This is a genomic window from Dellaglioa sp. L3N (assembly GCF_054941095.1).
Genome location: NZ_CM142928.1, coordinates 230,687 through 288,357, shown reverse-complemented (window position 1 = coordinate 288,357; position 57,671 = coordinate 230,687). Strand labels below are relative to the sequence as shown.

The following is a 57,671-nucleotide window of genomic DNA, read 5'->3' as shown; positions in this document are numbered from 1 at the left end:
ACTGTTTTTAAGCTCTTCAATGCTCCTGAAACATAGTCAACTGGAATATTGACACTTGAATCTGGTGGTGACACTTTGTTTCCACTACTATCTTTCCCAGTAGCTGTTGCCGTATTTTTAACAACCTTACTACCCGGGATAGCTTTAACTTTAACTTTGAACGTCACCTTATTTTCTGCACCACTAGCAACATCGCCTAAAGCCACTGTTAATTGATTATTATTCCATACATCTTTATCTGAAACTTTTTTACCATTAACAAGTGTACTATTTGGAACTAATTCTAAATAAGCAGCGTCTAATTTATCAGAAATACTTGCGTCATACCAAATGCCAGCTTCAGCAGCATTTTTAGCAGAAATTGTATATTCAATTTCTCCACCTAATTTGGTTTCACTAACATTACTTGTTTTTACTAGTGAGGGTTTTGGATTAACGTAATTCGTTGTTGGCGGTGTAGGCTTTTCTGGTATTTCAGGATCTGTCGCTGAAATTAAAGCAACATTTTTCAATTCTCCCGTAGCCTTTGGCGTGACTGTGACATCAAATCCAACAGTCACAGATTCCTTACCCTTTAAACTACCTGCATCAAGGTCTAATTTTTGACCATTAAAATGACTATCATCTGCACTAACCTTAGTTCCATCTGGTTTTGTAATCGTTAATGTGCCTGATGTATATTTAAATGCATTCGTTAGTTCATCTTTAACTTTAACGCCTCTAACAATTGTTCCAATTTCACTAATATTATTTACAGTGATATCAAAATGAAGTGTATCTCCAATCTTAACGACATCCCCATTTAAATTATTTCCTTTACTATCACTGACCGTTTTAACAATCGATAATTCTCCAATTCTGTAATCTACTGGAACCAATACTTTAGAATCTGGTGGATTAACAGCTTGTCCTTTACTATCCTCACCTGTTGCTTTAGAAACATTGGGAATAACAGTCCGTGTTTCCTCTGGAATATCTTTAACTTTTACTTTAAAAGTAATTGTTTTTGTTTCTCCAGCTTTTAAATCACCAAGCTTCAGCATTAACTGGTCCTTACGCCAACTTGATGTATCTGAAATTGCTTTCCCATCTAATTTTGTTGACCCCGCAATATAATCTAAATATTTATTTTCTAGACTATCTGTGACTTGCGCATTATGCCAAATACCTGCACCTTTTTGATTTCCCACTTTAATTGTATATTCATAAGTGTCACCAAGTCCTAGAACATGTGTCACATCTGACGTCTTTTTAAGTGTTGGTTTAGGTTGTGCCTCATTTCCCGTTTCTGGTGTCGGTGTTTCTGGAATTTCGCCACCTGGTGTTGTTCCTGAAGTAAGGGCCACATTAGTCAAATCACCATCTGCATCATCTGTAATTGTGACATCGAATCCGACCGTTACAGATTCTTGAGCCTTTAAGTCCCCAACACTAATTGATAAATTTTGGCCTTTAAAATTAGTATCTGCGGCTGATTTTTTAACGCCATTAACATCTGTTACTGTCAATGTGCCTTTTTTATAAGCAAACGCCTTAATCAAAGCATCTTTAACACTCACATTTGCTACGATACTATTATCAACTGTATTTTTTACTTTAATATTAAAATGAATCGTATCGCCAACAGAAACTTCTTTACCATCAATGTTGTTCCCTTTTTCATCTGTTACTGTTTTTGTTGATACTAATTCACCATCTTTATAATCTACAGGCACACTAACTTTAGCATCATCAGGTGCAACTGCTTTACCAGCCGCGTCTTTACCCGTTGCACTAACGATGTTATTAATAACTTTATTCGACGGAATATTAATAACCGTCACTTTAAAGGTTACTGTCTTAGATTCACCAGCTTTTAAAGCACCTGCATTATAGGTAAATGTTTTATTATTATTCCAAACAGTGGCATCAGATAAAGCACTACCTTCTACCTTTGTACTATTAGCCACTAATTTCAAATTAGCTGTATCTAATTTATCTGTCATCACAACATCACGCCATGTTCCATTAGAACTTGGATTTGTTGCTTTTAATGTATATGTGTATGTATCACCCAATTTGGCGGATTTTACATTCACGCTTTTTGTTAGTTTTGGTTTAACAACCTCTTTATAATTTTTAAGGTTTAATTTAACTGGTTCAGTTTGATTCTTTGAAATTGTAATACTATGACTTGTCGAATCTTTAATATAGCCTGAAAGGGCTGCAGATTCTTCAACTGTATATTTGCCTGGTTCTAAATAATGCAAGTCAATTTGACCCTTGCTATTTGTTGTTAAATTATTTTTAACGACTTTGCCCTTATCATCTTTTAAAACATATTTAACCCCTTTTAAAGGTAATCCTGTATCACCATCTGTTTTGGTAATAACAGCATCCCCGTTATAAAGTGTTGTTTTATTTGAATCAACCGGATTAGAATATTTAGAAGAAAAGAGTGCTTGATTCATAATGTTTCCTGTTCCATTAACTTTCACTTGGAACACAATTTCTCGTTTGGCTCCTGGTGCGACATCTCCCAGTTTAATTGTCCCATTATTCCATACTGAATCTGCTTTTTTGTCACCATCAACCATCAACGATCCTGGTACATAAGCATGACGTGTATCCAAAGCATCTTTAAGTTCAGCTGACAATAAGTCTTGCGTATTGCCCTTATCAGATTCATATGACAAACGATATTCAACAATATCGCCTTTTTTCTCTATTGTTGTTGTTTTGTAGTCATCATCTTTATTTGTTATATTTTTAACTTCTTTTTTTAGAGTTGATTTTGTTTGATCAGGTAATTTGTCAATTGCAACAGCTTGATAATTTGTAGAAGTCCCTGTTGAACCGGTAAATCCCCAATAAACTTTTTCGCCACCAAATAAAGCAGTGGGATTGGCTATTTTGTAATTTTTACTCCCAAAGCCTGCAATAGTATACGATAAATTTTTACTTTTTGCAGACCATGATAAATCAACTTTACGCCATTTATTGTTTGTTAAAGGATCTTTTGCTGTCCCTAACATTAAGTTTTCATGTTTACGTGCAACAGATTGTGTTTTTTGAATAGCGATATGTCCATAATTTTTAGATTTAACATCAACATCGCCATCATTGGTTCCCTTTGTTGCAGCCTTATTGTGGTACGTATCAAATTCTAGTGCTAACCCATTTCTAATATAGTTATCTTCTTCTTTATCTTTACCATAGGCTCCAAGTCCTGCCCCAGTTGCCCCTATAGCCTCTAAGCCCTTTGGGTCATTTTGCATAACAAATGTAATCCCATCGGCACCTTTGGCGTCCATATTTTTATCACCTAAGAAAACGTACATACCCATGTCAAAGTCTTTGGTTAAATCAATTTTATTTTTATACCAAAGACCACCTTTTTGTTTTGTACCATCTTCTGTAATAACAACTTCATTTTTGTTTGTTGGATGAATATAAGAATCATGGTCTTTTACCACTTTAAAAGTATCTTCCAAAAAAATATTAGAAGTTGGTGGATTTGGCACTTCGCTTGGTGATTGTCGTGTTGCTTTTTTATCTCTATTAATTTCATTACTTTCACCTTGCGCTAATTTAGCTTCAGATGTTGTTGCTTTTGCTTTTTTTGTTACCTTTTCAGAAATCATTTCAGTATTAATTATTTTTTGACTTGTTTTTCCATTTTTAACAAAATCTTTTAAAGAAATTTTGCCCGTTTGATGTTTATTTTTATTTGCTACTAATGTTAATAAAATTGTTTTACTTAATTTATAATCTTCTAAATTAAATGTAATTTTATTAGTCGCTTTTTCATAGTTTAGTTTACTTTGTGCTAAGCCATTCACAGACTTATACGTTAGAAAATCAGGTAATTCAATTTCCATTTTTTCTAAATCTGCACGATTATCACTAATTTTAAGCTGATACTCGCCCTTATCAGTTACTTCTAATTTTTCTATTGCTTTATCATTACTATCCAAGACATTAATTCCATCAATTGCGTTTGCAGAGACACTTTTTGTTTGCATCATAACTGACAACGGTGATGAAATAACTTGCATCGTCACATACAATATTGTAACTACTTTATATAAAATCCCCATTTTTTAGTTCCCCTATTTCCCTTTTACATGCACTGTAACAGCGTTAGATTTTTCAGATACTTTTTTTACCGTTTGTTTTTTCGATTGGCTACTTTTGGTTGCACTTTCATTAGACGTGTTTTTAACTTTATTACCACATCCTGAAGCAACCCCTCCTACAAATATAAACAAAATAATTAAAAGTAAAATTTTTTTCAATTCAATTCCCATATCTATCCCCCATTTATCTTTTTATTTTATTATAAAACCGTAATCATTGTAACACAATAAACGGTTTTATGACTATTATCCATCCATTAAAAATGATAATAAACACGTTTTTGTTATAGTACGTATTACTTGAGTTTAATATTTAAGTATGTTAATGAACCACTTATAAAATAGCTAAATAGTTGTCACAAGCGCTTTCTATCACTCTCTTGTAATGACTTCCAGAGAGCGGTCACCAACTGAATTAATCATGACAATAAAATACGGATAAAAACAAAAATAAGCAACCAATTACCACTCAATTTGAGCAATAATTGATTACCTATTAATCTAAACCTATTTCTATTTTAATCGTGCAATGTCATCGCATTAATCGCAACAATAATTGTACTTAACGACATCACAGCTGCCCCAACCAATGGACTTAAAATAAAGCCAATTGGTGCTAAAATACCAGCTGCCAATGGTAATGCAATAATATTATAACCTGCACCCCACCAGAGATTTTGAATCATTTTTGATCTTGTATTTCGACTTAATTTCAAAAATTTTAAAATATCCATCGGATTGCTCTTAACTAAGATAACGTCCGCAGAATCGACCGCAACATCAGTACCCGACCCAATTGCCATCCCAATTGTTGCGCTTGCCAAACTTGGTGCATCATTAATCCCATCACCAACCATGATGACTTTATGCCCTTCAGCTTCTAATTGATTAACAATCTTAGCTTTGTCTTCAGGCATTAAATTAGCACGAACCTCTTCAATCCCTAACTGACTACCAACTTTTTCAGCAGCATTTTGATTATCACCGGTCAACATGATGACTTTGATATTCATCTTCTTTAATTTTTCAACTAATCCAAATGATTCAGGTTTAATTTGGTCACCTTGAGCCGCATAACCGATTACTTTTTCATTTTGAAGTAAATAACTAATTGAATCACCTTCGTTATCTGAAATCATTTTATCCGTTAATAATTGGTTCTTATTAACGTAAGATTCAGAAACAATCTTAAATAACTTACCGTTAATCTGGCCTTCTAAACCAACACCATTAATTTGTTGTGTCTCACTGGCTGTTGGAATTTCAAGGCTTAAATCTTCGGCCTTCTGCATAATGCCTTTACCCAAAGGATGCGTTGAACCACGTTCTAATGATGCCATCAAACCAATAATTTCTGATTCAGAAAATTGATCAGTAACTGATTTATAACCGGTCACCACAAAATGGCCCTCCGTTAAAGTTCCTGTTTTATCAACAAGCAACGTATCAATCGTATGCGCAACTTCCAAAGCATTTCTATTTTTAATTAGTAACCCATTTTTAGCTGATAAAGACGTACTTCTCGCAACAACCAATGGAATTGCCAAACCTAAAGCATGCGGACATGCAATAACTAAGACGGTCACAAGGATTGATAAAGCTTGACTAAACGTCCCCGTAAACAGCCAAACAACAAATGCCAAAAGACTAACTGATAAGGCAGCATAAAATAAATACCCTGCTACTTTATCGGCTAACGTTTCAGTAGTTGATTTTTCTGATTGTGCATTTGACACTAATTTTACGACTTGAGCCAAATAACCCGTTTCACCAGTCCCAGTCACAGTCATGGTTAATTCGCCATTCCCATTAACTGATCCCCCCACAATCTCATCATCAATCGTTTTTTCAACTTGCTTTGATTCACCTGTAATCATGGCTTCATCTACACTTGTTTTACCAGAAACAATCAACCCATCAGCTGGAATTGTTTCGTTTCCTTTAACTAACAGGACGTCACCAACATGAACATCAGTTAAATCAACCTCTTTAATGTCATTATTCTCACCAACAAGATGTGCTTGCTTAGGCAAAAGTTCAGCTAATTTTTGAACAGCATCCCCCGCTGACATTACAGCATTCATTTCAATCCAATGGCCTAACAACATGATGACGATTAACGTTGCTAATTCCCAGAAGAAATCCATCACATGGTGACTCGGATCAATAAGATTATTCATTACAACGGCGTATAAACTATACAAGTAAGCAACACTAATCCCCATTGAAATCAAGGTCATCATTGCCGGTTTCTTGTCTGCTAGTTCCATTTTGGCACTATCCAAAAATGTTTTACCACCATAAAAGAACAAAACTGTCCCAATTACAGCTACCACCCAATCAGAACCCGTAAATGAAAATTGAAAGGGTAAATTAAGTCCCATCATTGGCGTCATTAAAATAATTGGAATTGTTAAAACTAATGAGATCCAAAATTTCAATTTCAAATTCCCCATATGCATCATATGACCACCCATACCTGACATATCGTGGCCTGACATATTCATGTCCCCATGATTCATATGTTTCATGTCATGCTCTGACATATCCATATCCCCGTGATTCATGTGTTTCATGTCATGATCTGACATATCCATTTCTTCATGATTCATATGTTTCATATCATGATCTGACATATCCATTTCTTCATGATTCATATGTTTCATATCATGATCTGACATATCCATTTCTTCATGATTCATGTGTTTCATATCATGATCTGACATATCCATTTCTTCATGATTCATGTGTTTCATATCATGATCTGACATATCCATTTCTTCATGATTCATGTGTTTCATATCATGATCTGACATATCCATTTCTTCATGATTCATATGTTTCATATCATGATCTGACATATCCATTTCTTCATGATTCATATGTTTCATATCATGATCTGACATATCCATTTCTTCATGATTCATGTGTTTCATGTCGTGACCTGACATATCCATGTCCCCGTGATTCATGTGTTTCATATTGTGTTCTGACATATCCATTTTTTGATTCATATTGTTCTTATTTTTATTAGCCATTTCCTTACCTCCGCTCTTAATGATTTAAGTTTACACTTGTAAACTTAAATCGTCAACTATTCTAATCTCATATTAAAAATATTTACAAAAAAAGATTAAAGAGATATTATCTCCTTAATCTTTTTAAATTAAGCTTATTATTCTTTACCGATTGTTTTACGACGAGTAACATCTTTTGCAGCAATAACATCAGCATCTTTAAAACCAAAGAACCAAGTACAACCAAATGCTACGATGATCGTAATAATTGAAGCAATCCAAAAATTAATTTCATTACTCATTCCGCCACCAAATTTTAATGGTGTAAAGAATGAAGGAAATCCAATTAATGAACCAGTAAATCCATACATGTTAACATTTAATAATCCTGCTACTAACCCACCAACTGCACCACCAATATTAGCTGATAGGAAGACACGTCCGTACTTCAAATTAATCCCATAAATAGCTGGTTCTGTAATACCACTAAACGCTGCGATAACAGCTCCACCAGATAATTCTTTAATATTAGCAATTTTTGATTTAATCATAACTGCCATTACAGCAGCTCCTTGAGCCACCATTGTTATTGAAACGATGGCATTTAAATAACTATAGCCTTTAGAAGCAATATCATTTGCAATTAAAGGCACAACTGCCCAATGTAATCCAAAAATAACTAAGCATTGATATAACCCTCCGATAACGAAACCTGCAATTGGATAGTTAGCTGTTAAAATTGTATTTAGAATAATAGAAATACCTGTACTAATTAATGTAATAATAGGACCAACGATAATAATAATAGCTGCCGAAACAATCATAACTTCTAATAATGGCACAAAAATCATCCGTAAGACTTGTGGAATAACTTTTTTAAGTCCTTTTTCAACATAATGTGCCAACCATGCGCCTGCAATAATTGGGAAAATACTATAAGTATAATTAACCATATGAATTGGAATCCCAAATAAGTTAGTATTTAATGACATTCCCAAAATTTGTCCAAAAGCTTTTGTGCCTGTTGCAATACCAAAAAGTGATGGGTATACCAATACACCACCCACAATAGCCATAATAATAGGATCAGCTTTTAACTTCTGTGCTGCCGTAAATCCAACAATGATAGGTAAGAAATAAAAGGCCGAATCACCCATAGCTGATAGGAAAATATAAGTCTGTGACGTTGCCTCTGTCCAATGAAAATCAACAGCCATCTGAAGTAATCCTTTTAAAATACCACTAGCAGCCAACAGTCCAATAACAGGCATCATAGATCCCGTAATTACACCAATTAAAGAATTAAACCCAGCATTCAATTTACCACGAAATGTTGTAGGTTGATCTCCAACTGGGACATCGTCGTCAGCATCAACCTCACCACCTGCATATTCAGTTCCTAATTGTGCAATAACTGCATCATAAACATCATTAATAGCTGGTCCAATAACGACTTGATATTGGCCAACTGCATGCCGAACATCAATCACGCCAGTTAAATTTTTGATAACTTCGTCGTTTGCTTTACTTTCATCAACTAAATAAAAACGCAACCGGGTAATACAGTGAATTAAACTTTTTATATTCTCTTTACCACCAACTTGCTCAATAATATCTGTAGCTAATTGTGTGTAATCTTTTGCCATAATTAATTCTCTCCTTTCGCAGTACCAGACCCAAGCTCCATACCACCATCAAAAGATTGGGGTTCTGATAAACTTAATTTTTCAAGTTGATCTTGTGTGTTCGTAATTACTACCATAAGAACATTATCCAAGTTTGCCTCAGCCACTTGCGCCAAATCCATGCTACCAAGTAACTCACCGCCATGAACACGCGTACCTTTTTTTAGGTTAATATCAAATGGAGCACCTTTTAAATCAACTGTATCAACACCCATGTGCAATAAGATTTCAAGTCCATTATCCATCGTAAAACCAATGGCATGTTTTGTTGAAGCAACCAATGTTACTGTTCCCGATACTGGACTAAAAATATTTCCTGCCGTTGGTTTAAAACCAAATCCATCACCCATTAATTTTTGAGCAAAAACAGAATCACTCACATTCTCTAAAGCAATTAAATCCCCCGCAGCTGGTGCATAAAATTTATCATCATTTATTTTTTGTTTTCTTCTAAAAATTGACATTATGTTTCCCCCTCTTTATATTAAATCCTATTTAACTTATAACAGTTAAATGAATTCCATTAAATAAGCGCTTTCAAGATACCTTTATATTAAACCTGTATATACAACATGTCAACGCTTTCTTCACTTTAAATTAAACATTTATATACACTTGTATAGACTTGATTAATTATGTTAAACTAATCTTATCATTGGAGGTAGTTATCATGACTAATCAAAATAAACATTTAGGTATTTATCAAGACCTTGCCACTAAAATCACACATAATATTTATGCAAAGGGTACCTTTCTACCTAGTGAAACTCAACTAAGTGAATTATACGGAACTTCTCGCGAAACAATTCGAAAGGCACTTCAAAATTTACTCACTAATGGTTATATTCAAAAAATTCGCGGCAAAGGATCCTTAGTTTTGGACGTTAAACGTTTTGTTTTTCCTGTTTCAGGAATTACCTCTTATAAAGAACTCGATCAGTCACTACAAATGAATTCAGAAACTCAAGTTAAGCAATTATTTAGTACAACAATTCCTGAGGGTAGTTTTGCCCCTGAATCCGTCACTGGTGATCATGCTACTTTCATTGAACGATTACGTCTCGTAAAAAATGAGCCCAGCGTTATTGACCGTGACTACATACTCACTAGTATTGTCCCTAAATTACCACTAGCAGCTGCTCAAGACTCTATTTATGACTACTTTGAAAACAAATTAGGTTTAGAAATCAGTTATGCTGTTAAAAAAATCACGGTTGAACCTGCAGACTTAACTATCCAAAAATTATTAGATATTCCAAAAAATGAATCTGTTGTTGTTATACGAAGTGAGACCTATTTACAAGATAGCCGATTATTTCAAATTACTGAAGCTATCCACCGTGCAGACCGCTTTAGTTTTGTTGATTTTGCTCGACGAACAAAAAAATAAAAACATAGGAGAAAAATTATGAAGTTTGAAGATAAAATCATTTACCAAATTTACCCGAAATCATTTTACGATAGTAATAATGATGGACTAGGCGATTTACAAGGTATCATCGCGAAAATCCCTTATTTGAAACAACTCAATATTGATATGATTTGGTTTAATCCTTTTTTTATTTCACCACAAAATGATAATGGCTACGATATTTCCGATTACTATCGTATTGATTCTCACTTTGGAACTATGACTGACTTTGAAGAACTTATCGCTAAACTTAAATCTGTCGATATCGATGTCATGCTTGATATGGTTTTCAATCATACATCAACCGAACACGAATGGTTCCAAAAAGCCCTAAATGGCGATTCAAAATACATGGCTTACTACTATATTCGTGATGCTAAACCAGATGGCTCTCTACCTACTAATTGGGATTCAAAATTTGGTGGACCCGCATGGGAACCTTTTGGAAACACAGGTAAGTATTATCTCCATCTATACGATCCAACTCAGGCAGATTTAGATTGGCATAATCCAGCAGTTAGAAAAGAAATGGCTAAAATTATCAATTTTTGGCGTGATAAGGGCGTTAAAGGATTTCGATTCGATGTCATTAATGTCATCGGTAAAGATGTTCATTTAGTTGACGCTCCCGCCGACAGTGACAGCAAATTTTTATATACAGATAAAAAAATAGTGCATCAATACTTGCAAGAACTGAATCAAACCAGCTTTGGACAAGATGCTGACGCAATAACTGTTGGTGAAATGTCTTCCACTTCTATCGACAATTGTACTGCATATACTTTAGCAAAAAATAATGAACTATCAATGGTCTTTACTTTCCATCATTTAAAAGTTGACTACGATCAAGGAAACAAATGGTCTACGATGCCTTTTGATTTCATGAGTTTAAAAAACATTTTAAATGATTGGCAATTAGGTATGACCACAGGCCATGGTTGGAATGCCCTTTTTTGGAATAATCATGATCAACCTCGTGCAATTAATCGTTTTGGCGACCCCGTTCATTATCGCGAAAAATCTGCCGAAATGTTAGCAACAACTATGCATTTATTACGCGGGACACCATTTATTTATATGGGTGAAGAAATTGGGATGAGTAATCCACAATATCAAAATTTATCTGATTATAACGATATTGAAACTAAAAATGCCTATACTGAATTATTAGCACTGGGACATAGTCAAGCTGATGCTTTACAAATTATTCAAGCAAAATCACGTGATAATAGTCGGACACCCATGCAATGGGATCAGACTAAATATGCAGGATTTTCAAAGCATACGCCTTGGTTAATGCCCACGAATCAGGCAACTATCAATATTAAAAATGAATTAGCTCACGGAGAAATTTTTGATTATTATCAAAAACTTATTAAATTACGTAAAACCTATCCAATTATTTCAATTGGCGACTATCAATCCCTTTTAATGGCTGATAATCACGTATTTGCTTATCAACGAACACTGGAAAAACAGCGTTTAATTGTTTTAAATAATTTCTATGGTACAACGACAACCATCACATTGCCCGCATTTATTGGAAATGTATCAACTCTTATTAATAATTATCCAACAGATGCTAAATTGACGACAACTATGGAACTAGCCCCCTATCAATCAATTGCCTTTTTAATTGAATAATAGCATTTTAATGGTCAAAATAATAAAGAAGACCTTACAGGTTAAATTCAGTCTGTAAGGTCTTCTTTATTATTAATACTTATTACATTTAATCAAAATAAATTCTAAATGGGCTAATTGGAACATGATTCTCATTCCAAAGTCCTGCTGAAGTCACATTAGCATATGCATATTGCAAACCTAATGATTCTTCTTCAAGCTTAATTTTAATATCATTGGTGCCCAAATCAATCACAGCAGGTTTTAAGACGTTCCCTGGCATGATCCATTTTAAATCAATCGGATAAATTGTTTCAAGTTGTTCACAATTTGAAAAATTCAAGCGCATTTGTTTCACATCTGCGGAGATTTCAGATAACTGTGGACTTGTCTGCATATCTTCAAATTTACCTTCATTTGAATACAATTCAACAATTCGATACCCTAATTCTCGTTTACTACTTGGATGAATATTATCTGCAGAGCCTTGGTCCATGGCTGTTACCAAATAAACTCGGTTTTCAGTTGATGCAAATTGTTGTTGTGCTTCACGAATTTCAGCCCAAGAATCAGCAACTTTACCATTATATTGAGGTAATTGAATAATGTAAGTTGGTAATTTATTTTGTTTTAACGTTTTACGCCACTCACGAATTAATTTTTTCAACAACAATCCGTAATGTTTTGTATCGATATCAGCATCAGATTCACCTTGATACCAAGTCATCATTTTAAAACGATATGGACCAACATTTTTGAGCATTGATTCAAATAAGTTAGCAGTATCAACAATTTTAGGGATTTTCGTATCAACGTAGGCTGCTTTCAAAGTTTCATCATGCATTAACGTTTTTTCTGAAACCCAACTTGCTGCTGCCGTTCCGCCTTTGGCACATAATACGATACCAATTGGTGTATATTCATCATATTGACGAATTTTTTTAGCAATATAATAACCCATAGCAGTTACATCGCCAATATTTTCTTCATCAACAATTTGCCAAGAATTTTCTTCTGTTGTTTGTACTTCTGGCATATTAACAAAACGCAGATTCATCATCGGCATCGTTTTATTATGATCAAATTCATCATCTTGAGCCATTTTGAAACTAGCATTTGATTGTCCCGCAATTAAGAAAACATCTCCAAATTGGACATCACGTAAAATAATTTCATCTGTTCCTGATTTAACTGAAACGGTCACAATTGTAGGTGCTAAAAATGATGTACTTTCAATTAAAAAATAGCCATCTTCATCAGCAATTCCTGTTTCAATCGTGTCTTCACTGCCGCCCATTGAAATGGTTACGGTCACTTCTTGATCAGGTTCTGTATAACCAAAGAATCGTGTTGTTTGGTCCTGTTGCATTACCATATGATTGGTAAATAGTGGTGCTAATCGCAATGTTGTTGCCACTGTTAAACCTTCTTTCTAGTCGTTGTCCATTAAGTATCCTTTACAATTATAACATAAGACAGTCCCCTACCGACTTTTAATCAATGTTGTTCAGTCACCTATTTTCCACTACTCCTTAATGGTTAATCCTAGCTATTTTTAATGTAAATTGCTAAAATAAAGAAAGTTAAAGCAGAGTAAAATCGCCGGGTTTTACAAAAATAATAGTTATCACATCCAAGAGGCCATTTTTCAATGAAGGATGTTGATACCTATTTTTTTATTAGTCATTTAAAAAATAGGTATTAATAAGGAGCACGAATTGACTAATCAAACCGTTTCAATCCGTCACGAACTTGCAGGGTACGTTTCACGGAACGTTTTAAGTACTTTAGGCCTATCTGTTTATCTTTTAGCAGATACTTATTTTATCGCTAATGCAGTTGGAACAACTGGATTAGCAGCCTTAAACATTGTCTTACCACTATTTAATTTATTAAATGGTGTTGGTTTACTGCTCGGAATTGGTGGCGCAACTTTATTTTCTATTTTAAAAATTAAAGATCGTGAAGCAAGTCAAAAAATTTTGACTCAAGTTTTACTTGTTGGTTTTATTTTTGGATTAGCATTCTCAGTTCTAGGCTTTTTATTTATGAATCCACTGCTACATTTTTTAGGAGCAAATGCTGGAACCTACAAATTAGCTGCTGAATATCTGACTTACATTTTACTAGCCGCACCATTCTTTGCATGTAATTATCTCGTTTTAAGTTTCATTCGAAACGATAATAATCCACAATTATCCATGGTAGCAATGTTAATTTCAAGTTTGTTCAATATCATTTTTGATTATATTCTTATGTACCCATTACATCTCGGAATGATTGGTGCTTCAATCGCAACCGCCCTTTCTCCAGTTGTTGGGTTAACCATATTAACCTTCCACCGTAAGAAAGAAGATCGACTCTTAACGCTTCAACGAACATCGATCCATTTTAAAACCATAAAAAGAGTTGTTCAACTTGGATTCCCCGTCTTTCTCACTGAAATGAGTACAGGGGTCAGCATTTTTGCTTTCAACCTCGTTATTTTAAGTTTAGCTGGAAACACGGCTGTCGCTGCCTATGGGATTATCGCAAATATTATCTTAGTGGCCTTATCCCTTTTCAATGGTGTTTCTCAAGGAATCCAGCCCTTATTAAGTCGTGAATTTGGTATCCAAAATTGGACTGCGGTTAAACAAATTTTACGTTTTGGCTTAATTGTCAGTTTCATTATCGGAACCATTTTATATCTCGCACTAACATTTGAAAAAGGCCCCATTATTGCCTTATTCAATAACAGTAATAACCAAGCCCTTATTCATTACGCTGAGATTGGCATTCCAATTTACTTCTTAAGTTTATTTGGCTCTTCTCTCAATATTGTCTTCGGCATGTTTTTCGCAGCAATCGAAGAACCTAAGCATGCACTATCTCTTGCTATTCTTCGTGGTTACGTGCTGTTACTTGGTTTGTTATTCATTTTTGCTCACTTCTTCAATTTAACAGGCGTTTGGATAGCATTACCTGTCACAGAATTTATCGTTGTCATTATAAGTACCGCATTTCTATTCAGTTTCTTTAATAAACAAATCAAAAAACAATAAAGAAGGTTTCTTATCTTATGAAAGTTAAGCGTTTTGAAGCAATTACAATTCCTGTTTCTAATATTCAAAGAAGTTTGCGCTTTTATCATGAAGTTTTCGATATGACAGTGATTGAGCATAGCGACCTTCCAACGGTCCATTTTGGCCATCAAAAAATCATTTTTGAGCTATCAGAAACGATTATTCCAATGGCGCTCAGTTTTGTAGTCAGTGATTCGATGTCTGCCCTAGAAAATCATTTAAAAAATTATTTTGTGACAATCCTTAATGGCCCTGTTGAAAAATCAGATGTAAAGAACGCTCAATCAATTACAATTTTAGATCCTGATAACCACAAGATTGAATTAATTAGTTATCAAAAATAACTTTACTAAATAAATAGATGTCTCTCAAAAATCAATATGATTTTTGAGAGACATCTATTTTTATACCTTGATAAAAAGACTGAAACAACTCTTCAAAAATTTCTATGTAAGACAGATTCATCATTTTCTTCCAATATTGTTTTTAATTTGGCAACATACTTTCTTGATATATAACAAAACTGCCCGTCATTCAAAAGAACTTTCATTTCATTAAGATCTAGTAACTTTATTTTATCCCTATTTACAACATATGAATTATGACATCTAATTATTTTAGATGACTTCAATTTCAGTTCATTTAAAGTACTATAAACTTCTAATTGTTGATTCACCGTATGAATTATAACACGATGTTTATTTTCTGATGTTTCCGCATACACAAAATCATTTTCATAGATTCTAATTCTTTTTGGTCCTACCTTGAAGTAAAAAAATGGTTCTTTGGTCACAGCGCGTTCATTAGCCAGGCTTTTTTTCAAATATGCTATCTTAACACACTCAATAATTCTCTCTTGATAAGTATCAGTTTCATCCTTCAGCACATAATCTAAGGCTTCAACTTTATATAAAAAAGTCATATATGTCATTTCTGAATGGGTTGTTGAAAAGACAATCGAAGATACCCAATCTTGTTTTCTAATCCTTTGTGCTAATTCAAATCCATTAATATTACTTTTGTCTAAATATATATCTAATATAAATAATGCGCCAACCGTATACTGCTTATTATCTATCATACGAATAATATCTTCAGATTTTGTACTTGCAATCAAAACATTGATATTTAGGTTGTCAGTCTTTCCAAAATCTTCAATAATTTTTTTTAATCTGTACAACTGTTCAATATTATCTTCACAAATTAGAACATCCATACAATTAGACTCCTTGTCATTAATAAATTTTTGAAATAATAACTTCCTGAGAAAAGAACCCATAATCTACGGTACTTAAAACTTCAATATTGTCTTCTTCAGAAACGATTTCCCTCAACGTATTTAACCCAATCCCATCATGATTTTCTTTTGTTGTATACCCACTACGAAATATACAATCAATATTTATTTGATTGTCACTTCTCAAGCTATTACGAATAAGAATTGATTCATATGCCTCTTCTGTCGTTACCAGAACATCAATTTTTCCATCATTTTTTTCAATATATTCCATAGCATTATCCATTAAGATACCAATAATTTCGACAATTTTCACACTAGAGATATGTTTAATATGTATAGGCTCTAGACATTCAAAATGTATTTTTAGTGCGCGCTGATAAGCTGCTATTAATTTATACGCCAAAATCCCTTTCAACGCAGATGAATCAATATTTTGTAAATCATTTATTCGAAGTTCATCATATTTAAAGGATTTATTCGTTATTTTAAGAGCTTCTTTATAATACTTTTCAAGCCCCACTAAATCTTGTTCTTCAATATAAAGTAACGAAGAAGTTATTATATTAATGTAATTATGTTTAATTTTACGTAGTTCTTTATAATTATGTTCTAATGTTTCGGTATATTTTTCAAGTTGTTCTATCTGCTTTTTATCATTTTCATTTCTATTTTTCTGGACTTCTCTCAAAAAATAAATAATTAAAATTAAAATAACTAACAATAAGACAGCTATAAAAAAAGCTTCTAAAATTGAATTATTAATATTCGAATCTCTTTTAAATTCAGCTTGAAAAGTCGTCATAATCAAAACCATTAAAATTGCAATATAACCTATTAACAAGATTCTATTTAATCTCTTTTGTGATATTAAATCAGAAAAATTTTGCATAATTTGATTTTGAATCAACATCGAAATAATGCCACCTAATATGAACGAAAAAATATGAAATAATCCCGTATAGTTTGTATCATTAACCATTTTCGGAAACACGTCATTCACAATAAGAAAAACAATCAAACTACAAGGTAAAAATAACATTGGATAAAGAATTTGCAAATATCTTTTTTTAAAAATCACCAAATTAATTTCAACTAACATTGCCGAAAAAAAGAGACTTGAAAAAGTAGTTGATATTTCTGAAAATATTGCATTACCAACCATCAATAATGGCATCAACAAAATTAACTTTATTAACTTTGATTGATTTAAAAAACGCTTGAAAACAATTACATTAAATATTTGTAAAATCAAAAATTGTACCCCAACTATTATAATTTCTTTCATAAATCCCCCTAATAATTATATTTTACTACGAAGTTATGGTAATTTAATAACGAAATACAATCTAACTATAAATATACAAAAACACTTTGTTTCAGCAATACTTCTCACTGTCATTACAAAGTGTTTATTCTAAATAAATTTACCATTTTCAAGTTTTAAAATTGAATCATATTTTTCATTTAAACTATCCATCTTTTTATGCGTTATTGCAATCAAAGTTATATTAGGATCTGCTAACAATTTATCCTCAATATCAGCACTCGTCCTATCATCTAATGCGGATGTTGCTTCATCAAATAAGATTAATGACTTATTTTGTAAAAATGCACGGGCAATGGCAATACGTTGTTTTTGACCACCAGATAAATTTTTACCCTCTTCACCACATCCATAATCTAAATTATAATCAATTTTTTCAAGAAAATCCGTTAGTCCCGCTTTTTCCATAGCTAATATAATTTCCGCCTCTACAAAACTTCTCCCTATCGTAATATTATATTTTACCGTATCATTAAAAATAAACACATTCTGTTGTACGATTGCAAACTTTGAGTACCACCATTTCGTAGATAATTCATTCAAATTATTATCATCAATCATGATTTTACCTGCACTAAGATTAAAAAATTTCAACAATAAATTAAAAATAGTTGTTTTACCACTACCCGATTTGCCCACAATAGCGTATTTCTTACCCACTTCAAAATTAACCACTAAATCAGATAATACTTTTTTATCATTACTAGGGTAGTTAAAATCAACATGCATAAATTGAATTTTTTTTGTTAAGCTTCCTTCTCTTGTTTCAATAACTTCATTGTTCATTGAAAGTATCTTTGTTATATTTTTCTGTAATATCATAGATCCGTTAAATCTTGAAAATAACAGTCCCAATTCATTAATTGGCATCACCACAAAATTGACCAACTGAACAATTGCTGTAACACTACCTACTGTTGTATACCCTTTGGCTGTCATCATCATCCCTCCACCAAATGCTACCAGAAAGACAATCAGTCCAGATAATTCAGAAATCGTCGTTGTTATGTTTTCAGTTCGATTCAAATTCATTTGAATTGCGGTATATTTTTTTAAATATTTTTCATACGATTTAACAATAATATTCTCGACCTGATAGTTCTTAATAGTTAAATAACCTGCTATAATTTCCTTAATTTTATTTGAATATAACTTCTCATTATTGACCAACACCTGTTTTTGACGTTCAGTCTTTTTCGTGAATATGCCGCTGAGTATAATTGGTATTAATGTTGCAAGTAGTATACCCGTAGCTAAAATAAAATTGCCAATAAACATACCTAATAAAGAATATATAACTAGGACAATATTTTTTTCGATTTTAAAAAATCCTTTAATATAGTCATCACTAATTTGCTTCGTTTCATTCAACAGAACATGTTGATAGTCACTTGAATTTATCTTAGTAAATTGCATATATGGTTTATTAATAATATTTGCCATTAAATATAATCGATATCTTTTTATCTGACTTTCTGCGTACATACTCATTAATAATTTCCCAAGATAATTAAATATAACAAAAGAACCAATCACAATAATACTCTGTATCAAGTGAGCGTATAGGCGTTCAAAATTTTTACTAATCCCATCGTCAATCAGTAATTTAATTGAAAATGCAAATGCAATATTGTTGATTGGTGCAATTAAATTAACTAAAAATGTAACCTTGAATAACGAATTAACCTGCATTAAAGATTTATCTATTTTCAGCATGCCTGTCCCTCATCTCATTCAAATTGACTTAGATAGAATTGCTTAATATCTCCATTATTAAACTTTTCTTTATCAACATACGTCATATTAGTATCTTTAATTAAATACATTTCATCACAGATATATTGTAATTCATCGAGAATATGGCTCGCTATAATGACACATGTTCCTTCATTAGCTAACTCTTTAATCAGGATTTCTACCTGTTGCACCGCAATTGGATCCAGCCCATTTAATGGCTCATCTAATATTAAAAGTTTTGGATAATTATAAACTGACCTAGCAATGCCTAATTTTTGTTTCCAACCTAATGATAACTTTTTTACTTTTACATTTAGTTTAGTCTCTAATTTTAAAGATGTTATGACGCGCTTCAAATAGTTATGATCAACTTCCACATTCATCATTATTAACTGATTATGAAGAACTTTCTTCACTGTCATTTCATTACTAAAGGATGGATATTCAATTAAACTTCCAATTCCAGAACGTTTCATTTCATTCTGCCCATTTATAATATCGAAACCATCAAAAATTATGCTGCCTGAATCACTATGATTTAAACCTAGAATACATTTCATTAACGTTGTTTTACCAGAGCCATTTTGGCCTAAAAGTCCATAAATTTTTCCCGAATAAAATTTAAAACTAATTCCACTTAAAACTTGATCATGATTGAAACTTTTATCTAATTGATTAACTTCTAAAATTTTCCCCACTTCTTGCAAGATAATTCCTCCTTTTTAAATATCAATTTGCTTAAACCGACGTAATGAAACCCATATACCAATAATGCCAGCCACAATAATTACCATAAACATGATTAATGGTATAGATATACTCTGTGACCTAAAACTTGCAATGGTAGCATTACATAAAGTGATAATCATTAAAATAGATGAACTAATCACATATGCTACTTTAGGTTGATAAATTGCAACGATACAAGGAATTACCCCAACTAGTATAAATAGAAAATCTAATAAAAAATCTTCTATAAGAAAGCTTAAAAATACTACTGATAAATGCTTACCAAAAAATAATACTAACAACCCAAAACTGATACCATGTAAAGGAATTAATATAATTCCAGAAATAATGCAAACTATCAGTAACCTACCAAAATAATACCCTGTTCTAGTAAGCGGGTAAGTTAAAATTTGACGAATTTCAATCGTATTGGCAACTACTTGAAAAGCCAAAAAGCCTTGTAAAAATAAAATACTAGCTCTTAAGAACAGTCCTTCAAAACAATAAAAAACAATACAAAACTGCATTGACTTAGCTTGATACTTAAATGCCACTGGTAACATTTCGAATACTTTTTGATCCTTAGATAATCCATGCAAGATAATAATTGAAATTAAAGTCGCTATTAAAAATATAACGACCACACTAACACATATCTTTAAAATTCCAATTTGATTAAAATAAAATTTTACTGTTTTTTTCATTTTTATACCTCCTCACATCATAATGAAGGTTTAAAAATAATTTTTAACTATTATATTCCTAACATGTTGGCTTTTATTCCTAATTAACATCAAGATTTCCGTAAGAACAATTATCATATAAAATTTCCTATTTTCTAATTTACCTTATCTAGACTATCCGGTCTGAACATGATAATCTGGAGTCATAGAAAGGTGGCGGGACGTTATGCAACCCATTATCAATTTACAAGATATTTCACTAGAAATTAATAATCACTCACTTTTGAAACATATTTCCTTCAAGGTAAATTCAGGGGACTTTTTAACAATCACAGGTCCATCTGGAAGTGGTAAAAGCACTATTTTGAAATTAATTGCGGGGTTAATTTCAAGAACTTCAGGCGACATCCAATTTAATAATCAGTCAATTGATAGTTATGATCCAATTAACTATCGCCGGGTCGTCTCTTATTGTTTCCAAACGCCCGTTTTATTTGGTGAAACAGTCAAAGACAATCTTGAATTTCCTTATATCATTCGCAAACAAAATTTTGATGAAGCACATGCTATTGTTTCACTTGAATCAGTAGGTTTACCCAGTCACTATCTTAGTAAATCAATTAATGAATTATCTGGCGGTGAAAAGCAGCGTGTCGCTCTCATTCGTAATTTAATCTTTTTGCCTAAAGTCCTCCTACTCGATGAAATTACAAGTGCTTTAGATTCTGAAAGTAAAAAAATCATCCACACACTCATTAATCATTTGAATGACTCAAATAAAATTACAATCATCGCTGTCACACATGATGATAGTGAAATAAAAATGGCCGATCAATTAATTGAAATTGTTAACGGTCAAATGACGGAGGTCACTCATGAGTAATTTAGCCGTTAATAACCTTTCGCTTTTCTTCGCCTTCTCACTTGTTTTAGTCTCTCTTGGAATCGTTTATAAAGAGAAATTAGGTTTGGCAAAAGACATTATTTATAGTGTTATTCGTGCAATCATTCAATTAGTCATTGTTGGCTATATCTTAAAATATGTCTTCAATATTAATAATATTATTTTGACATTAGTCATGATGTTCATTGTTTTCTTTAATGCCGCTTATAGTGCGCACAAAAAAAGTGCGGGAATTCCGCACAGTTTTCGTATTTCATTTATTTCCATTTTTTGTAGTACTTCCGTAACACTTGGCCTTTTATTACTAGCAGGGACCTTAAAATTTATCCCTTCACAAATCATCCCTATCACTGGAATGATTGCCAGCAATTCAATGGTTGCCATTGGGCTCTGTTACCGAAATCTCAATAGTAGCTTTCGTGATCAACGTCAGCAAATTTTAGAAAAATTAGCACTGGGTGCAGATTTAAAACAAGCATCCTACCCAATTATCCGAGAAAGTATCAAAACAGGTATGTCACCTACTATTGATTCAGCTAAAACAGTGGGAATTGTCAGTTTACCTGGTATGATGTCCGGTTTAATCTTCGCCGGTGTTGATCCTGTATTCGCCATTAAATACCAAATCATGGTCACCTTTATGCTCCTTTCAGCCACAAGTATTTCATCGATTAATGTTTGTTATTTATCTTATAAACAATTTTTCAACGATAAAAAGCAACTACGTTAATCATTCATCTACCCTACGTAGTGAGAATTGTCTGCCCTAAATAATAGTTAGTTCATTTCTATAAAAATAAGCTAATCCTCATTTTTAATTTGAGAGTTAGCTTATTTTTTATAAAATATATACTACTATTGAACATCGTGATTAAAACAGTTTTTATACTAATGCATGCAATAAATAATTGCGCTTTGAAAACTATCATTTTTGAGCAGTTCTTACTTGCCTAGTCAGCTAAACCAGTGTCATCCCAAATTTCATTTTCATGATAACTCTATCATTTCACATTACCTGCTTTAAACAATCTCACGACCGATTCACTAGTTAATGCTACTTGTTGTAAGGTTGTCGTTTTTTCTATTGCTTTTTCCAGCGCAATTGGCCTAAGTTGAATGGAAAATGCACCTGCCAATAAATCTGCCATCTTTCCTATATCTGCACTTCTTCTGCCTGATAACCCAACAACTGGAACATGATATTTTTTACCAAGCATCGCCACACCGAATGGTACTTTTCCTTGGGCAGATTGACTATCTAAACTACCTTCACCAGTAATCACTAAATCAGCTGTCTCAATTTTATTTTCCAACGCAACAGCTTGGCTAATCAGAGGGAAACCCGCTGCCATATGCCCACCCAATACCATTAATGCGCCACCAATACCGCCAGCTGCGCCAGATCCTGGTTGCATTTGAAGATTGATTTCAGTATTTTTTTCAATCATCTCAGAAACTTTTTTCGCCTGATTATCCAATTCTTTAATCTGCATCTTTGAAGCGCCTTTTTGTTTACCAAAAACTGCAACAGCACCGGTTTCACCATAAAAAGGATTAGTCACATCTGCTGCAATAATTAGCTCAACATCTGCCATACTATTTTTCAATTGGTCTGGAAACACCATTTTTGAAACCCTGACTAGCGGGTTTCCTGTGATAATCAATTGCGCTTCATCATCTGTCACCTGCACACCAAAAGCCTGCAACAACCCCAATCCACCGTCAGAGGTGCCACTCCCACCGAGTGTCATAATCACTTTGGCTACGCCTTGTTGAAGCGCATCTTTTAACATTGCCCCTAATCCAAAACTACTACTTTGTTCAACTGTTTTTTCGCTAGGTTCAATAAAATCTAGTCCAATAACTGAAGCTGATTCAATGACAGCTGTTTTCTCACCATTAATAATGGTCATTAAGTAATCTGCTGTCATTGGTCGTGCCAATAAATCAACTGTTTTAACAGATTGCCATACACCGCCACAAGCTTCAAAGATAGCAGCCATACTGCCTTCACCGCCATCCGCGATTGGAACTGAAATTCCTTCATCTATTAATTTCAACTCTAATAAATGATTAATAACGACTTCATTCAATTCTTTTGATGTTGCACTTCCTTTAAACGAATCTATTGCACTCACTAGTTTCATTTTAACCCTCCGACCATTCAATTATTCTTTAAGTTAAGTGTACCACTTGCTTTTAACATGATGCTTGTTTCAATTTAAATTCATGATTTCTCAACACATATTGCCGATCACACATGCTAGCAACATCCGGTTCATGAGTGACAATAATCACACATTTACCTTGTGATTTAGCTAAGCCTTGCAGTAACCCAATGATTATTTTTGTATTGGCTTCATCCAAATTACTCGTTGGTTCATCAGCGACAATGAGTCGTGCGTCACAACATACCGTTCTGATAACAGTGACACACTGTTGTTGCCCACCAGAAAGATGTTGGACGTTTTTCTTAGCCATCTCTTCATCAACACCAACTTTTTTCAACATTTCAAAGACATATTCCTTATCACCTGCATGTGTTGCACCAGTGATAGCCATTGTTGTCATCACATTTTCAAGCGCTGACATATAGGTAAACAAATTATATGATTGAAAAATAATTGAAACATCTTTATTTCGATAATGTGTTAGCCCAATTTTATTAATAGCTTTACCTTCATATGAAATTTCTCCAGCCTTAGGTTTATCTAATCCCGCAATTAACGAGAGAAAGGTTGTTTTACCTGAACCACTACTGCCGACAATAGCGTACGATTTACTATTTTCAAAAGTTAAATTAACATTTGAAAATAGTGCGTTATCCTTATTTTCATACCAATAAGCAACATTTTTCATTTCAATCATATAATCAGTCCTTTCCATTAATTTATGAATTCAAGCGTTTATTGAGTTCAAATCGTAACATACTAAGTGATGCCAAAATAATCGACACCAAGATAATTGTAAGACCCATTCCGCCTAATACTACCAAGTCTTTTACCTTAATTGTCGTATTTAAGCGATTCAATTTTACTGATTGGCTTGCCGTTATTGCTGATTGATCTGCCAAATCACTTTGCGCACCACCTTGTATATCACTTGAAGTTGTTAATGTAGTTGCTGCCGTTTGTTGGTTTATTAACTGATTTCCAACGACATTGCCGATAACTCTACCACCAATACCCGCAACAGCTAACGATACAATTAAAATCATAACCATTTCAACAAAGAATTGTGCGATAATTTTCCACCATTTTTCTCCTAATGCTAATAAAATACCAATTTCATAACGCCGTTCCCTAATCATTAGAATAATCATTAAAGAAAGAATAATAGTTCCTGAAATGACCACTAACAAAATAATTTTTTGTGCAAATCGTTTAATATTATTCAATGGTATCAACATTGATTGGTAATTCCTATCATCCGTTGATAGTGAAAATTGAGCTGGATTAATGAGTTTCTTAGCTTTTTTTGTAAATACTGCCAATTCAGCCGGATTGTTCAATGTATAAATAATTGAATCAGCAGTCCCTTTATATTTGCTACCTTTTACCGTATTAGCAAATGTATAAGCTGTATAAATTGTATTAGATGCATTTTTACCAATACTATTTGAACTAGCTTTATAAATACCCACAACTTTAACCTTGTACATTTTACCACCAGTTGATTTTAGTTTAATTGTATTCCCCACTGAAATGTGGTTAATTGAAGCAAGTTCCGATTCAATCACAACATTCTTAGTGTTTAAATCACTTGCTGTCAGACCACGACCTTCCGTAATTTTGGCACCGCTAGAACTTAATAGACTAGTTGTTTCGCTCACACCAGAAATCATTATATGACCTGTTGTCACAGATGACTTCATTTTTTTATCATTCGTACCTTGATTTGAAGGTACTGTCTCAAATGAATCAGTATCAGCTATTACTGATGTCATAATTCTATAACTCTTCACGTTACTTAATGCACCAATTTTTTTAGCCGTTGTCATCTTGACCCCTGATAAGTTAGCTATTGTCTTCGATTTTTTTGAACCAAAGGTTTTCTTTTTGCTGACAGCCTTCTCCTGATTAGCTGTCAACGTTACTGTTGCACCTACGCTCTTCTTGGCATCATTCGCCGCAGTTATTGCCGCATTTTGAATAATTAATCCTATTAACATGAATAACATAATAGTCGACATGACTAAAACAAGTAAAAATGATCTTCCTTTTTTAGCTTTAATATTTAATAAAGCTCGTTTAAAAAAATTCATATTCATTCCCTCTATATTCGCTTAATCTCTATCATTAAGCATAACTAATAAATATGAATTATTTTTGACGATTATCAGAACCTTTTGCATACAAGCCACAAAAAATATATAATGCAAGTTGGATTAGTTAAGATTATACTGTTTTTATTAATGCCCAAACACTCAATTAATAATGAAGGAGCACTATCACTCATGCCAACTCGTCAAGATCATCATAATAATAAAATAAAAAGAAACAAGCAGGCCATTATTATAATAAGTACTATTTTGATTATTATAATAATTGGCGCCATCTCTTTTTCTGCTGGTAGTCGTGCGTCACATAAACGTGCTGAACAATCCTCACAGGATGCCGCTAGCTCTAAAGCAACAAGTATCGCTTTAAAAATTGCTAAAGAAACAAGTAATTCTTTAAAAAAAGCTAATCAAGATGCTAAAGATGCTGCAAGTTCTTCAGCTGATAGTTCTCATTCAGATTCTCAAACCGATAACACCATAAAATCCCCAACCTCGTCTAATGCTTTAAATGCCAATGACAAATCTGAGATTTCAACTGACTTCTTAACTTGGGCTGGCAGACAAGCTATCATTGGTAATATGGCTGTAAGTGAGCATTACTTTAGTGATGGTGCCGATGATTCAGGAGATTGGTACGCTAATACGCCAGACGGAAAAGTTCAAGTCCAAAATAATGATAATCCTGGCGCAAACTCATTCAAAATCCATGCCATTGGTGGTGTTATGTTTTACACAGCTAATGATAAAACAACTGGAATTGATAGCTCCTTGGACAGCGATGATGACTATTCACTTAATGTGAACTTTGACAAACCTGTCAGTAAATACCTGTTAGCTGATAACGGTGTCGTCTACCAATTAACAACTGGTAGTGGCACAGATGTTAACCCCGAAGACGGTTTTGCTGAATTAGATACCGATGGTACTGATTACGATAACGGACCTGATCAAGATTTTTTTGTTTCTAAAGATGCTGCTGCTCAGACTGAACTACGTACCCTAATTCAAACATATAAATAACCAAATAAAAGGCACGACAACTATTAAAAAATAAGTTGTCGTGCCTTTTATAACTATTAAATTTTATTCAGCTAATAACTATAGAGCCTTCTATTTAATCTATTAAACTTTCCCAATCTCTCGACCAGATTAAGCCTAAACATTTTTCACCGGTATGAACACCCACCAAAGGTCCGATATAACCTGATTCAAAATGCATATTAGGAAAACTATCTCTCAAATCTTGTCCCCATTCAGCTTGAAGATCTGGATTATTCGCATCAATTAAATCAATACGAACTGGATAATCAAGTGACTGAGTCGTTTCTTCAAATTGTGATTTAATTTCTGCGTACGCATTTTTCATTTTGCGTTCTTTACCAATAGCAACAATTTTGCCTTCTTTATCAAAAGTTAAAATTGGTTTGATTTTCAATAAATTACCAACAAATCCTGAACGATTTGATAGACGACCCGTTCTCATTAAATGATTTAAATCATCGACAACAAAAAGTACGCGTGTTGTTTCTCTCAACTCGCTTAATTTTTCAACTATTTCTGTAACATCTTTATTTTTTTTAACCATTGTGGCAGCTAATTGAACCATGTTCCCCATCCCTGCACAATCAATCTTTGAATCAAAGACATGCACATTGATAGAAGAAACAGATGGCGCAAAAGCCTCAAGATTTCCAACCAATCCACTAATACCTGATGATAAGTGAATACAAATCACATCAGTATAACCTTCAGCAGCAAGTGCATCAAATCGTTCTTCCATTTCACCCATTGATACTTGGGAAGTTGTTGGAAGAACGTCTTCTGTTTTTAATAGTTGATAAAATTGAGCCGCTGTTAAATCCGCATTTTCATGATACACATGATTACCAAATAAGACTGGGTTATTGACGACTTTAATATCCAATCGTTCAACAATCTCATCTGCGAGATATGCCGAACTATCTGTTAATACAGCAATTTTCATTATTCACACTCCTATCTTTACTATCGTATCATACATTACGATTGAATACCGTCATTTAGCCACCAATTTGGCGCCCAATAACTAATCCTAAAAAAGTCATCAAGCCACCAATAATATAACTAACTAATAAATAAATCATAAAGAATGAAACTTTTTTACTTTGAATTAACTTAATCAATTCAAAATTATAAGTTGAAAAAGTCGTAAAACCGCCCATTGTTCCTGTCCCAAGTAAAACTAACATTGGATTGGATAAATTAAGTCCTGTTAAAATACCTAAAATTAAACACCCTATTAAATTAATGGACAAAGTCCCAACCGGAAATTTATCAGTTAACAATTGATTGCTAAGATTAGTTAAGCCATATCTGAGCATAGCTCCGACTGCAGCTCCCAATCCGACTAATAAAATCATCATGAGTGTTCACGCTCCATTCGCCAATCACCAACTCGATTTCCAAGTAAATAACCCAGTAGCGTTAAGGAAAGGCCACCAACAATCGTAACCACGATATAAATAACTGCATAAGTCCATTGTTGCGTTTCAATTAACGTTACCGCTTCTAAACTATAGGTTGAAAAAGTCGTAAAAGCACCAATAAAGCCAGTTTTCATTCCCAATGTTAGCCATGCCGGCACTTTCTCAGTCGTTTCAATATATTGAACCAAGAACGCCAAAATAAAGCAGCCAACTAAATTAATCATAAGTGTCCCAAGTGGAAAGCCATCTGGTTTAACAATGGTTAACCCTAGTAAATATCGACTTATTCCGCCAAAAAAGGCAAATATTGCGATAATCATATAATTCAATTTAAATACCTTCTTATTTATTGATGTCTAATACCTTATTTTACCGAATTTTTACATTAATACAACGGATAAAATAATCATCTTAATATTTATTAATACTTTATTAAAAGAAACGTAGAAGAACCCAAAGTAATTACCTTGAGCACTTCTACGTTTCTTAGTTTTTGAAAACTTTAACACTGGTTTCTTAATTATATTAACGACATGGTAATACAATCATAATAAATTAAGTTTTACAGCAACTGCAATTGCTTGTGCCCGATTGGTAACATTTAACGTCTCATAAATTTCTGTTAGATATAACTTCACAGTCCGATCGGTCACAAACATTTCTCCGGCAATGTCTTTATTTGTCATCCCATCAGCAACGTTTTTTAATAGATCAATTTGTTTTTCGGTCAACTTAATTTCATTTTCTGGATTTTCGTTTAACGCCATCATCTTTTTAGTAACTTCATTACTAACAGCCACATAATCATCCGCATTAAGCACTCTCACAACTTCATCAACTATTTTAGCCGGTTCTTCACTTTTTAACAGATATCCTCGAATACCATAGTTCATCATATTCTTAACAACATCATTATCTATTTCAGTTGATAGCACAACTATTCTCGTTTGCCCTGCAAGCTGTTTTATTAAATCAAATCCGGTCATTTTTGGTAATCGTAGATCTACTAGAATTAAATCAGGAATTTCATCTAATTCTGCCAATTTAGACTGAGCATCAATCCCATCTACGGCGACACCAACAACGGTTAATTGTGGATTCATATTAATCATCATTTCCAAACCATTTCGTACAATTGGGTGATCATCAACAACCATTACCGTGTTCATTCTGTATCCCCCATTTCAACTTTAATTCGTACAACCGTACCCTCTTCTGACGTACTAAGAATTTTAATATCGCCGCCATGACTTTGTGCACGCTCACGCATTCCCACCAAACCATAATGGTCTTTACGTGTCCGTCCACCATTTGGAAATAAATCACCATTATTTTCAATGTCTATAATCAATTGCCCACTAATAAGAATGGCACCAACTTGAGCATTTAAAATATTGGCATGCTTAATAACATTCATGAGTGCTTCGTTAATCATCCGAATGACATCTATCAATAAATCACCTGTCAACATCAAATCATCATTAATATCAACAATTGTTTTCAAACCATACTTAACCTCTAATAATGCAGTTTGTTCTATCACGTGTGACCTCAAACTAACCTTAGCATTTTCAGAAGTGATACCCCGATACGTTTCAATCATACTGCGCGATTCTTTAATTGAACTAGACGTTAATTTCTGTATCTGCTTAAGTCTATTTTTAGCTTTTTCATATTGTTCGCTATCAATATAAGATTCCGTTATTGCAAGCTCCATACCAATACCTACTAAATCTTGAGTTAACGTGTCATGCAGATCACGCGCCATTCTTTGACGTTCTTCCACAACAGTAAACTTACTAACTTGTTTATAGGCAGCATTCAATTCAACATTCAGTTGTGACAATTGCAGAGCTTGGTATTTGCTGTCATAAACCGCTTTGTAAATATAGTAGGACAAAAACATAATTGCAGAAATAGCTTCTAAAATGTAAAAACTATTAATCAATGGCCCTATGATTATACCAACTAACAAACCAGCTAATATAATAGTAATTGCATAACCCCAAACTAATTTAGAAAAGAAATAATAAGGTTGATGTAATGACAACGATATATCTTCAATAACAAATACTATTACGACACCAATTAAGTAACAAAGTGATGCATTAACATTATTCATCAAAAACGCCATGCCAACTGAAACAACAATTTGCATGCTCATCAGTACATATTGATTAGATTTTTTTAAGATTTGCTTTGCACCTAATAAAATTAATAAATGTCCAAACATTAAATAGCCAGCATCATAAGTTTCCAGCGTAGGATTCGGATATTCTGTGATAAGTGCAATTAAATAAACAATTGTCAATAATCCGGCAACTAGCCAACGACCTCTACGAAAGAAAAGTTGCTGCATCTGCAGCCGTAATTCATCATCCAATATAGTCCCTCCAATTACAAAAATAACCTCAACGTATAAACCTATATAGCCATCTTATCATTAATTATTCTAGTTTCATATTTGGTAGGATTTTATCTAACCATTTAGGAAAGTACCAATTTGCTTTTCCAAATAAAATAATCATTGATGGTACTAAAATCATTCTAACAATAAAGGCATCAAAGAAAATCCCAAATGAGAGTGCTAACCCAATCGACTTCACTGTTGAATCACCAGCAAACACAAATCCCATGAATACAGCAGTCATGATTAAGGCTGCGGCAAATACCGCTTTACCATTAGTCCGAAGTGCTTCAATAACGGCAGTTTTAGTATCATGCGTTTGATCATATACTTCTCTTATTCGACTGACCAAAAAGACCTCATAATCCATGGCTAAACCAAATAAAATTCCAATTAAAATAACTGGCGCAAAATTAAGGACTGGCATTTTAACACTCAAACCAATCAACCCCATACCATGACCCTGCTGTGTTACAAACACTAGTGCTCCTAACGTCGCTAATAGTGATAAAATAAACCCACCAACTGCAACGAATGGAATAAGTAAAGAACGAAAAATTGTCATCAATAATAAGAATGCAAATACAACAATAATAATAGCAAACTTAGGTAAGGCTTTCATCAACATATCCGACATATCGATATTAATAGCCGTTGATCCTGTCACCAACATTTTGGGCATGCCCTGTTTCTCTGATTGAGATCGAATCTGATAAACTAAATTTTTAGTTTTAACATTATTACCATCATCTTTAGGTGTGACCGCAATCATATAATAGTGACCACTTTTACCATTACCTGTTACAGCTGGTGTTTCACTAACAACATTTTTGTCACTCTTTAGTTTTGCAGTTGCCTTAGCTACTTGGTCTGTATTTTTAGTTTCAATTAACACCACTAATGTAGCAGAATTTCCTTTACCATATCCTTCAGTCATCAAATCATAGGCACGTCGCTCTGTAAAATGGCTACTTTTAACTGAATCATTTGGTAATCCTAAATTTATTTGACTAAAAGGGATTGCTGCACCAATTAATCCTATAACTACCATTAATGATAGTAATATACTGTGCTTAGCAACAAAATTTCCATAACCTTTATCCCGATTCCATTTGCTTAATACACCGAATAATCGATTACGCTTCTCACCTGTTCCATATTTACCCATTAATACTAAAGTTGCTGGAATAAATGTCAGCGCAGTGAACATTGCCGTCAATACTGACAGCGCCCCACAAATTCCCATAATTGTTAAAAATTCAATACCTAACGTACTCATCGCCAGTAACGCAACCATGACAGTAACTCCCGCAAAAATAACGGATTTTCCAGCAATTGTTAATGCTCTCCGTAGCGCTAACTGTCGGGTATGACCTGATTTTAATTCTTCACGATAACGAGAAATGATAAACAACCCATAATCAATTCCCACAGCAAGCCCAACCATACCGCTTAATGATAAATCTGCTGAACTAATTGTAATGAAGTTTGACATAATTACCGTACCCAAAATACTAAGTCCAAGTCCTAATATTGCTGATATAATGGGCATCCCAGCAACTAATAAAGAAGCAAAAGTAATAGCAAGTACAATAACAGCACAAATTAGCCCGTACATCTCTGATTTTTCACCTGTATCCATTGCATTTATCGTTAAATCACCACTAAGTTCAGTTTGAATACCTGCTGAACGAGTGACATTAGTCGCTTTAACTAAGCGATTAATAGACGCTTGTTTAACAGACTCTTTTTTTTGCTTATAAATAACAGTCAAATAACCATATTTAGCCTTTTTGACCAAATTTTGTTGTTGCTTTGGTGTTACAATTACTTTAACATTTTTATCTTCACTTACTTTTTTAGCAAGGCGTGTGATTGCTACGTCTTGTTTAGCATCGGTTAACTTCCCCGATTTTGCTTTTAAAACTATTTTTTCTGTTGCTCCAGTTGGTGCCGTATCACTAAAATCGGTCGTGACAATATTTAATGCTTTTTGCGCTTCAGTTCCGTTTATTTCCAGACTATTCCCTGAAAAACTAGCCCCCTGAGTTGCCGCCACACCACCTACAATCCCTAATATAGCTAAAACAAGTACAATCGTTATTACCGCATGTCGATATATAAAATCACTTAATTTATCTAACCCTTTTGTCAAAATAATATTTCCTCCTCTTTAATTGCATGAGTTTATTCTAACAAGGCTTAGCCTTTAAGATAATGGACCATTGGGAAGATTTTTAGTTCCCTTTAGGGAAAATCAACCCAAAATAAAAAGCCCTTGCTCCACAAGGACTTTAATTACATAACTCTTATTAAGCTTGACTCAATTTAAACTGACTCCATGGTTTTAAGAAATCGAGTAAGAATAATTCATCATCCGTAATGCGGCCAACAACATTCACCCGACCATCATTTTTCATTTCTTTTAAGGCAATTTGTGTTTCACCTTTATATTGTCCATAACCCTCGTTATCGATTAAAACATCCCCACGCTTAATTTGTTTCGTGTTATGTGCAGGGAACGCTTTATCTTTATAAATAACCCGTGTCATCGTTGAACGTAACAGATAATCTGAGCGATCACCACGGTAACTGTGCATACTATCGAGTAAAACTTTCTTTTCAAGATCAGTTACATCGTCAACTGTTTCAATCTTAAGGGTTGGATAATTGGCATTAAATGCTTCCGCAGCAGCTTTTAATTCAGTTTCTGAAGCATACGCGTTAGCGATAATCACATCGTCAATTAAATCCGTCATCAACATGTGTTTAACTTGTGTGGCAATCTCTAAATGACGATGATCTTCCAATGTGCATAACCCATCTGCCGTTGGCCAAGGACCGAAAGTTGCTGAGTTAGCATTCACAAAGGCTGCCGTATTTAAATTATATTTTCGGAACTTCTCACTACAAGCAACAAAAAAGTTATACGCCAATCCTGTGTATTCATGTGGATAAAAATTGTGTGATCCTAATAAATTTTCTCTTTTTGGTGAATAACTCATAATGTTATCCACATAATTAGTCCCAGAACTCATATTAATTTCAATTTTTAAATTATATGGATTGCGAGTCATTGCGGCTTCTTCTGCCCCAGTAAATCCTAAATCTAATCGAACACCGTATGCCCCCATGTCATCAAAGAATTTTAAATCTTGATAACTAATATTTAATTGTTCAAACAAATCAGGATTAATATCAACCATGACTTCCATGCCCAGTTGATTTGCGTAATCAACAGTCTTTTTAAATTCAGCTAATACCTTATCTTTACCATCAGTCACTTGTAGTAAACTCGTAAAAACTCTCTTATACCCATATTTACTAGCTAAATCTAAATACGCTGCATCGTCCTTAAAGTTTGATCGTTCTGGATAAATTGAAACGCCTAATTTTCCCATCGTTATTCCTCCTAAATATTATTAAGGTCTATACCAATAGTATAAAGGTTATTTTTCTTATTTGAAAGCGTATTCTATGATTTATTTTGATTATTTTTAAAGAATTCCTTAATATTAAGGTTATTTTAAGGTTCGTGTTGTATAGTGAACTTATCCCAAAACAACATAAATAACTAACCTTTATACTTTTTCATTTCTCCTCCAAAGTAATGAAAGAGAGAGCTAATTTATTAGCTCTACAACTTACTCCCTAGAGACTGCCTTCCCAGCAGTCTCTTTTTTTGTTTTTATTTTTTAAAGGTGTGCTAAAATATAAATCACAAAGGAGTCAAAATATGACAATACTCACTACTTTACTACAATTAATTGGCCTCAGTGTGGGGCCTCTTCTTGTGGCCGCCTTTTTACTAACTGCTGTGAATCGTAATACAAAAAAACAGTTATCCTTAAACCAACAATTATATTTGGGTTCTATTGGCATTATCATCCATGAAGCTAGTCACGCCATAATGGCTTTTATTTTTCGATTCCATATCACTCAAATTAAATTAATTAAACGACCTCATCCAGAGATGGGCGATAACTCACTTGGATTCGTCAGCTATAATTCACCCCAAAATTTAAGAGGTAAAATTGGTACGGCAATGGCTGGAATTGCCCCTATTATTGGCTGTTCAGCCGTAATCATTGGCCTTTTTGCCTTACTTTTACCCCAATCTTTTAATCTATTATCCACAATGCTACTAAACAAAACATTCAATACACAATCATTTTTTAATTTATTCACATCATTATTTCAAAATTGGGCATTAAACTTCATCGTGTGGCTGTTGATCACAACGTCCATCACAGTTGGTGGGTTCGACTTAAGCTCAGCTGACAGACAAGGATTTGGTCTTGGATTTAGTTTACTGGCATTTTTAGCTATTATTATTTATTATCTGTTTGCCCTATTTAACCAACAAACGCTACTAATGACCTTATTAACTAATCTCGCTTTACGCACTAGTTTGATTACTATTTTGATGCTCTTTTTATTACTAATTACAAATTTAGTGGTTAAATTATTTAACCATTAAAATACAGTTTAACTGACTATAATCACTGCGCCTTTTTAATTAATTTCACCCAAATGACACCCATAAATGGCATAAGTGTCACAAAAAATGAGATTAAAAATTTCATTAAATCAATGTCTATCACTGTATGCTTAATTAATTTTGAATTAATTTGATATAAATAATACCCAGGAAAAGCACTCTGAACATTAGTAATTAAGTGAACAAACCACCCACTACTAAACGTGTAAAATGGCACTATTAATAGTGCCACAATGGCCATTAGCGGAAACCCACCCGCATCTAAAGCAACAGAATCCATCGTTAATCCAAGAGCAAATCCAATGGCACTAAAATAAATTCCTAAGATACTTAATAAACCTATTAGTTCAAACAAGGTAATGTTAATTATAATAGCCCCTAAAATGGATCCAATAATACTAATAATTAAACTGATTATCACGTTAATAATGAGTTGAATCAGCAATTGATCAAACATAAAATTCCAGATAGAATAATGTGATGTTTTACTTTTAAGTAAGTAATATCGTTTACTACCGTTAATTTTTTTGCTAAAGGTTACGATAGAGTTCCCCATAATTCCAAATAAACAAGCAATTAAAAAGAATCCTTGTTTTTCTGCTTCTGGCATTATTGTAGAATTATCTTTAGCCAAATTAATCATAAATAAATACCAAAGAGAAGGAATCACAATGGTGAAAAATAAAAATCGTTTATTACGCATGACTTGTTTAAGTTGAATGAATATAGCCATTATGCTCGTCCTTTCTCATCGTTAAAGTGACGGTACCATTGTTCAATGGTTTGATTGTGTCCATGAATTTTAGTAACAGAAACATCCTGATCAATTTTTCCATTTTTAAGTAACAAAACTCGTGAAAAGTATTTATCAATTTGGTTAAAATCGTGTGTAATCGTGATGACACTTCCATTAACATGATCTAAATGTTGCCAAAAAAAATCAATCGATTGCAAATCCATCCCAACTGTTGGTTCATCTAAAATTAATAACTTAGAGGGCCTTAACAAACTAAGCATTAACGCTAAACGGCGCTTTTGACCACCAGATAATTTTCTAACAAAAGTATTCATAACATCTTGTAGTTGAAATTTTTCAAGCATCTGACTTACGAATTCTTTAGAATAGACTTGATCAATTAATGAAGCCAGTTGAACATGCTCAATGACTTTTAAATCACCTAACAGGACATTTTCCTGGGACATAATATTTAAATCATTTTTATTATCAATTAAACTTTCAAGGTGCCCGCTATCAGCTTTTTCTTCGCCATAGATAATTTTTACTAGTGTCGATTTCCCTGAACCATTACTCCCTAAAAGCGCAATTCTATCTTTTTCGTAAACTGTTAAATCGATTCCATTTAACACAGGTTTGTCAAAGGCTTTTTTTAAGGCACTTATTTTTAATAAAGCTTCTTTAGAATTATTTTTCCCTAAAAGTAATGCATCTAAACTAACGCCTAAAATTTCTGATAAACTAATTAACTTATCAATTCCAGGTTCAGCTTGTCCATTCTCCCACTTTGAAATTGATTGACGAGAAACGTATAATTTTCGGGCTAAATCTTGCTGAGATAATTGTTTTTCTCTTCTCAATGCTATTAATTGATCTAAAAAAATATTTTTCATTTTTTAACTTCCTCCTTAAATTAATTATTAGTGATACTTAGAACTATGTAAATAGATACGCCAGCTAATTATAGATGACAAGCACGCAACTTACCGTTGCAGTGCTGTTATATGTACGTTTCAAGGGGGTATTTCAACTAAAAAAGCTGATTATATTTCTGTGTTTTTTAACAACCAGAAATATAATCAACTTTCAATACTTACTTATTTTTCAATGTCTTCATTTAACTTTTCTATTTCCACCATAATTTTACTAACGCTTGTGTCCCATCGTTACCTAAGTTGTCTTCATCAACTAATTTTTCATATAAAATTTTAGCTTCTTTTGTTGCAGGTAAATTAACATTCATTTTTTCTGCCTCATCCAACGCAATACGTAAATCTTTTAGGAAATGTTTTGCGAAAAATCCTGGCGTATAATCCTCTTTTAAAATACGTGGTGCGTAATTAGCAAGGCTCCAGTTAGCAGCACTACCACCGCCAACCGTTTTAACAATACTTTCTAAATTTAAATTGGCTGCTTTTGCGTAAACCAACAATTCAGTCATTCCGGTCATTGTTCCAGCAATCATAATTTGATTAGCCATTTTAGCATGCTGACCTGAACCATAGGCACCGAAAAGAGCAATTGTTGTGCCCATTTTTTCAAAAATAGGTTTAACTTGTTCATAAATGTCACTCGTTCCACCAACCATAATTGTTAATTTTGCATTTTTAGCCCCAATATCACCACCAGAAACAGGAGCGTCCAATGCAAATAACTCATGACTCTCCGCGTAATCACCAATTTTTTTAGCTAACGTAGGTGTACTTGTTGTCATATCAACAACGATTGTCCCCTTTTTAGCTCCAGCAAAAATACCATTTTCTTCAAAATAAATAGCTTGAACATCAGCCGGAAAACCAACCATTGAAAAGACAATATCACTTTTTTCTGCCACTGCTTGAGGAGAATCAGCCCAAATAGCACCTTGGCTAACTAAAGTATCTGTTTTTGATTTTGTTCGATTAAACACCGTCACAGAATAATCTGCTTTCAATAAATTACTAACAATCGCGGCACCCATGACGCCGGTTCCAACAAATCCAATTTTTTTCATAATAATCTCCTCTTTAATCGTTTCCTCTATTATGCCACTTACCCTAGAAATCGCCCACCATTTCGACTAAAAAAGGTAACCATCACATCTACTGATAGTTACCTTACGCGTCGCTATTTATTTTGTGCCACTTTTTCACTTAAATATTTTGAAAATTCACTTTTATCATGATACCCAACTACTTTTTCAATTGCTTTACCATCTTTGAAAAGTAAGAAACTAGGAATACTCATAACATCGTATTCTAATGCCGTTTCTTTATTCTCATCAATGTTCAATTTTACGAATTGCATATCAGCTTTGAATTCTTGCTCTAATTCATCAATGACAGGCTCCATCATTAAACAAGGGCCACACCAAGGAGCCCATAAATCAACAATTGTTAATCCTGAATTCGTATGTTCTGCCAACGTTTTATCTGTTACTTTCGTGACCATGTTGTCACCTTCATTTCATTATTTTTTATTCTGAATATTGTACATATGAATCAATGTTGTCACTATAATTGCGCCAAAGACAATTCCAGCAAAAAGAATAGATGAAATTTCAATACCAATCTGTGGTATTGAAACAAATAATTTCACCGCAATCAACGCGATTAATAAATAGGCCATTGATTCTAGTTCTGGCACAATCTTCATTAATTTCATAATCAATGTTGCAATGCCACGCATCGCTAAAATACCAAACATTCCACCAATCAAAACGACAACTGGATTCGTTGAAATAGCTAATGAAGCTAAAACTGAATCGATTGAAAAGACAATATCCATCATTTCAATTGAAATAACAACCGACCAGAACAAGGAAAAGGGCCCTTTACGTCCATTCCCTTTTTTCTCTGATTTAGGTTTTGGTGTCTTAACTTTTGAGAAAAAGTAATGGGCTGATAAATAGATTAGATACCCAGCTCCAATCACTTTGATTTCCCAAAAATCAATTAAAAATGTTCCAATTCCTATAATGATAAAACGAAAAATATAAGCGCCCCATAATCCATAAAACAAGGCTTTTTCTTGGTCTTTTTTTTGCGGTAATTTTTGTGTTTGTGCGGCCAATACGATGGCATTATCTACTGATAATAAACATTCGATTACGGCTAATGACAGGATAATCATCCAATCACTACTAGATTCAACTACTGTTTTCCAATTATTGAGGTCAAAAAATGGTCCATATAAGTTTGTTAACATTTAATTCTCATACTTTCTTTTAATAAGTTTTATGAACAACTGTAGAAAGTAATTATACAGCAATTCAACATTTATGCAAAAAAAGGAGCGACAGCTAATTAGCTACCACTCCTTTCACTTAATTATTAAGCATACATTTTCAATTGTTTGTCAGAAAGAACTTGGTTCATACGTCCACTCTTGAATCCTTTAAGATCCATCGTGACATATTTAAATCCTAAATCAGTTAATTTAGCATTTACGTCTTCATTCAAAGCAAGTAACCCATTTAATTGTTCTGCAGGTACTTCAACACGAGCAACATCCCCGTGGAAACGAACTCGAACAGTTGTGAAACCTAAACCGCGAAGATAATGTTCAGAATCCATCACTAATTTGATATTATCTAACGTTAATTTAGTATTGTATGGAAAACGTGATGATACTGAACATGAGGCAACTTTGTTCCAGTTGTTTAAGTTCAACTTTTGAGCTAACTCACGCACGTCTGTCTTGTAAAGATCAGCATCTTGCAAGATGCTCTTAGCGTTAGCTTCATCTCTAGCTCTTAAACCAGGTCTAAAATCATTATTATCATCCATGATCATACCATCTAAAACAGCATCATACCCTTTTTCTAAAGCAATCTTATTCAAGGCATCATAAAACATTTTTTTAGAATAGTACCAACTATCTGGTGTGTTATTGCTAATATGAACATCTGATAAATAGTTCAATTCAGTCCCATAAACAATTGCGCCCATTGCTTCAGCAAGTACGATTGCTTTATCGTATTCTTCATTTGTGAAAAGTTCTGAATTGGCAATAACCGCCAAAACATTTTCTTTACCAAGTGTCTTCAAAGCCATTTTTAAAACTAAAGTACTATCAATACCACCTGAAAAGGCAACAATCACCTTATTCATTTTTTTTAAGTTAGTTACGATTGCTTGTTCTTTTTCATCAATAGTTGTCATTATCATTTCTTCTTCCATTATTTTATTTGTGCAGATAATTCAGTTAATTGCTTGTATTGTTCTTTTAGTACGTCATCAGATGTCCATTTAACACTATCAATATTGTTAATAAAGGCATCATTTAATTTGTTTGTACATTGACAAACCATTTCATTAATTGATTCATAGCGTTCTTTTAAATCATCTGATAATGAAACATAAATATTTTGAATTAACGTAAATTCTGAGTAGCTTTCTTCTAATAAGGCCAATTTAGTCCCTGTTAAAGAGGTTGAAAAAATAGCATGATTATATAAATGCAATAATCTTTCGAATGAATCTTTGTATAAACTCATTTGCATATCAGTTTTCATTTTTCACTTATCCCTTACTAAATATTAAAGTATGAATGCATAAATAACGCTGCAACCACACCACCACAGATTGATCCTAAGCCGGGTGCAACAAGTGCATATTTCCAGTCACTAGTTGCTTTATTTTTGAATGGAATAACAGCATGTGCTAATCTTGGACCCCAATCACGAGCAATATTCATTGCGAACCCAGTAGTACCACCAAGTCCCATACCAACAGCCCATGTTAAGATACCAACACCAATTGGAACAACGCCTGCTGATTTCGTTTCAGAAATTGCTAAAATTGAACTAATAAAAATAAATGTTGCCACGAATTCAGCAAAAAAGTTACGTGGTAAATTTCTAATTTCTGGTGCTGTACTGAAAATATTACGAATAGCCGTTGGGCTAACTTCGCCTTCAGATGCTTTAAATTGATCTTTATACATGACGTAAACAAGTAATGATCCACACATACCACCTAAAACTTCAGCTACTGAGAGTGGAATGAATTGCATCCAAGGTACATTGCCTAAAATACATTGTGCCAAAACCATTGCTGGATTTAATGACACATTACCAAATACGAATAAAGCAACGGTAATCCCAAATCCCCATGTTGTAACAACAAAAATATCACCTGAACCACGATATTTTGATCCTTTTAAGACGTTATTACAGAAAACTCCTGTCCCGAACACACACATTAAGCCTGTAGCTAAAAATTCCGATATCATTTGATGCAACATATTTAAATTACCTCTTTTTTATTTTTTTGCCACTCATTTGAAACCAATTGATAAACCTCTGATAATGATAAATCATTATCGTTTGCAATCTTTTCACAATCATCATATTCAGGGCTATATTTTTCAATTTCTTCATAAGTCGCTATTTTTATTCCAACAACCCCATATTCTGTTTTTACAGAATCAAAGTGTCTTTTCATGATTGTTCGATTGAACGTTTGGTAGCGAACGCCCAATGTACTTGTATATTTTAAAAATAATTTAGTCATTTTTTCTTGGTCTAACGGGTGACACAACGCAGTTACTTTATAAGCTGGACGATTTTTTTTCATTTGAATGGGTGTAAAAAAGGCATCATAACTGCCTTCAGCCATCAATTTTTTCATTAAATAACCCAACTGTTCACCGGTTTGGTCATCAATGTTGGCCTCAATACTCATAACAGAATCATTATTTTGATCGATAATTTGTGAACTTAGTTTTTTTTTTCGAGTAATAAGACACGTAATGCGTTGAATCCGCCTGTTTCTCTTTTACCAAATCCATAACCCACTTTTTCAACCATTAATTCACTTGGTATTTCACTAAATTCCGATACAATATTTTTCACAATACCCATACCAGTTGGTGTAATCAATTCTGTATGAATTGATGCATCCTGCTTGATTGGAATCTGGCTGCCCACTCGCATTTGCATCACAGCCGGAACCGGAACTGGCATCCTGCCATGAGCAACATCAATAAACCCACTTCCATCAGTTAAAGGAGACGAAATAACCTGATCAACGCCTAATAAATCTAATGCAACAAAACAACCAATAATATCAACAATTGAATCTAATGCGCCAACCTCGTGAAAATGAATTTCAGAAATTTCGACATGATGCACAACCGCTTCTGCTTTTGCAATTTCAGTAAAAACATCACTGGCTTGCTCTTTAATTGACTCTTTTAACTCACTATCTTGAATAATTTTTAAAATATCAGCTAAATGTCTCACGTCATGATCGTGATGATGATGTTCATGGTCTTCAATGAAGCCATGATCTTTTTCACCGTGATGCATATGAACATCAAAACTAGTTCCAAAAATACTACTTTTTGAAATTTTTTCATTTTCCAACTCATAACCTGCTACGTTAATCTTGGCTAATTGTTGTTTAAACGTTTCAAAATCAATCCCTAAATCAAGTAAAGCGCCAATGAACATATCGCCACTAATCCCTGAAAAAGCATCTAAATATAATGTATGCATAGTGTATTCCTTTCTATAAATGATTCATCATGCTGGCTGAATACCCTGCACCAAAGCCATTATCGATATTAACGACAGTAATACCCGATGCACAGCTATTCAACATTGTTAACAACGGCGTAACGCCGCCAAAGCTAGTCCCATAACCAACACTTGTTGGCACAGCAATTAACGGTGCATCAATTAAACCGCCCACGACACTAGCTAAAGCGCCCTCCATACCAGCGATAACAATCACGACTTTTGCGCCTTGAATGACATCAAGCCGTTTGAATAACCGACCAATCCCTGCAACGCCAACGTCATACACGCGTTCAACTTTGTTACCATATGTTTCGGCGGTAACAGCTGCTTCTTCCGCAACATTCATATCTGACGTACCTGCAGTTACAATTGCCACATAACTTTCAGTTGTTGGCATTTCATGATTTGTAACGGTCACACATCTTGCTTTTTCAAAATAAATCGCATTTTTCTCAGATTGTTTGATGATGTCAAATTTTTCTTTTGAAATACGCGTTCCTAAAATATTCAATTTATTTTGTGCCATGACTTGCATGATGCCAATGATTTGTTCTGCTGTTTTACCCTCGCCATAAATGACTTCTGGATACCCATTTCGCTTCTCACGAGATAAGTCGACCTTAGCAAAATCAAGCTCTTCAAACCCGGAATTGTTAATTGTATCCATAGCATCTGCAACGTCAGCTTTACCAGATGCAACTGACATTAATAACTCTTTCAAATTGTTTTGTTCCATTTTTATTTTCCTTTATTTAACGATAACGCCTAAACCATCAGGGATAACGGCAACTTTAGCATCTGCGCCTTCAATTGCGTAAGCCATTGCTAGGGCTTCGTCGATTGTCTTAGCCAACTTCATATGCATATCTGAAATTAACTTTGGATCAACCAAATCAGAGACAAAAATCACATCATGATTAACTAAGATTCTTGCCAAAATTTGTGACGTCCATTGATCAGGAACTGTTTCAGATTTTGGTGTATTAATCGCCTTATCTAAAAATTCTTTAGGATCATCACAATCAGCAATATTATGGTAGAAACCTTCACCACCATGACCATCACGAGAACCCGCAACCATGATAATAATGCTGTGTTCTTTATTTGTGGCTTCAGCAGATGTCATCCCTTTAACCGCTTGGTAGATATTTTGATCTAATGGATAACCCCCATTAGTTGAGATTGTAATATCACTTTCAACCTTAGGGACTTCTGATAAGCGTTTAACAAAGGCACAACCCTCTGCATGTGCTTCTTCCAAATCACCTGCGAAAGAACCGATAATTTTTTTATTTTCATCTAAAACGACATTAATAATAAATTGTAAGTTAGCCGTTTTTGCAGCATAGACCATATCTTTATGAATAGGATTATGACTAATATTCCCAGTTCTTGCTTTAGGAGAATTAATAAAAGGTCCTGAATGATTAGCTAGAATTGTTTTATATGAAGCAACACCAGGTAATACAGATTTACGTCCACCTGAGAATCCAGCAAAGAAATGCGATTCAATGAAGCCTTCTGATAAAAGTAAATCAGCTTCTACAGCCACTTTGTTCACAATGCATTCACCACCTGAAGGTAATGTCCCAATTTTTGCCATTGAGCTATCATCTTCAGAATCATGAATCACGATTTCTTCATTTGCGACAATTTCTTCACCATATTTATCAACAAGTTCTTCATGCGTTGAAGCACGATGGAATCCGGTTGCAACTAAGATACGAATTCTAGCATCTGGTGCAACTGACCGAATTCTTCTTAATAAGATAGGTGTAATAATTTTTGAAGGGACTGGACGAGTGTGATCTGAACTAATGATGACAATATTTTTCTTACCTTTTGCCAACTCTTCTAGCTTAGGACCACCAATTGGGTTGTCTAATGAGGCCTCAACTGTCTCCTCCTCAGATAATTCGTTATGATATGTTGCAGCTTCTGAAACTAATTTCCCGGCAAAATTTTTGTCTGCAATGTTCACAGTAATCATCTTTTTGTCATATGGTAATTTAATTGATACCATTTTATGTGTCATTTCCTTTCTCTATGCTTGCTTTTATAACATTTGAATTATATCGTGGGTCACCAATATAAACTTTCTCTTTTGACGTTCTTATTTTGTCCCCCTATTTATTGTTAACATTTGTATCCTTTAAATCAGTCATTTTTTGTTATCCTTTGGCTCTATACTGTTGCTATGCAATTAGTCATGTATCGTTGTCAACAAATGTGTACAATCAAGATATATTATTTTCCCTTTTGATTACCTTTCCATGTACTAATTAGTATTGTCGCTTGTAAACAAATATAAAATTAAGGTGGCCCTTATGGTATTAACTGATATTGAATTTCTAATGAACTACTTGGAAGAAAAAAACGTGCCTACCATTACCAAGAAAAGACATAATTATTTAACTTATAACGGATTAGAAGAACGCTACACTTACATATTAAAAGAAGGCATCATCAAAAATAGTATTATTCTACAAGATGGTCACGAATTTAACTTATCGTATATCGCTAAGCCAGATGTTATTTCCTTATTACGTGATGAAGTTTCAAAGTTCACTTCTTCTCCATTTAATGTGCGGATTGAATCAAAAGAAGCAACTTTTTATAGAATTGATCGTGTCACTTTTTGGGAATACGTTAATTCGACGATTGAATTACAAAACTATGTAAAAAACTATTATCGAAAAAAACTCTCAGAAAATATTTATCGCTCACAACGGATGATTATGAATGGGAAAAAAGGGGCCATCTGCGCGTTTGTTTATAGTTTAATTGATCTCTTTGGTAAACAAATTAGTAATGGTATTTTAATCGATTTTGATATTACTAATGAAGACATCGCAAACTTTTGTGGGATTTCCTCCAGAAGTAGTGTGAATCGAATCCTAATGGAATTAGAAAATGAACAAGTGATTTCAAAAATCAAACGGAAAATTGTCATCACTGATATCAGCTACTTGCTAGATTTCATCGCCAATTAATAAAGGAGTTTCTTATGCATATTCCAGATAATTACCTTAGTCCCCAAACCTGCATCACCATGTTTGTCGCCATGACTCCTGTCTGGGCGGTATCCATCTCAAAAGTTAAAAGCCAAATTAAAGAAAAAAAAGAAACAGTCCCGTTACTCGGAATTGCTTCTTCTCTTTCTTTTTTAATTATGATGTTCAATTTACCCGTACCAGGTGGCACGACGGCTCATGCAGTTGGCGGAACCTTATTAGCCATCCTATTAGGGCCGTGGGCTGCTTGCTTGTCCATTACCGTTGCCTTACTCTTACAAGCACTTCTGTTTGGCGACGGTGGTATTTTAGCCTTTGGTGCAAATGCCTTTAACATGGCCTTCATCATGCCATTCTTTGGCTACATCATTTATTTATTTTTTAAACATTTCAAACATGATCGGATTGGAGCCTTTATCGGGGCTTACTTTGGCATCAATTTAGCTGCCTTAATCGTGGGTATCGAGTTAGGCATCCAACCACTACTCTTTCATGATCAAAGTGGTAATCCTTTGTACTCGCCTTACCCACTCTCAATTTCAGTTCCCGCAATGACCTCAACCCATTTGCTCATTATTGGTTGGGTTGAAGCTATTTTTACCGTTTTGGTTTTCTCTTTTGTAAAGAAAGCCTCTCCCAATTCAATTTATTTAGCTGATAATCACCAAAAATCAAATACAAAAAAATTATTAACTCGTTTTTATCTTTTAATTGGTGGCTTAGTAGTCCTATCTCCACTGGGGTTACTCGCTTCAGGAACAGCTTGGGGCGAATGGAGTGCATCCGATATTTTACCAACGTTAACGAAAAATGGTCTGAAAGCTCACATGCCTACAGGGATGGCACATGGTCTTAATTTCAAACCATTGCTGCAAGATTACTCACTATTTGGTGTCTCATTACCGATTGGTTATATTTTTTCAGCTTTCTCAGCTGTTATTATTTTTATTATCTTATTTAAGCTGGTGACACATGAAAAATAAAAAACATCTTGATGTGCCAGATTGGCTAACATCATCCGAAAATTATTCACCCATAAAACAACAAAATACCTTTTTACAAAAAAATAGAGGTCGTCTACTGCATTTATTAAGTCTTTTTGCTGATAACAAAGAAACAACGTCTCAACCACTGCCACATCAAAATTCATTTATTCAACTTTTGACGACGTTTATCTTAATTTTGCTCATTTCTCTTTCACGAAATTTGTCGTTTATTTGGCTTATTTATCTGTATCAATTTTTTTTAATTGCCCTATTACCAAAAACCGTTCTGTTAAAAATACTAAAACGACTTCCGGTAAACCTATTTTTCGTACTTTTATTTATCCTACCCAGTCTTTTTTTAACAAATGAATCGACTGTCTTTTTTTTCATCATCAAAACATTATTAATTTTGACGATAGTCTCTTATTTTATCAATACGAATACTTTTTTCGATATTATTATGGCTCTAAAAAAATATCATTTTCCAGATATTCTTATCTTCATCATTGATATCACCATTAAATATTTAAAAGTCTTATCAGAGTCACTCTATTCAATGACTGCAGCGATGGAATTACGATCAGTGGGTACAAATAAACACCAATACCAATCCTTATCAAACTTGTTTGGTAATCTGTATCTTAAAACAAAAAGTATGGCCTTAGATATGTATAGTGCCATGGAATCACGTGGATTTACTGGTGATTACCATTTTCCTCGTACAAAACAAGGCGTTCACTTTACTGACATTCTACAGACTTGTCTCACACTCTTTTTTATCGCACTCTTTTTAAATTAGGAGGTTCCTATTATGTTTTCATTTTCAAATATAAGTTATGGTTATACAGATAAATTGAGCTTGGCTAATATTGATTTAGTTATCGAAGAAAATGAATTTGTCTGTCTTTTGGGGCCTAACGGTTCTGGAAAATCCACTCTATTCAAATTAATGAATGGATTGATTTATCCAAGTAAAGGCCAGTATACGTTTAACAATCAACAAATTAATGCTCACTTTTTCAAAAATGCGACTAATGCTAAAAAGTTCCACCAACAAATTGGCTTTGTTTTTCAAAATAGTGACGTTCAACTATTCAATACAACGGTTTATGATGAAATTGCTTTTGGACCTAGACAAATGGGTCTTTCTGAAGCAGAAGTCGCTAACCGCGTGGCTGATTGTCTCAGCTTACTAAATATTAAAGCATTAGAAAACCGCGTTCCCTATCATCTCTCGGGTGGTGAAAAAAAATTAGTTGCCATCGCTAGTGTGCTATCTTTAAATCCGGATGTGCTCATTTTAGATGAGCCGCTCACAGGCCTAACAGCACAAGCTCAAACAACTATTATTTCAATTATTCAAGAATTACACAACGTCGGTAAAACAATTATCCTGTCGACACATAATTTCAATCAAATTAAAGCTTATGCAACACGATTTGTTGAATTCTCAGAAAATCATACTATTATCTTAGATGAATCGGCTCCAACTGTCTTAGACAATGCTAATTTAACAGCGCATTTCGCTTTACTTTAAAAACTAGAAAAGGATGTATCCACTATTAATGGATACATCCTTTTTGGTAGCTATGAAACTTTATCTCTATTCATCAAAACAATATTAGCATCATCTGCATTTAACCGATCAACATGATTCTCACCCCAAATACACAATTGACTCAATATAAGGCTCAAAGATTCACCATATTCAGTCAACTGATAGTCGACTTTTGGTGGCACTTGTTCATAAATATGTCTTGAAATAATCCCGTCTGCTTCTAATTCACGTAATTGTTGCGTCAGCATTTTCTGCGTTATCTTAGGAATCGCACGCTTTAATTCATTCGTTCTTCTTTTTCCACCACGTAAATGACACAAAATAATTGTTTTCCATTTACCACCAATAACTTCTAAAGTAGCTTCAACGCCAATATTATATGTTTTATTTTCCATATTTCACCCTCCATGGGTACTAAAAAGTACCTATGGCACTTTTTAGTACGTTCTTGTCATTTTATTCCGTACACGTATAATCATAAATTGTAGCATTATTCGAATAGAAATCAAGGAGGCGTTACAAACTTATGGCAAAAACAAAAATATCCCCATCTTTAACTCTTTTAGCATTAGCTATCAGTGCTTTCGCAATTGGCTCAACAGAATTTATTAGTGTCGGATTGATTCCCTTACTGGTCAATGATTTTGGTATCTCATTAAGTCAAGCCGGACTCAGCGTTTCATTATATGCATTCGGTGTCACAATCGGTGCACCCGTTCTAACTATTTTGACTGGCCAATTTGACCGAAAACACTTGCTTTTAAGTATTATGGGCTTATTCATTGTCGGTAACTTAATTGCAGCATTTGCACCAACTTTTCCAATCTTATTGGTCGGTCGAATTGTTTCTGCGCTAGCTCATGGTATCTTCATGACCATTGCATCTGTTATCGCTGCTGATGTTGTTGAACCCTCAAAACGTGCCAGTGCTATCTCAGTCATGTTCACTGGTTTAACCGTCGCAACCGTAACCGGTGTCCCATTAGGAACCTTTATTGGGCAACATACGAGTTGGCATGGCTCATTTATTTTTATTAGTATTATTGGCTTAATCGGCTTGTTTGCTAACTTCTTCCTTGTCCCTGATGGGTTACCTATCCCCGGGAAATCTGATGCAAAAGGCTTTATCCGCGTCCTGAAAAATAAATATTTATTAATCACATTATTATTAACAGCCTTAGGTTATGGCGGAACGTTTGTTGTTTATACCTATATCACACCACTTTTAGAAACATCAATGGGTTACAGTGAAAGTGCTGTGGTTATCATCTTAATTGCATATGGATTAATGGTTGCCATCGGCAATACGATTGGCGGACGCTTAGCAAATCATAATCCCCTTCAAGCTCTATTAAAAATGTTTATTGGGCTTGCTATCACGATGTTCATTCTTTTCTTTACCGCCAAATTAACCATTTTAGGCTTACTAACGGTTATGGCATTAGGTTTGTTCGCTTTCATGAACGTCCCTGGCTTACAGCTTTATATTGTACAATTAGCTGAAAAATATACCCCTAAAGATATTACGTTAGCCTCTTCACTCAATATTTCTGCATTCAATATTGGGATCACATTAGGCTCTTTAATTGGTGGACAAGTTGTTGCCCATCTCGGCTTAAATACAACACCACTTTTTGGAACAATCATGGTTTTAATCGCAATCTTTATGACTATTTACCTAATTAACTTAAATAAAACTGAAAAATAAATAACAAATGGGTCATAACGAAGCGAACATTCGTTATGACCCATTTTTGTTACCTTTGCTTTTCACGTAATCCAATTCCCGTCCAACCACTAATAATTGAAAAGACTGGAGATAATAAACTAAAGAATGCGAATGGTAAGTAATCTAACGTTGAAACACCCAGTGTACTTGCCGCAAATGCACCAGCCACACCCCAAGGAATCAAGTAATTAATCACTGTACCACCATCTTCAAGCGCACGGCTCAAGGCTAAGTTATCCAATTTAGAAGCGTCAAATGCAGGTTTAAAGGCTTTACCTGGTAGGATAACGGATAAGTATTGTTCCCCAACAAATAAATTAACTCCGATTCCCGCAAAGATAGTCGCTGTAATTAATTTACCTGATGAATTCAATCGCTTAACTAAGGGTTCCATGACAACTTGAATGATATTAAAATTCATCAATAAACCACCTAATGTTAAGGTTAAGATAATCAACGAAACAGTTCCCATCATACTCGCTATACCGCCTCGTGTTAACAACATATCTACATTAGCATCTCCCGTTTTGGAAATGAACCCTGATTGAATTAACGTTGCGATACTTTGTAAACTCGTCTGAGGCTTTTGAATAAATAACATCACCAGTGATACACCAATATTGATAAATAACGTTGGAATAGCTGGAATTTTTAACCACGCACAGACAAACATCAAGATGATTGGTAAAGCAGCCCAAGCTGTAATTGAAAAATGGCTAGATAATACTGAGATTGTCCGATTAATTTTATCCATATTAACTTCTAAAGAACTACTTCCAAGTATAATGTATAAAATTAAAGAGCCTACAAAAGCCGGTATTGTTGTCCACATCATATTTTTAATATGTTTAAATAAATCTGCTTCTCCAATGGCTGCTGCTAAATTAGTCGAATCTGATAAAGGTGACATTTTATCACCAAAAATAGCACCTGAAATAATGGCACCTGCAACTAAGGCTGGGTTGACGCCCATTGTCATCCCCATACCAAACAGTGCAATCCCAACCGTTGAGATTAAAGTAAAGGCGCTCCCAATAGATACGCCGATAATGGCACAGACAATAAAAACAGAAGGGACAAAAAATTTAACACTGATTAAATGAAAGCCCCAAATCATTAAGGTTGGAATAATCCCTGCTGCAATCCAAGTTGCAATCAACGAACCAATCAAAATAAAAATAAAAATTGGAATTAAACCCGTACTCATCCCATCTTTGATCCCTGAATGAATCTCATCCCATGAAAAATGACGCATCCTAGCCCATAAAATTAACAGGCCAATCACTAACATCACCGGTGTTTGTGGTGACAAGCCAAACTTGATCACACTGAATCCCATAATAATTAACATGATACTTAACACACTTGCTGCCTCTGTAAACGATAATTTTTTTTCCATTAGTAAACACTCCTATTTTTTAGTTAGTTTTCGTATTTATCCTGAAAAATTTGATATCGAACCTTGCTCCAATTTATAGTTTGCATTTTATAGCGACTCCTTTTCTGAACAAAAAAAGTCCCTGATACAATATTAAATATTGTATCAGGGACGACTCTAGCCGTGGTACCACCCAGTTTAATTGAGAACACAAATTCTCACTCACTAGATGATAACGGTTCTAGATATTTATCCGATGTTTAAATAACGTTAACGTATTTGGTTCATTTATCCTGATTGGTTCGCATCACCCACCAACTTTCTGACTCCCAGATAAACAACTACTTTTGTGTTAACTTTTATTTATTAAGTTGAATGAATCTTAACATGCTTAAATATTCTTGTCAATTAATGCCCTACTTATAGGATTTCTTTTAAGACACGATCCACTGAGAAATAGAACGCATCTTCACCAGCTGACGCTTTAAAACCTGAACGTTCAAACATTCTCATCACATTTGGTTGAACGGAAGAAAAAATAACGGTATGATTTTTTGCTTGAGCATCACTGTAGAAAGCTTGGATAACGGCCATTGCCGTATTATCGATTGATGGCACTCCACGCAATGAAAAAATAACCAAGTCTCGCTCATGAAGAGGTTGTAACGCTTTATCTAAGCGGTCAGCAGACATAAAAAATAATGGCCCAGTAATATAAACAACGGCCCAATCAGCTTTTAATCTATCCTGCGTCGTTTCAACTTTACTCAAGTCAACATCTTCAACAACAACATCTAAAATAGAACTTTTAGCCACGAAAATAATAATACCAACTAAAACGCCTGCCATAATAGCTGTGCTCAGATCAAAGACAACCGTACTTATTAATGTTAAGAAAAATAAAATTAAAGCACTTTTAAATTTATTCTTGAAAAGGTACTTAATAGCTTGCCACTCATTCATACGCCATGAAGTCACAACAAGAACCCCTGCCAAAGCAGCTAAAGGAATCTGTGCCATAATTGGCGCCAATAAAAGCATTGAAACTAACAATGCAAGTGCATGGAAAACACCCGTTAATCGTGTTTGTGCACCCGACTTAATTGCCACACTTGTTCTGGCAATCGCCGCTGTTGCTGGAATTCCTCCAAAAAATGGCAGGATTATATTACCAATACCTTGGGCAATTAGTTCTTGATTACTATCTAGTGTTTTGCCAGTCATTCGTCCAGCAGAAGCGCCACATAATAAACTCTCTATCATTCCTAATAAAGCAATACTTGCACCAGGAATGATTAAATTTTTAACAGTCTGAAGCGTCAACGAATCGAGATGTAATCTATTGTGACTAATCACACTCGTTGGTATTTGACCGACTGTTGCGACATCTAATTTAAATACCATTGTCATCGCCGTCGTAACCACAATTGCAATCAACGATGCCGGCACCACTTGATTCCATTTTTTAGGAAAAATAAAAAGTGCAATCACAACTAAAACAGCCATCAAAGTTGTCGCCAACTTAGGTTGAAATCCAAGACTGGCATAACTTCCAATCTTTTCAATTAAACTACTCCCACTTGAATGCGTGCCAAAAAAATTATCTAACTGGCCAAAAGCAATAATAATTGAAATTCCTGATGTAAAACCTGTAATAACAGGGGCTGGAATAAACGTCGTTAACACACCCAATTTAAATATACCGGCTAATAATAAAATAACGCCGGCTATCAAAGTCGCTATGAAGACTCCTTTTAATCCATATTGTGCAATCACACCCATTAATACAGCAGCCATAGCACCGGTTGGCCCTGATATTTGATAGTACGCGCCTGATAAAGTACTTATCAAAACACCCGCCACAATTGCCGTAATTAAACCCGCAGCCGCCGTCGCCCCACTTGATACACCAAAGGCTAAGGCTAACGGAATGGCAACTGCCGCAACCGTCAATCCTGCCATTAAATCTTTCGCTAATTTAGCGACATTGTACCCTTTAAATTCATCTCTTAGTATTGCGATATAGTTTGAAATCATTCATCATACTCCTATTTATGTCATACTTAAAAGCATAACATAAATCTTATGTGTAAATAAACAAGTAAACGTTTTCCATATAAAAAAGGTTAAATCTTTATTAGATTTAACCTTTTAGTATCATTTATTTTAACGTACAACCATCACTGAAACAGGGGCATTTTTGGCAATATATGCTGCTTGACTGCCTAAATACTTACCAATTCCCTTAGTCACAGAAGAACCGACAACGACTAAATCAGGTTTAACATCTGGAATCACATCTTTAACAATTGTTTCACCAGGTTCACCCTCAGCAAGAACGATGTGGACTTCCTTAACACCTGCATCTAGTGCGCTTTGTTTATATTCTTGAAGTTGTTTTTCAACTTTCATTCGTTTTTCAATTAACGTATCTTTTGTCAGAATTTGAAAAACATTTAAATCATCTGACTCCAAAACAGTCACAATATGCAGCAGCGAATCATCATCTAAAGCATGACTAACCGCGTTTAAGAAAGCTAATTGTGCATCGGCTGAATTATCAACCCCTACAAGAATGTTCTTATGTTTTGGTAATTCAAAACTTTTTTTCATGTGAGTTCACTCCCTATTTTATAAAACGTCTGTGAAAAATTGAACGATTAAATTGAAAACTAATTGAATATTCAAAACAGTTAGCCCAATTGCAGCAGTCCACCCAATAATTGATACCCAGAGAGGGTTAACAAATCGTTCACCCATGTATTTTTTTGAAGATGTGAACCAAATTAAAGGAATCATGGTAAATGGTAAGGCAACTGATAAAAATACTTGAGAATAAACCAGTAAGTTATCCAAAACACCTTCAGTGCCACCCCAGATAATGGCTGCAATCATAACGGGTATGACTGCGATTATCCGTGTCACTAAACGACGTGCCCATAATGGAATTTTCAAGTGAATGAACCCTTCCATTATGATTTGCCCAGTCAAAGTTCCGGTAATTGTTGCATTTTGACCTGAAGCTAACAAGGCAACAGCGAACAAGGTTGAGAGCATTGGAGATGCAATCCCCTTAGCAATCGTATTATCACTCAATGCCCGGTATAAATCACCGAAAGCTTGAAGTTGTTCTGCATGTCCAAAGAACAAGGCAGCTCCCAAGATTAAAAGTAAACTGTTAACAATCGTTGCACCAAATAATTGAATATTTGAATCCCAAGTTGTGAAACGAACCACTTTTGCAACTTCTTCTTGATTGTCTGAATCATATTGACGTGTTTGTGAAATTGATGAATGGAGGTACAAGTTATGCGGCATAACCGTTGCACCAATAATTCCTAAAGCCAATGTTAATTGGTCATGATTCATAACAATTGACGCTCTTGGAAGGATTCCACCCATAATACCTGATAAACTTGGGTTTGATAAAGCAACCAAGTAAAGAAAAATAACTAAGATTGATGCAATCAAGGTTGCAACTATCGCTTCAATTGTTCTAAAGCCTAATTTTGTTAATAATAGTAGTAAGAAAACATCTAAAATTGTAATCATAACGCCGACTGTTAAAGGAATTCCGAACAGTAATTGTAAGGCAATCGCCCCACCAATTACTTCAGCGATATCTGTTGCCATAATTGCTAATTCTGTCATGATCCATAAAAGAAATCCGACTGGTTTATTTGTGTGCTCACGTATTGCTTGTGCTAAATCCATTCTTGTTACAATTCCCAACTTAGCAGCCATATATTGCATTAGCATGGCGATAAGCCCAGAAAAAACAACAACTGATAGTAGTAAGTAACGGTATTGTGCCCCACCGACAATTGATGTAATCCAGTTACCTGGATCCATATAACCAACGGCAACTAATGCACCTGGTCCACTAAATGCCCATAAGGTTCGTAAAAAACCGGCACTTTTTGGTACTTCTACTGATCCATTTACTTCTTCTAAACTAGCACTCTTTGTTGTGGTAGCCATTTCTGGTGCTTGCGTTTCTTTCGACATTTTTAACCACTCCTTTGAATTCTTTTCTTTCCCAATTTCTTATTATACATTGCAAACAAAAAGTTTAGTTTAACTTTAATCTTGTTTTTGAATTACTAAATATTTCTAAGTTAATCAAAAAGGTGGCGATATCTGTTTGATACCACCACCCTTAACTCTTTATCTACGTTAACTTTCCTGTAATTAAACGATTCATATTTCAGTCAGAAAGACCTATTTTACAAAAATATAATGCGCGGCTTTGTAACTAATATTTCTAACTTCACCCGTATTTTCTAATTTAATTTCAACAGGTCCTTCAAAAGGTGCATGAGAAACAACCGTTAATTTATCGCCGATATGTAATTCCAAATCATCCAAGTAAGTTAACAAATCATGATTATCAATAAAACGTTCAATGATAACCTTGGTTCCATCTTCAACTGCCTCCAAAACCAAGTGACTGTCTTCCTCATAGTTACCTTCCTTATCAGGAATGACACCACCATGGGGACAATGTGTTGGATAACCCAAGAATTCATTTAAATGATCAAGCAAATATTCACTTGTCACATGTTCAAGTAATTCTGACTCGCCATCAACATCTTGTAATTTGTAGTTTAACTTATCAACTAAAAAACATTCCCATAACCGATGCTTACGCACTAAGTCTTCCGCTAATAATATCCCAGGCTTGGTTAACGAAATCCCTGCATATGGCGTATGTTCAACCAATTCTTCTTTAACGAGTTTGTTGACCATTTCTGTAACTGATCCGGCCGCAATGTTCAGACTAAGCGCAATCTGTTTGTTTGATATTTTCTTTTGCGTACCGCCTAATTCAAAAATAATTTTTAAATAATCTTCCTTCATAGGTGTCATATTCGAGCTTTCATTTTTTGTCATTAGTTAATCAATTCACTTCCATTTTCTTAATAATGAATTCATTATATCAGAACGACGGTCGAATTGTAACTTATTTTTTAGGAACGCCTAATTTTTCATTTTAAAACACCTAAACGTAAAATTTTGGAGTACATTCCCTTTGTTACGTGAATAACCCATAAGAGATTAATGGTAACCAGAATGACTGTTGAAATGAAAACACCACCATAATCAAAAATACCAGATATAGTTGATCCTATCATTGGTCCTACTACGGAACCAAGCGATTGAAAGGATTGATTATAACTAAAGACCCTTCCAGTCAATTCACTAGGTGTATTCTTAGCTATCAATGTTTGGACAGCTGGAAACATTGCAGCATTAGCCAATCCAATTAAAAATCGCAATCCGCCAAGCTGCCAAATATTTGTCACTAATGCCATTGGTACAAAAAAGAAAATAGTACTAATCGTGAAGGGATTCCACAGAATTGAAGTAAAAATTAAACAAACAATTATCAAAAATAACTGTCGCACTAAGACAAATCATTAAAAAATACCTATGGCTTCTAAAATTTACGCAAAAAAATAAACCTGTTATCAAATAACAGATTTTTTCTTCTTTTACTACGCTATCTAATAAAAATCCTTACCATTTACATAAATATCATTACCATCATATTCAACGCCGTTCACACTAAACTTATTATCGTCAGATATGTCAATTTTGCTTCCAATCCAGCTATACCCTGGCGTTACTTGGGTAAACCCAAAAACATTTTTAGATCCATTTTTTAATGAATTCATTTCATCCAAGTTAAGTTGACTTCTTACGAATTTAACAGCCGCATCAGAATACTTTATCGATAAAAACAGATTAGGTAATAATTCCACTTCTTCAATTTTTGGAATGTTTATATCCTTGGGTATCTTTTATATTATTTATTAGCTGTTTTTCCTTTGGTATCATTATAATCTATCTTTTTATATGTTATAATTAAAGTATAGATAATAATACAAATGGAGATTATAAATTGACTGAATCTATATCCAAAAACTTATATTTACAAACAATTCTCGAGCTGAGTAGTGGTAACGATAAAATATCAAATAAACAAATTGCTGATCATTTAAACGTTTCTCCCTCTTCCGTTTCTGATATGTTATCGAAGTTACAAGAACAAGGAACGATTATTTTACAACCTTATTATGGTGTAACATTAACTGAAAAGGGTAAAAAAACGGCAATTAAATTAATTCGCTCTCATCGCTTATTTGAGATATTTTTATCAAATAAATTACATTTATCTATTTCAGAAACACATATGAATGCAGATAATTTAGACCATGATGCAGATGAAAAAATGATTAATGCACTAGAAATATTTTTAGATTATCCAACACATTGTCCTCATGGCCTATTAATCCCTGATGCAGACTATAACTACGCTCCAGTATCTCTCAAAACGATTTTCGACTCCTCTATTGGAAATACAATTGAAATTGATAGTTTCACAGAAGATTTAGAATTATTACAATATATTGAATTAATTAATATTCCAATTCATTCTCAATGGATTATTATCAATAAATTACCATTTGATGGTCAAATCATTTTAACCAATGTAGATGATCATAGAGAAATTCAATTAACACCTCATGCTGGAAAATTTATTTTCATTCAAATACTTTCAAAATAATTC

53 protein-coding genes and 1 pseudogene (1 of these 54 cut by a window edge) are annotated in these 57,671 nt (G+C 33.9%); 14 read left to right on the top strand and 40 right to left on the bottom strand.

Features of this window, described 5'->3' with window-relative positions:
• The 4 genes and pseudogenes from ACVPPR_RS01370 to ACVPPR_RS01355 all read right to left on the bottom strand — a co-directional run.
• A protein-coding gene (locus tag ACVPPR_RS01370) for an isopeptide-forming domain-containing fimbrial protein (RefSeq protein WP_462304434.1) crosses the window boundary here: on the bottom strand, positions 1-4,079 show its 5' portion. Its footprint begins 1,876 nt before the window's first position; 4,079 of the gene's 5,955 nt are visible here — the first part of the coding sequence; the start codon lies at positions 4,077-4,079; its stop codon lies off the left edge, out of view.
• 12 nt (positions 4,080-4,091) lie between these two features.
• Positions 4,092-4,289 (bottom strand): hypothetical protein, encoded by a 198-nt coding sequence (locus tag ACVPPR_RS01365; protein ID WP_462304433.1) that lies wholly within the window; start codon positions 4,287-4,289, stop codon positions 4,092-4,094.
• A 347-nt stretch (positions 4,290-4,636) separates the two neighbouring features.
• The gene (locus tag ACVPPR_RS01360; protein ID WP_462304784.1) at positions 4,637-6,955 is read right to left on the bottom strand and encodes a heavy metal translocating P-type ATPase; all 2,319 of its coding nucleotides are present in this window, start codon (positions 6,953-6,955) and stop codon (positions 4,637-4,639) included.
• 338 nt (positions 6,956-7,293) lie between these two features.
• Positions 7,294-9,284 (bottom strand): annotated as a pseudogene (locus ACVPPR_RS01355) (glucose PTS transporter subunit IIA).
• Between the two features lie 206 nt (positions 9,285-9,490).
• Here ACVPPR_RS01355 and treR point away from each other — a divergent pair.
• On the top strand, positions 9,491-10,210 hold the full coding sequence (gene treR, locus ACVPPR_RS01350) for a trehalose operon repressor (RefSeq protein WP_462298172.1): 720 nt from the start codon (positions 9,491-9,493) through the stop codon (positions 10,208-10,210).
• Positions 10,211-10,228: 18 nt separating this feature from the next.
• Positions 10,229-11,875, top strand: a complete 1,647-nt coding sequence (gene treC, locus ACVPPR_RS01345) for an alpha,alpha-phosphotrehalase (protein ID WP_462304432.1) — start codon at positions 10,229-10,231, stop codon at positions 11,873-11,875.
• 88 nt (positions 11,876-11,963) lie between these two features.
• Here treC and ACVPPR_RS01340 read toward each other — a convergent pair whose 3' ends face one another.
• A complete protein-coding gene (locus ACVPPR_RS01340) occupies positions 11,964-13,271 on the bottom strand; it encodes a sialate O-acetylesterase (protein WP_462304431.1) in 1,308 nt (435 codons plus the stop codon).
• Between the two features lie 301 nt (positions 13,272-13,572).
• On the opposite strand from ACVPPR_RS01340, the gene ACVPPR_RS01335 reads away from it, so the two are divergent.
• Together ACVPPR_RS01335 and ACVPPR_RS01330 are read left to right on the top strand one after the other, a co-directional pair.
• Positions 13,573-14,898 carry an MATE family efflux transporter gene (locus ACVPPR_RS01335; protein WP_462304430.1) on the top strand — a complete coding sequence of 442 codons (1,326 nt, stop codon included), beginning with the start codon at positions 13,573-13,575 and terminating at the stop codon, positions 14,896-14,898.
• Positions 14,899-14,915: 17 nt separating this feature from the next.
• Positions 14,916-15,263, top strand: a complete 348-nt coding sequence (locus ACVPPR_RS01330; RefSeq protein WP_462304429.1) for a VOC family protein — start codon at positions 14,916-14,918, stop codon at positions 15,261-15,263.
• Positions 15,264-15,355: 92 nt separating this feature from the next.
• On the opposite strand, the gene ACVPPR_RS01325 is transcribed toward ACVPPR_RS01330, so the two are convergent.
• From ACVPPR_RS01325 to ACVPPR_RS01305, 5 genes are all read right to left on the bottom strand, one after another.
• The gene (locus tag ACVPPR_RS01325; RefSeq protein WP_462304428.1) at positions 15,356-16,135 is read right to left on the bottom strand and encodes a LytR/AlgR family response regulator transcription factor; all 780 of its coding nucleotides are present in this window, start codon (positions 16,133-16,135) and stop codon (positions 15,356-15,358) included.
• Positions 16,136-16,154: 19 nt separating this feature from the next.
• Complete coding sequence (locus ACVPPR_RS01320; RefSeq protein ID WP_462304427.1) at positions 16,155-17,444, bottom strand: GHKL domain-containing protein; 1,290 nt, start codon at positions 17,442-17,444, stop codon at positions 16,155-16,157.
• A 129-nt stretch (positions 17,445-17,573) separates the two neighbouring features.
• Complete coding sequence (locus tag ACVPPR_RS01315) at positions 17,574-19,199, bottom strand: ABC transporter ATP-binding protein (protein ID WP_462304426.1); 1,626 nt, start codon at positions 19,197-19,199, stop codon at positions 17,574-17,576.
• A gap of 14 nt (positions 19,200-19,213) precedes the next feature.
• Positions 19,214-19,918, bottom strand: coding sequence for an ABC transporter ATP-binding protein (locus tag ACVPPR_RS01310; protein ID WP_462304783.1), 705 nt, complete (start codon positions 19,916-19,918; stop codon positions 19,214-19,216).
• Between the two features lie 24 nt (positions 19,919-19,942).
• Positions 19,943-20,653, bottom strand: a complete 711-nt coding sequence (locus ACVPPR_RS01305) for a hypothetical protein (protein ID WP_462304425.1) — start codon at positions 20,651-20,653, stop codon at positions 19,943-19,945.
• A gap of 205 nt (positions 20,654-20,858) precedes the next feature.
• Between ACVPPR_RS01305 and ACVPPR_RS01300 the strand changes: the two genes are divergently transcribed.
• Complete coding sequence (locus ACVPPR_RS01300; protein ID WP_462304424.1) at positions 20,859-21,515, top strand: ABC transporter ATP-binding protein; 657 nt, start codon at positions 20,859-20,861, stop codon at positions 21,513-21,515.
• Positions 21,508-22,266 carry an ABC transporter permease gene (locus ACVPPR_RS01295; RefSeq protein WP_462304423.1) on the top strand — a complete coding sequence of 253 codons (759 nt, stop codon included), beginning with the start codon at positions 21,508-21,510 and terminating at the stop codon, positions 22,264-22,266. Before ACVPPR_RS01300 ends, ACVPPR_RS01295 begins: the two co-directional genes overlap by 8 nt.
• A 271-nt stretch (positions 22,267-22,537) precedes the next feature.
• On the opposite strand, the gene ACVPPR_RS01290 is transcribed toward ACVPPR_RS01295, so the two are convergent.
• The 3 genes from ACVPPR_RS01290 to ACVPPR_RS01280 are packed head-to-tail and all read right to left on the bottom strand — an operon-like array spanning position 22,538 to position 25,800.
• The gene (locus tag ACVPPR_RS01290; RefSeq protein ID WP_462304422.1) at positions 22,538-23,683 is read right to left on the bottom strand and encodes a glycerate kinase family protein; all 1,146 of its coding nucleotides are present in this window, start codon (positions 23,681-23,683) and stop codon (positions 22,538-22,540) included.
• Positions 23,684-23,735: 52 nt separating this feature from the next.
• Positions 23,736-24,404, bottom strand: coding sequence for an ABC transporter ATP-binding protein (locus tag ACVPPR_RS01285; RefSeq protein WP_462304421.1), 669 nt, complete (start codon positions 24,402-24,404; stop codon positions 23,736-23,738).
• 22 nt (positions 24,405-24,426) lie between these two features.
• A complete protein-coding gene (locus ACVPPR_RS01280; protein ID WP_462304420.1) occupies positions 24,427-25,800 on the bottom strand; it encodes an ABC transporter permease in 1,374 nt (457 codons plus the stop codon).
• A gap of 192 nt (positions 25,801-25,992) precedes the next feature.
• On the opposite strand from ACVPPR_RS01280, the gene ACVPPR_RS01275 reads away from it, so the two are divergent.
• Positions 25,993-26,838 (top strand): hypothetical protein, encoded by an 846-nt coding sequence (locus tag ACVPPR_RS01275; protein WP_462304419.1) that lies wholly within the window; start codon positions 25,993-25,995, stop codon positions 26,836-26,838.
• 94 nt (positions 26,839-26,932) lie between these two features.
• Here the strand turns inward: ACVPPR_RS01275 and ACVPPR_RS01270 are convergent, their stop codons facing one another.
• The 7 genes from ACVPPR_RS01270 to ACVPPR_RS01240 form a co-directional block, all read right to left on the bottom strand.
• A complete protein-coding gene (locus ACVPPR_RS01270; protein ID WP_462304418.1) occupies positions 26,933-27,802 on the bottom strand; it encodes a DegV family protein in 870 nt (289 codons plus the stop codon).
• A 55-nt stretch (positions 27,803-27,857) separates the two neighbouring features.
• Entirely contained in the window at positions 27,858-28,220 is a 363-nt protein-coding gene (gene crcB / locus ACVPPR_RS01265) for a fluoride efflux transporter CrcB (RefSeq protein WP_462304417.1), read from the bottom strand.
• The gene (crcB, locus tag ACVPPR_RS01260; protein WP_462304782.1) at positions 28,217-28,603 is read right to left on the bottom strand and encodes a fluoride efflux transporter CrcB; all 387 of its coding nucleotides are present in this window, start codon (positions 28,601-28,603) and stop codon (positions 28,217-28,219) included. Before crcB (ACVPPR_RS01260) ends, crcB (ACVPPR_RS01265) begins: the two co-directional genes overlap by 4 nt.
• 225 nt (positions 28,604-28,828) lie before the next feature.
• On the bottom strand, positions 28,829-29,452 hold the full coding sequence (locus tag ACVPPR_RS01255; protein WP_462304416.1) for a response regulator: 624 nt from the start codon (positions 29,450-29,452) through the stop codon (positions 28,829-28,831).
• Complete coding sequence (locus ACVPPR_RS01250; RefSeq protein ID WP_462304415.1) at positions 29,449-30,666, bottom strand: sensor histidine kinase; 1,218 nt, start codon at positions 30,664-30,666, stop codon at positions 29,449-29,451. Before ACVPPR_RS01250 ends, ACVPPR_RS01255 begins: the two co-directional genes overlap by 4 nt.
• Positions 30,667-30,730: 64 nt before the next feature.
• Positions 30,731-32,845 (bottom strand): MMPL family transporter, encoded by a 2,115-nt coding sequence (locus tag ACVPPR_RS01245; protein WP_462304414.1) that lies wholly within the window; start codon positions 32,843-32,845, stop codon positions 30,731-30,733.
• 157 nt (positions 32,846-33,002) lie between these two features.
• Entirely contained in the window at positions 33,003-34,091 is a 1,089-nt protein-coding gene (locus ACVPPR_RS01240; RefSeq protein ID WP_462304413.1) for a DUF871 domain-containing protein, read from the bottom strand.
• A 335-nt stretch (positions 34,092-34,426) separates the two neighbouring features.
• On the opposite strand from ACVPPR_RS01240, the gene ACVPPR_RS01235 reads away from it, so the two are divergent.
• On the top strand, positions 34,427-35,170 hold the full coding sequence (locus tag ACVPPR_RS01235) for a hypothetical protein (protein ID WP_462304412.1): 744 nt from the start codon (positions 34,427-34,429) through the stop codon (positions 35,168-35,170).
• Positions 35,171-35,192: 22 nt separating this feature from the next.
• On the opposite strand, the gene ACVPPR_RS01230 is transcribed toward ACVPPR_RS01235, so the two are convergent.
• The 12 genes from ACVPPR_RS01230 to larA form a co-directional block, all read right to left on the bottom strand.
• Entirely contained in the window at positions 35,193-35,924 is a 732-nt protein-coding gene (locus tag ACVPPR_RS01230) for a hypothetical protein (protein WP_462304411.1), read from the bottom strand.
• Positions 35,924-36,820, bottom strand: coding sequence for an ATP-binding cassette domain-containing protein (locus tag ACVPPR_RS01225; RefSeq protein WP_462298143.1), 897 nt, complete (start codon positions 36,818-36,820; stop codon positions 35,924-35,926). The genes ACVPPR_RS01230 and ACVPPR_RS01225 overlap by 1 nt, the downstream gene beginning before the upstream one ends.
• Before the next feature lie 233 nt (positions 36,821-37,053).
• Positions 37,054-37,926: an NAD(P)-dependent oxidoreductase gene (locus ACVPPR_RS01220; protein ID WP_462298379.1), complete on the bottom strand. Its 873-nt coding sequence runs from the start codon at positions 37,924-37,926 to the stop codon at positions 37,054-37,056.
• Between the two features lie 107 nt (positions 37,927-38,033).
• Entirely contained in the window at positions 38,034-38,357 is a 324-nt protein-coding gene (gene trxA / locus ACVPPR_RS01215) for a thioredoxin (RefSeq protein WP_462304410.1), read from the bottom strand.
• A gap of 18 nt (positions 38,358-38,375) precedes the next feature.
• Positions 38,376-39,113 carry a TerC family protein gene (locus ACVPPR_RS01210; protein WP_462298140.1) on the bottom strand — a complete coding sequence of 246 codons (738 nt, stop codon included), beginning with the start codon at positions 39,111-39,113 and terminating at the stop codon, positions 38,376-38,378.
• A gap of 125 nt (positions 39,114-39,238) precedes the next feature.
• The gene (gene larE, locus ACVPPR_RS01205; RefSeq protein ID WP_462304409.1) at positions 39,239-40,069 is read right to left on the bottom strand and encodes an ATP-dependent sacrificial sulfur transferase LarE; all 831 of its coding nucleotides are present in this window, start codon (positions 40,067-40,069) and stop codon (positions 39,239-39,241) included.
• A gap of 17 nt (positions 40,070-40,086) precedes the next feature.
• On the bottom strand, positions 40,087-40,422 hold the full coding sequence (locus ACVPPR_RS01200; protein WP_462298138.1) for a hypothetical protein: 336 nt from the start codon (positions 40,420-40,422) through the stop codon (positions 40,087-40,089).
• Positions 40,423-40,439: 17 nt separating this feature from the next.
• Positions 40,440-41,153, bottom strand: coding sequence for an MIP/aquaporin family protein (locus ACVPPR_RS01195; protein ID WP_462298136.1), 714 nt, complete (start codon positions 41,151-41,153; stop codon positions 40,440-40,442).
• A gap of 2 nt (positions 41,154-41,155) precedes the next feature.
• Complete coding sequence (gene larC2, locus ACVPPR_RS01190; RefSeq protein ID WP_462298134.1) at positions 41,156-41,593, bottom strand: nickel pincer cofactor biosynthesis protein LarC2; 438 nt, start codon at positions 41,591-41,593, stop codon at positions 41,156-41,158.
• A 35-nt stretch (positions 41,594-41,628) separates the two neighbouring features.
• A complete protein-coding gene (gene larC, locus ACVPPR_RS01185) occupies positions 41,629-42,408 on the bottom strand; it encodes a nickel pincer cofactor biosynthesis protein LarC (RefSeq protein ID WP_462304408.1) in 780 nt (259 codons plus the stop codon).
• 13 nt (positions 42,409-42,421) lie between these two features.
• The gene (gene larB / locus ACVPPR_RS01180; RefSeq protein WP_462298132.1) at positions 42,422-43,168 is read right to left on the bottom strand and encodes a nickel pincer cofactor biosynthesis protein LarB; all 747 of its coding nucleotides are present in this window, start codon (positions 43,166-43,168) and stop codon (positions 42,422-42,424) included.
• A 12-nt stretch (positions 43,169-43,180) separates the two neighbouring features.
• On the bottom strand, positions 43,181-44,455 hold the full coding sequence (larA, locus tag ACVPPR_RS01175) for a nickel-dependent lactate racemase (protein WP_462304781.1): 1,275 nt from the start codon (positions 44,453-44,455) through the stop codon (positions 43,181-43,183).
• A gap of 304 nt (positions 44,456-44,759) precedes the next feature.
• Between larA and ACVPPR_RS01170 the strand changes: the two genes are divergently transcribed.
• The 4 genes from ACVPPR_RS01170 to ACVPPR_RS01155 are packed head-to-tail and all read left to right on the top strand — an operon-like array spanning position 44,760 to position 47,969.
• Positions 44,760-45,425 (top strand): Crp/Fnr family transcriptional regulator, encoded by a 666-nt coding sequence (locus tag ACVPPR_RS01170; RefSeq protein ID WP_462304407.1) that lies wholly within the window; start codon positions 44,760-44,762, stop codon positions 45,423-45,425.
• Between the two features lie 14 nt (positions 45,426-45,439).
• On the top strand, positions 45,440-46,429 hold the full coding sequence (gene cbiM, locus ACVPPR_RS01165) for a cobalt transporter CbiM (RefSeq protein ID WP_462304406.1): 990 nt from the start codon (positions 45,440-45,442) through the stop codon (positions 46,427-46,429).
• Positions 46,419-47,231, top strand: coding sequence for an energy-coupling factor transporter transmembrane component T (locus ACVPPR_RS01160; RefSeq protein ID WP_462304405.1), 813 nt, complete (start codon positions 46,419-46,421; stop codon positions 47,229-47,231). Before cbiM ends, ACVPPR_RS01160 begins: the two co-directional genes overlap by 11 nt.
• 12 nt (positions 47,232-47,243) lie before the next feature.
• Positions 47,244-47,969 carry an energy-coupling factor ABC transporter ATP-binding protein gene (locus tag ACVPPR_RS01155; protein WP_462304404.1) on the top strand — a complete coding sequence of 242 codons (726 nt, stop codon included), beginning with the start codon at positions 47,244-47,246 and terminating at the stop codon, positions 47,967-47,969.
• A gap of 50 nt (positions 47,970-48,019) precedes the next feature.
• On the opposite strand, the gene ACVPPR_RS01150 is transcribed toward ACVPPR_RS01155, so the two are convergent.
• Positions 48,020-48,385, bottom strand: a complete 366-nt coding sequence (locus ACVPPR_RS01150) for a winged helix-turn-helix transcriptional regulator (RefSeq protein WP_462304403.1) — start codon at positions 48,383-48,385, stop codon at positions 48,020-48,022.
• A gap of 131 nt (positions 48,386-48,516) precedes the next feature.
• On the opposite strand from ACVPPR_RS01150, the gene ACVPPR_RS01145 reads away from it, so the two are divergent.
• Positions 48,517-49,698, top strand: a complete 1,182-nt coding sequence (locus ACVPPR_RS01145; RefSeq protein WP_462304402.1) for an MFS transporter — start codon at positions 48,517-48,519, stop codon at positions 49,696-49,698.
• Between the two features lie 49 nt (positions 49,699-49,747).
• On the opposite strand, the gene nhaC is transcribed toward ACVPPR_RS01145, so the two are convergent.
• The 7 genes from nhaC to ACVPPR_RS01110 all read right to left on the bottom strand — a co-directional run bounded on the left by nhaC (position 49,748) and on the right by ACVPPR_RS01110 (position 56,784).
• Entirely contained in the window at positions 49,748-51,118 is a 1,371-nt protein-coding gene (nhaC, locus tag ACVPPR_RS01140; protein WP_462304401.1) for a Na+/H+ antiporter NhaC, read from the bottom strand.
• Between the two features lie 399 nt (positions 51,119-51,517).
• Positions 51,518-53,134, bottom strand: coding sequence for a SulP family inorganic anion transporter (locus tag ACVPPR_RS01135; RefSeq protein ID WP_462304400.1), 1,617 nt, complete (start codon positions 53,132-53,134; stop codon positions 51,518-51,520).
• A gap of 129 nt (positions 53,135-53,263) precedes the next feature.
• Complete coding sequence (locus ACVPPR_RS01130) at positions 53,264-53,710, bottom strand: universal stress protein (RefSeq protein WP_462298117.1); 447 nt, start codon at positions 53,708-53,710, stop codon at positions 53,264-53,266.
• 18 nt (positions 53,711-53,728) lie between these two features.
• Positions 53,729-55,105, bottom strand: coding sequence for an Nramp family divalent metal transporter (locus tag ACVPPR_RS01125; protein WP_462298115.1), 1,377 nt, complete (start codon positions 55,103-55,105; stop codon positions 53,729-53,731).
• Between the two features lie 213 nt (positions 55,106-55,318).
• Positions 55,319-55,966: a metal-dependent transcriptional regulator gene (locus tag ACVPPR_RS01120; protein ID WP_462298374.1), complete on the bottom strand. Its 648-nt coding sequence runs from the start codon at positions 55,964-55,966 to the stop codon at positions 55,319-55,321.
• Positions 55,967-56,085: 119 nt separating this feature from the next.
• Entirely contained in the window at positions 56,086-56,505 is a 420-nt protein-coding gene (locus ACVPPR_RS01115) for an MFS transporter (RefSeq protein ID WP_462304399.1), read from the bottom strand.
• 99 nt (positions 56,506-56,604) lie between these two features.
• Positions 56,605-56,784, bottom strand: a complete 180-nt coding sequence (locus ACVPPR_RS01110; RefSeq protein ID WP_462304398.1) for a hypothetical protein — start codon at positions 56,782-56,784, stop codon at positions 56,605-56,607.
• A gap of 218 nt (positions 56,785-57,002) precedes the next feature.
• On the opposite strand from ACVPPR_RS01110, the gene ACVPPR_RS01105 reads away from it, so the two are divergent.
• Positions 57,003-57,668, top strand: a complete 666-nt coding sequence (locus ACVPPR_RS01105) for a metal-dependent transcriptional regulator (protein ID WP_462298112.1) — start codon at positions 57,003-57,005, stop codon at positions 57,666-57,668.
• Positions 57,669-57,671 lie beyond the last annotated feature (3 nt).

What these genes read in the sequence shown, in the direction of transcription:
- ACVPPR_RS01365 (WP_462304433.1), bottom strand. Translation starts at nt 4,289, where the DNA reads ATGGGAATTGAATTGAAAAAAATTTTACTTTTAATTATTTTGTTTATA.
- ACVPPR_RS01360 (WP_462304784.1), bottom strand. Translation starts at nt 6,955, where the DNA reads ATGAATCATGAAGAAATGGATATGTCAGATCATGATATGAAACACATG.
- treR (WP_462298172.1), top strand. Translation starts at nt 9,491, where the DNA reads ATGACTAATCAAAATAAACATTTAGGTATTTATCAAGACCTTGCCACT.
- treC (WP_462304432.1), top strand. Translation starts at nt 10,229, where the DNA reads ATGAAGTTTGAAGATAAAATCATTTACCAAATTTACCCGAAATCATTT.
- ACVPPR_RS01330 (WP_462304429.1), top strand. Translation starts at nt 14,916, where the DNA reads ATGAAAGTTAAGCGTTTTGAAGCAATTACAATTCCTGTTTCTAATATT.
- ACVPPR_RS01325 (WP_462304428.1), bottom strand. Translation starts at nt 16,135, where the DNA reads ATGGATGTTCTAATTTGTGAAGATAATATTGAACAGTTGTACAGATTA.
- ACVPPR_RS01320 (WP_462304427.1), bottom strand. Translation starts at nt 17,444, where the DNA reads ATGAAAGAAATTATAATAGTTGGGGTACAATTTTTGATTTTACAAATA.
- ACVPPR_RS01315 (WP_462304426.1), bottom strand. Translation starts at nt 19,199, where the DNA reads ATGCTGAAAATAGATAAATCTTTAATGCAGGTTAATTCGTTATTCAAG.
- ACVPPR_RS01305 (WP_462304425.1), bottom strand. Translation starts at nt 20,653, where the DNA reads ATGAAAAAAACAGTAAAATTTTATTTTAATCAAATTGGAATTTTAAAG.
- ACVPPR_RS01300 (WP_462304424.1), top strand. Translation starts at nt 20,859, where the DNA reads ATGCAACCCATTATCAATTTACAAGATATTTCACTAGAAATTAATAAT.
- ACVPPR_RS01295 (WP_462304423.1), top strand. Translation starts at nt 21,508, where the DNA reads ATGAGTAATTTAGCCGTTAATAACCTTTCGCTTTTCTTCGCCTTCTCA.
- ACVPPR_RS01290 (WP_462304422.1), bottom strand. Translation starts at nt 23,683, where the DNA reads ATGAAACTAGTGAGTGCAATAGATTCGTTTAAAGGAAGTGCAACATCA.
- ACVPPR_RS01285 (WP_462304421.1), bottom strand. Translation starts at nt 24,404, where the DNA reads ATGATTGAAATGAAAAATGTTGCTTATTGGTATGAAAATAAGGATAAC.
- ACVPPR_RS01280 (WP_462304420.1), bottom strand. Translation starts at nt 25,800, where the DNA reads ATGAATTTTTTTAAACGAGCTTTATTAAATATTAAAGCTAAAAAAGGA.
- ACVPPR_RS01275 (WP_462304419.1), top strand. Translation starts at nt 25,993, where the DNA reads ATGCCAACTCGTCAAGATCATCATAATAATAAAATAAAAAGAAACAAG.
- ACVPPR_RS01270 (WP_462304418.1), bottom strand. Translation starts at nt 27,802, where the DNA reads ATGAAAATTGCTGTATTAACAGATAGTTCGGCATATCTCGCAGATGAG.
- crcB (WP_462304417.1), bottom strand. Translation starts at nt 28,220, where the DNA reads ATGATGATTTTATTAGTCGGATTGGGAGCTGCAGTCGGAGCTATGCTC.
- crcB (WP_462304782.1), bottom strand. Translation starts at nt 28,603, where the DNA reads ATGATTATCGCAATATTTGCCTTTTTTGGCGGAATAAGTCGATATTTA.
- ACVPPR_RS01255 (WP_462304416.1), bottom strand. Translation starts at nt 29,452, where the DNA reads ATGAACACGGTAATGGTTGTTGATGATCACCCAATTGTACGAAATGGT.
- ACVPPR_RS01240 (WP_462304413.1), bottom strand. Translation starts at nt 34,091, where the DNA reads ATGGGAAAATTAGGCGTTTCAATTTATCCAGAACGATCAAACTTTAAG.
- ACVPPR_RS01235 (WP_462304412.1), top strand. Translation starts at nt 34,427, where the DNA reads ATGACAATACTCACTACTTTACTACAATTAATTGGCCTCAGTGTGGGG.
- ACVPPR_RS01230 (WP_462304411.1), bottom strand. Translation starts at nt 35,924, where the DNA reads ATGGCTATATTCATTCAACTTAAACAAGTCATGCGTAATAAACGATTT.
- ACVPPR_RS01225 (WP_462298143.1), bottom strand. Translation starts at nt 36,820, where the DNA reads ATGAAAAATATTTTTTTAGATCAATTAATAGCATTGAGAAGAGAAAAA.
- trxA (WP_462304410.1), bottom strand. Translation starts at nt 38,357, where the DNA reads ATGGTCACGAAAGTAACAGATAAAACGTTGGCAGAACATACGAATTCA.
- ACVPPR_RS01210 (WP_462298140.1), bottom strand. Translation starts at nt 39,113, where the DNA reads ATGTTAACAAACTTATATGGACCATTTTTTGACCTCAATAATTGGAAA.
- larE (WP_462304409.1), bottom strand. Translation starts at nt 40,069, where the DNA reads ATGACAACTATTGATGAAAAAGAACAAGCAATCGTAACTAACTTAAAA.
- ACVPPR_RS01200 (WP_462298138.1), bottom strand. Translation starts at nt 40,422, where the DNA reads ATGAAAACTGATATGCAAATGAGTTTATACAAAGATTCATTCGAAAGA.
- ACVPPR_RS01195 (WP_462298136.1), bottom strand. Translation starts at nt 41,153, where the DNA reads ATGTTGCATCAAATGATATCGGAATTTTTAGCTACAGGCTTAATGTGT.
- larC2 (WP_462298134.1), bottom strand. Translation starts at nt 41,593, where the DNA reads ATGAGTATTGAGGCCAACATTGATGACCAAACCGGTGAACAGTTGGGT.
- larC (WP_462304408.1), bottom strand. Translation starts at nt 42,408, where the DNA reads ATGCATACATTATATTTAGATGCTTTTTCAGGGATTAGTGGCGATATG.
- larB (WP_462298132.1), bottom strand. Translation starts at nt 43,168, where the DNA reads ATGGAACAAAACAATTTGAAAGAGTTATTAATGTCAGTTGCATCTGGT.
- larA (WP_462304781.1), bottom strand. Translation starts at nt 44,455, where the DNA reads ATGGTATCAATTAAATTACCATATGACAAAAAGATGATTACTGTGAAC.
- ACVPPR_RS01170 (WP_462304407.1), top strand. Translation starts at nt 44,760, where the DNA reads ATGGTATTAACTGATATTGAATTTCTAATGAACTACTTGGAAGAAAAA.
- cbiM (WP_462304406.1), top strand. Translation starts at nt 45,440, where the DNA reads ATGCATATTCCAGATAATTACCTTAGTCCCCAAACCTGCATCACCATG.
- ACVPPR_RS01160 (WP_462304405.1), top strand. Translation starts at nt 46,419, where the DNA reads ATGAAAAATAAAAAACATCTTGATGTGCCAGATTGGCTAACATCATCC.
- ACVPPR_RS01155 (WP_462304404.1), top strand. Translation starts at nt 47,244, where the DNA reads ATGTTTTCATTTTCAAATATAAGTTATGGTTATACAGATAAATTGAGC.
- ACVPPR_RS01150 (WP_462304403.1), bottom strand. Translation starts at nt 48,385, where the DNA reads ATGGAAAATAAAACATATAATATTGGCGTTGAAGCTACTTTAGAAGTT.
- ACVPPR_RS01145 (WP_462304402.1), top strand. Translation starts at nt 48,517, where the DNA reads ATGGCAAAAACAAAAATATCCCCATCTTTAACTCTTTTAGCATTAGCT.
- nhaC (WP_462304401.1), bottom strand. Translation starts at nt 51,118, where the DNA reads ATGGAAAAAAAATTATCGTTTACAGAGGCAGCAAGTGTGTTAAGTATC.
- ACVPPR_RS01135 (WP_462304400.1), bottom strand. Translation starts at nt 53,134, where the DNA reads ATGATTTCAAACTATATCGCAATACTAAGAGATGAATTTAAAGGGTAC.
- ACVPPR_RS01130 (WP_462298117.1), bottom strand. Translation starts at nt 53,710, where the DNA reads ATGAAAAAAAGTTTTGAATTACCAAAACATAAGAACATTCTTGTAGGG.
- ACVPPR_RS01125 (WP_462298115.1), bottom strand. Translation starts at nt 55,105, where the DNA reads ATGTCGAAAGAAACGCAAGCACCAGAAATGGCTACCACAACAAAGAGT.
- ACVPPR_RS01120 (WP_462298374.1), bottom strand. Translation starts at nt 55,966, where the DNA reads ATGACACCTATGAAGGAAGATTATTTAAAAATTATTTTTGAATTAGGC.